Origin of the sequence: Cryptosporangium arvum DSM 44712 (genome assembly GCF_000585375.1) — a bacterium.
In the GTDB taxonomy this organism is placed as follows: Bacteria; Actinomycetota; Actinomycetes; order Mycobacteriales; family Cryptosporangiaceae; genus Cryptosporangium; species Cryptosporangium arvum.
Window position 1 is genome coordinate 8,148,073 of sequence record NZ_KK073874.1, and the last position, 57,671, is coordinate 8,205,743.

A 57,671-nucleotide genomic window follows, 5' to 3' on the forward strand; every position below is an offset into this window, starting at 1 on the left:
CGGGCGCCTCGGCCGCGAGCAGTTCCCGGCAGCGCGCCGGGAAGACGTGCGCGTGGGCTGCCTGCGGTGTGCTCGAACGCCACCACCAGCGGGCGTCGGCCAGGGCCGCGGGCGCCGCGATCGGCTCCTGCTCCACCACGACGACGCGGTGACCGCGCCGCCCCAGCAGGAGGGCCGCGGTGAGGCCACCGATACCGGCACCCACGACGACGACGTTGAGCGGGGTCCGCGTATCCGGAACGGGTGACCGGCGAACCGGGCCCGCCGATCGGGACTTCTGCCGTTTACGCACCTTGAACCAGGATCTCACTGCCACGCTGCGACCGGAACGCTTCCTGTATCGGACGAGTCGCCGGAGACGCTCGTCGCGGTGCCTACCCGACCGATCATCGCGCGCCGGGCCAAACCGACGGACTCGGCGACGTCGACGTCGGCGATCGCCGCCCCGGCCGCGGTGCCCGTCGTGGCGAGCACGTCGCCACTCGGGTCGACGACCTTGGCGCTCGCGACGAAGCGGACGTCACCGAACGAGCCGGACTGGTTCGCGGACAGCCAGAGCAGCTGGTTCTCCACGGCGCGGGCCCGGTCGAACAGGTCGAACCGCCGGGTCCACCGGTCGCGACCGAGGTCGGGCGAGTGGTTGCCGCTGCTCGCCGGCCAGGCCGAGAGGCAGACGCCGATCTCCGCGCCGTCGGCGGCGAGTGCTCGTGCGGCTTCGGGGAAGGCCTTGTCGTATCCGATCATCATCCCGATTCTGCCTACAGGAGTGTCGAAGGCACCAAACGGCTCACCCGTCACGTGGCGCCCCAGCACGCCGTCCCCGGTGACGCACACCGCACTGTTGTATCGAACCGCACCGCGCTCGCGGTAACCGGCGCACACCACCATGTCGCCGGCGAGGGCCGCGAGGCGGTGAATCTCGGGTCCGTCCGGGTCGAGTCCGGGCGGCGCGTCGCCGGAGTTCGCGGCATAACCCCCGAGGCAGGCGTCCGGCAGCGCCACCATCCGGACGCCACGCGCACGGCTCAACGCGAGGACGCGTCCGATTCGCGCGAAGCATTCCTCGAGGTCGCGGCCGAACGGCGCGGCCACCGCCGCGAATCGGGTGGTTCTCATCGCATCCCCCTGGTGGATCCGCTTTCGCCCCACCTAGTCCAGAGGTCGAGGATTAACTCACGATGACAACCGGAATAAACTCCTGTCGCCAGACCACCCCGAGCTGTGGGGGACAGCCTGTGACCACCACTCCGACCGCCAGGACCCCCGCACCACGGGGCCGGCCCCGCGACCCCGCGCTGGAGGACCGCGTCTTCCGCGCCGCGATCGACCTGTTCGGCCAGAAAGGCTGGGCGGGGTTCACGATCGACGGCGTCGCCCGCGCCGCCGGCGTCGGCAAGGCGTCGCTCTATCTGCGTTGGGAGAGCAAACAGCAACTGTTGTTCGACGCGCTGGCGGCCCGGGCATCGGTGGACGTCTCGATCGACACCGGCGACATCCGCTCCGACCTGCGCCATCTCGGCTCCCAGCTGCTCAACATGTTCTGGGCCGACGGCGGGGTCACGTACATGCGCCTGGTCGTCGAGGGTGCCGTGCACGAGGAGTTCGCCGAGCACCGCGACCGGCTGACGCACCCGACGATGCTGGCCGCCCGCCAGATCGTCCGGCGGGCGACGGCCCGGGGCGAACTGCCCGCCGGGACGTCACCCGCGCTGGTGCTCGACGCGATCCTCGGCGCGACCCTGGTGCACGTCGCGGTCACCCCCGCGGAGTTGCGTGACGTGGCGCGGGAGCAGAGCGAGAAGTACCTCGACCAGCTCGTCGACCTGGTGATCGCCGGGGCACGCGGGACGGCCGGTTAGCCGCGGGCGTCGCGCGGAGGGGCACCGTCCGGTTCCGGCGGGCCGTAGCGGCCGGCCCGTCCGTCCGCCGGGAGGAGTACTTGCGTGCAGCGACTCGTGGCCAGCAGGACATCGTCGGCGTCGTGCAGTTCGGCCGCGCAGAACACCACGCGACGCGTCCGCCGGATCACCTCGCCGGTGGCACGCAGCAGGCCGGGACGGGAGCTGCGCAGGAACTCCACCCGCAGGTCCGCGGTGAGGAAGGCCTGGTCGTTGTCGAGCACGGTCCAGCACGCGCCGCCCATCGCGGCGTCGAGCAGCGCGGTGACGAGCCCGCCCTGCACGATCGGCCCGCCCGCGGACGGGAAACAGTAGTCGGGCGTGGCGTCCCACTCGACCGTGCTGCTGCCGGGCTCCCAGCCGGACTGCCGGTAGCCGAGCGTCCGCCACAGGTGTGGGCCTTCGCCGTCCACGTCCGCCCAGAGGTCGGGGTCGGTGAACCGCTCCCCGGCGGTGATACCGCGCCCGGACACCAGCTGTTCGTCGGTCATCTATTCCTCCGTCGAGCGTAACGTCGCGGCGATCCGCGAGCCGAGGTCGAGCACGAACCGGTCCCAGCTCCGGCGCGGGTCGCGTCCGGTCAACTCACGCACCCGCCGTAGGCGGTACCGCAGACTCTGCGGGTGCAACCCCACCCGGGCCGCCGCGGTGGTCGCCGAGCCGGCGGCCAGGAACGCCTCGAGCCCCTCGCGGACGTGTTCCTGGCCCGGGTCGAGCAGCGCGCCCAGCAACCGGCGCGCGACGAGCCCCGGCGCTGCCGGTGGGCGCCCGGCCAGCACCGCGAGCGCGTAGCCGTCGGACTCGCCGAGCAGCGGGCCGCTCTCGTACGCGTCCGGTGGCGCGAGGTCGAGCGCGAGGACGGCCAGGCGGTAGGCGTCCACGAGCGTGTCCGGCCGGGGCGGGCGGATCGCGCATCCGCGGCCGTTCAGCTCGGTGAGCGCGGCGCGGATCGTGTCCTCGTCGCGCGCCGGGAACAGCAGCACGACCCGGCGCCCGTGCACGGTGACGAGCGCACCGGCACCCAGTGCCGCACCGAGTTCCTCGGCCGGCGGCACCCCGTCCGGCTCGACGACGAGCAGGCAGGCCGGGTTCGGCAGGGCGACGCCGAGGGCGCGGGAGCGGTCGGCGGCCGCACCGGGGTGCGCCTGGCGTCCGGCCAGCAGGTCGTCGAGGAATTCGCGCACCGCGCGGGCGCGGTCGGCGGTCAGCCGCTCCGCGGAGACGCTGTAGCCCTCGTAGATCGCCTCGCTCAGCTGATCGAAGCTGCTCAGCCAGAGCCGCGCGAACGCGATCGTGTCGGCCACCGTCAACGCGGGCTCGACCAGTTCGACGATCTGGTCGATCGCGGTGTTCGCGGCGACCCGGTAGGCCCGCAGCACGCTCGGCAGCGGCCGCCCGTCCGCGGCCCGCGCGGCCCCGATGCCGCGTACCCGGAGCAGGTCGTCCGGGCTCAGCTCGACCCGGTCCACCCACAGGTCGAGAACCCGGCGCAGCAACCAGAGCGCGATCGCGCGCACCTCGGCGAGCTGGCGGGCGTCCAGCGCCCGGTAGGCCGGGATCTCCGCGACGATCCGCTCGAGGACCAGGTCACCGATCTTGTCCTCGGCCGCGAGAACGGCGCCGCGAACACCCGCCCGTTCCATGTTGCCCACCCCAGCAGCTTTGGCACCGGGTGACAAGCAATTCTTATGCGGCCGCGGCCGGTGTCAGCACGGTCAGGTCGTCCACCAGCGTCGAGCACTCGGCGAGCAGGGTCCTGGGCACCCGGATCGTCTGCTGGTGGCCCGGGCGGCCCACCTGGCTACCCAGGTGCACGGCCAGCCAGTCGAGGACGACGACCAGGTGACCGCGCAGGTCGACGAGCAGGGAGTCCAGCTCGGCCAGCTCGTCGACGAGCACCGCGCGGCTCGTCCACCGACCGGGGTTGGTGGACGAGCCGGCGAGCCAGGCGCTGGCGCGCTGACCGGCGTCGGCGGCGCCCGTGACCGTACGGGTCTCGGGCGGGACCGCCGCCGTGATCCGGAGCAGGCTGTAGGCCGCGCGGGCGGTCAGCGCCTGCCGGGTCTCGTGCTGACGCAGCAGCTCGTCGAGGCTTTCGTAGGTGTTCGACACATTTGTTCAGTCGACCACCCACCCGGCCGCTGAAGGCCGGCACCCGACTCGCTACCTGATTACGCCTGGGGGTCCGCGGACTGGATGACCTCGAACTCGAGCAGGGACGAGCCGGACGCGACCGGGCGGGCCCGTTCACCGGAGTGCGCCTCCATGGCCGGGCCGTTCACCCACGCCTGGAAGTGCTCCTCGCTCTCCCACCGGGTGTAGACGAAGTAGCGGGTCTCGCCCTTCACCGGACGGAGCAGCTCGAACCCCAGGAAACCGGGTGAACCCTCGACCGCGCCGTGCCGTGCGCCGAAGCGCTTCTCCAGCTCGGGGCCTGCGCCCTCGGGAACCTCGATCGCGTTGATCTTCACGACAGCCATGTTCGGGAGCCTAACTCGGCGCCTCGGTCGGGCTCTTCTCGTCGGCCGGGACCGCGCGGGGAGCCGGGATCGCGTCGGCGGCCGGGACCACCGTCGCGGCCGGCTGCTCGCCCGGGAGCACAGCGGCACCGCCGCCGTGCTGACGGTCCAGCTCGATCTCCTCGGCGTCGCGGACGCGGGGTTCCGGACGCGTCGCGGCGAACGCCGCACACACGACCGCGACGAACGCGTAGCCCAGTGCGACCGGCCCGTTCATGTTCCAGCCGACTTCCGGCGCGTGGATCAGCCCGATGAACGAGAGCACGGCGCCGACCGCGGCCACGACCGTGGCCCCGACGAACTTCTTGTCGATCAGGAACACCACGAGCGCACCCAGGACCATCCCGGCGAGCACCGCGCCCTGGCCCAGCGTGTTCAGGCCGCCGTAGACGACGCCCGCGTTCGCCAGCGCGTCCTCGCCCACCGCGGCGGCCGACGTGCCCGCCGCGGCCAGCGCGTTGTCCATCTGCCCTGCCGCCCAGGACGCGATGTTCGGGATGAGCGCGGCCACGACCGCCGCCGCGTGCGCGCGTGGCGTCGCCTGGAACGCCTGGGCTCCGATCAGCAGCCCGATGTAGAGCAGGATCGGGACGATCGCCGCGGTCGGCAGGATCGCGCCGAGCAGCGAGAACATGCCCAGGAAGCACAGGATCGCGATGACGACGCCGGTCGCCAGCGAGTAACCGGCCCGGCCTCCCGCGGCCTTCCACCCCGGATGCCCGACGTACACGGCCGGCGGGAACGGCGAGCCGAGCGCGGCCCCGATCACCGCACCGGCGCCGTCTGCCAGCAGGACGCTGCGCAGGTTGTAGTGGTCACCGGCGGTGGCGGCGCTCTCGACGTTCGTCATGCCCTCGGTGAAGTTGTAGACGCCGAGCGGGATCGCGGTCGCGAGCAACGGCCCGACTTCACGCAGCCCGTCGAACAACGCTCCGAAGTGGAAGTTGGGGACCGCGAACGCGATGTCCTTCGCGGCGGCGCTCACGTCCGGGACGCTCATCGCGCCGCCGATCCAGCCGATGGCGGTGCCCAGCACCAGCGCGGCCAGGCCGATCGGGACGTTGCCGGGCAGCTTGAGGTCGGTGAACAAGCCGACGAGCAGCAGCGCGAACACCGGCAGCGCGATCCACGCCTGCGCCCACATCTGCCCGGCCGGCCGCATCGAGATGAACGTGATGCTGATCCCGGCCAGCGTGCCGAGCATCGCCGCGCGCGGCGTCCACCGGCGGATGTACGGACCGACGAACGCGCCGATCAGCACGATGATCCCGATGATGAACGCCCAGGCCAGGCCGGCCTCCCAGGCCCGGACCGGGTCCTTGGTCTCCAGGTAGATCGGCAGCATGATCAGGAACACCACGATGAACATGTGCGGGACGCTCGGCCCGTACGGCATCGCGGTGACGTCGCTGCGGTTCTCGCGCGCGGCCAGGCGCCGTGCGAGGTAGCTGTAGTACGCGTTGCCGACGACGAGCGCGATGCCCAGCGCCGGCAGGATCGAGCCGAAGACGTCGTCCTTGGGGATGTGCACGACGAGCAGGCACAGGCCCGACAGCGTCAGGACGTTGACCAGGACGTTGATGCCCAGGCCGAAGAACGCGTTGGTGTCGCCCCGGACCCAGAGCGGAAGGTCGGGGTTCGATCGCAGCTTGATCATCGTCATCTCCCCAGTGCGTCGAGCACGGCGGCGGACGGAGCGACCCAGCCGAAGATCCCGCCCTGGGCGGCGATCATGTCGAGGGCGACCCGGTGGAACTCGGGGAAGTACGAGCCGACGCAGTCGGCGAGGACCAGGCACTCGTAGCCCCGGTCGTTCGCCTCCCGGACCGTGGTGTGCACGCAGACCTCGGTGGTCACACCGGCCACGATCAGGCTGGTGATCTGCTGCTCCCGCAGGAGCTCGCCGAAGTTCGTGGCGTAGAACGCGCCCTTGCCGGGTTTGTCGACGACGGGCTCACCGGGGAGCGGCTTGAGCTCGTCGACGATGTCCTGCCCTTCCTCGCCGACGACGAGGATCCGCCCTTTCGGCCCCTCGTCGCCGATACGCAGCGTCGGGCTCCCGCGGTCGCGTTTGGCCGGGGGGAGGTCCGAGAGGTCGGGCCGGTGCCCCTCGCGCGTGTGGACGATCAGGATCCCGGCCGCGCGGAACGCGGCCAGGACGGCGGCGGTCGGCTCGATCGTCGAGCGCAGCAGGCCGACGTCGTTGCCGAGCGTCTCGCCGAAGCCGCCGGGCTCCATGAAATCGCGCTGCATGTCGATGACGACGAGCGCGGTGGTGGCCGGGTCGAAGGTGTACGGGTAGGGGCGAGCGTCCACGGTCAGAACCGCGGTGGTTGGCATACAGCCGATTGTCGGGCGAGTTCTTTCCGGAAACGCTCCTCGGTGTTACGTCTCGATGACGCCGGGTCAAGGGCTCAACTGACCCTCCGAACGGTCGACGCGTACAAACCGGAGGGTCATACCTGCCTGACCGGATCGGCAGACCCCCTCCGGGCCAGCACTGGACCTGGGCGCTACCGGCTGACGGGCGGCTCGCGCGGCCTTCTCATGGAAGGCGAGGAGTGTTCGCCCGCGAACGTTCCGGGCGTTCCCGCCACGATCACGGGCTCAGCAGCCGACCGCGACCCTGGTTGTGCACGCTTCCGACTACCGGGAAGGACCGGGACGATGACCATCTCGCTGGAGTTGCTGACCGACCGCCGCTGCCCCTTCGACCGCCCCGAGGGTGCGGCCTGCCCCGGTTCGAGCAGCTGCGTCGGACGCGCCACCTTCGTCGAGAACGACCCGGTTCCTCCGGCCGCGGTCTGACCCTCGCACCGCTCCGCTGTCGTGATGCGACAGTGCAGCTCAGCCGGTCGTTCGGCGGCAGTGTCGGCCTTCCGACTCCCCCGCCGGTACCAGCCACTTGTCCGGTTACGCCGCCCTGGGCCCCGTGATAACTTTCTCCGGATTCATGGTCCAGTCACAGGCGCCGGCCGCCGCCGATATCGACGCTCTTCTCTCACCCTCCGAGTGGAGGAACTCCCCATGCGTCTGCCTCGTCTCAGACTGACCGCCGCCGTTCTTGCTGTCGGCGTCTCGGCCCTCACGCTCGGTATCGCCACCCCCGCCGAGGCCCACAAGCACCCGACGCCGGTCGAGCTCATCTCCCCGGCGGTCGTCCGGATCATGACCTACGGCAAGGTCAGCATCTCGCTTATCGAACACAACTTCCGCGGTTCCACCGGCAACGACATCTCGCTCGTGCAGCGCTCCTACCAACCCCTGCTGGCCACCGGCAGCGGTTCGGTGGTCAACCCGAGCGGCACGATCGTCACGTCGCCGAGCATCACCGGCGTGGACCTGAAGCGGGCCGCGAACTTCGCGGTCAACAAGATCTTCAACGAGCGGTACGGCGACGGCGCTCCGATGCCGGCCGACCCCTACAGCAGAGCCAAACCGTCGGCCAACACCGACGACGTGGTCAGCAAGCGGCTGCAGCGCTGCTACTCGGGCAACACGACCGACGAGACCGGCGGCTGCGTGATCTTCACGCAGGCCGTGGTCACCGTCCAGCCGTTCGTCGCCGACCAGAGCAAGTTCGGTGACCTCCCGGCCGAGGTCGTGTACCCCACCGCGGGCAAGAAGTCCGACGTCGCGGTGCTGAAGGTCGGCGCGAGCAGCATGCCGTCCGTGGTCATGGGCTCGTCGGCCGACGAGGTCGAGGCGGTCAGCTCGCTCGGCTTCACCAACACCCCGTCGGACGAGAAGTCGCTGAAGCTCACCCAGGCCCACTTCACGAAGAAGGGCAGCGGCGTCGTCCGGCCGAACGACGACTACCTGGCGCAGCTGAAGACCGGTTTCGCCAGCGGCATGTCCGGCGGCCCGGTCGTCTCCGAGAAGGGCCAGGTCGTCGGGTTCCTCGCGCAGTCCGGCAACGACATCAAGCTGGTCGGGCCCGACGCGATCTCCGAGGCGCTGGCCGCCGTCGGCGTCGAGCCCGAGCGCGGCCCCACCGACCTCGTGTACGAGAACGCGCTGCACAACTACAACAACCAGCTCTACACCGCGGCCGCGCCGAACCTGACCCAGGTGCTCAAGCTCTACCCCGGTCACGGGCTGGCCACCGAGAAGCTGGCCACCGCCCAGCAGCGCAAGGGAACGTCGGCCGACAAGGGCACGAACGGCGCGACCGACACGTCCGGCTTCGGCAACACCGCCGACGGCGGCTCGAGCGACTCCGGCGGCTCCACGAACATCCTGCTCTGGGGTGGCCTGGCCGCGGTCGTCGTCCTCGCGGTGCTGCTCGGCGTCGTGCTGCTCCGCGGCCGCGGCAAGGGCACTCCGGTTCCCGACGGCTCGAGCCCCGACCCGAACCTCATGCCCGGCTACGGAGCCCCGTACCCCGGCCAGGCCGGTCCGCCCCCGGGCTGGGTCGATCCGCGGTACCAGCAGTACGCGGGGCAGCCGTATCCCGGTGTCCCCGCGTACAGCGAGACGCCGTTCCCGGGAGCACCCGACCCGAACTCCGAGGCGCAGACCGTGCTGCGGTACTCGCCGACGAACCCGCCGCCGGTCAGCGGCGTTCCGGCGGTGGCCGGGCCGTCGGTCCCGGGCGCGAGCAACCCGTCCGGCGCCACCGCGGTGATCGGCGGCCAGAGCGCCGAGGGCGCGGCCGCACAGCCCGGTTCGCTGGCCGGCGCGCTCGCCACCCACGGCGAGAGCGCCGCCGGCAGCTGCGACCAGTGCGGGCAGCCGCTCCAGCCGGGGCAGCAGTTCTGCGGATACTGCGGGAACCGGGTGCACTGACCGTGTCGAACCCAACCGGTGGTCAGCGATGAGTGATCCAGTCGAGTCCGCGCGCCTGGACGGCCTTCGCGCGGCGGGCTACGAGATCCACTCGCTCATCGGGCGCGGGGGGATGGCCTACGTCTACCGCGCTGAAGACACCCGTCTGGGTCGCATCGTCGCGGTGAAGGTGCTGGCGCCGGAACTCGCCCAGAACGACGAGTTCCGGCAGCGGTTCCTGCGCGAGTCACGCCTGGCGGCGTCGCTCGATCACCCGAACATCATTCCGATCTACGAGGCCGGCGAGGTCGACGGCCACCTCTACCTCGCGATGCGGTTCGTGGAGGGCGCCGACCTCAAGGTCGTGCTGAAGCGGCGGGGCACGCTGACCGTCGAAGAGGCGATGACGCTGTTCGGCCAGGTCGGCGCCGCGCTCGACGCCGCCCACCAGGCCGGGCTCGTGCACCGGGACGTCAAACCCGCGAACATCCTGGTGTCCGCGGCCACCACGCCGGCCGGGCGCGACCACGTCTACCTGAGCGACTTCGGCCTCACCAAGCGGGCCTCGTCGCTGACCGGCGTCACCGCCACCGGCATCGTCGTCGGCACGATGGACTACGTCGCGCCGGAGCAGATCGGCGGGAAGCCGGTCGACGCGCGCACCGACGTGTACGCACTCGGCTGCGTGGTCTACCAGGCGCTGACCGGCAAGGTGCCGTTCATCCGCGACGACGACGCCGCGCTGCTCTGGGCGCACCTGATGGAGATGCCGACGCCGGTCAGCTCCGTGCGTCCGGAGATCCCGGTCGAGGCCGACCAGGTGATCGCCACCGCGATGGCCAAGGGACCGGAGGGCCGGTTCGCGTCCTGCGGCGAGTTCATCACCGCTCTCGGGGCGGCGTTCGGCGGCAAGCCGGTGAACCTGCCGACGGCCGCGAGCGGCACGACCGTGAGCCCGAGCAGCGCGCCGCCCGCGCCGCCGACCCCGCACTCCCCCACCACGCCTCCGCCCGCGTCGGGGCCGCCGTCGTGGACGGCGCCGCCGGCCGCCGGCGCGCACCCGCAGCAGCAGGGCACTCCGCTGCCGACCGCGCAGTGGACCGGCGGCGAGTACTCGCCGCAGGCCTACTCGCCGCAGAGCGGGCCGCCGGCCGGCACCTACCCGAACCAGTACTCGCCGACGCAGTTCCCGCCGGCCGCGTACCCGCACTCGGCACCGCCGCACTCAGCACCGCCGCACTCGGCACCGCCGAGTCAAGGCCTGCCGTACCCGTACTCCGGGCCGCCGCACCCGGGTTCGAGCCCGCCGTACCAGTACTCCGGGCCGCCGCATCCCTTCTCCGGGCCGCCGCAGGGCATCAGCGCGCCGCCGCACGTGGCGAGCGGACCGCCGGCCCGGCCGACGAACCCCGACGGCAAGCGCAAGCTGCTGATCGGCGGGCTCGCCGGCCTGCTGGTGCTGGCGATCGCGCTCGTCGTCGTGCTCGTCGTGAAGCCCTTCCAGGAGGGCACGAAACACTTCACGGCGACGACGACCGTGCCGGTCTCGTTCGACTACCCGGAGAGCTGGCAGGCGCACGGCGAGGGCACGAACGTCGTGTTCTCCCCCCACGCCGACGAGGCGTCGACGCTGTTCACCACCACCGGCACGAGCGCCGGCTGGACGCAGCTCGAACGGGAGCTGCGCAGCGACCCGGACTCCGTCGTCGGTGTCTACACATTCTTCTCCACCACCGCCTTCCCCAACACGGCCGACGAACGTCGGGCGTCGCTCATCGCGCAGATGCCGACCACCCTCTCGCTGGATCCGCAGGAGAGCACGGTCATCGACAGCCGCGATTCGACGCTGCACGACGGGACGCTGCGCCAGGACGGCGGCGACGGTGAACTGCGGATCCGTTGTTTCGTCACCACCGACCCGACGTCGAACCAGACCGTCGTGCTCCTGTTCTTCTCGTCCGAGGGCGCGTGGAGCAAGAACGAGGGCAAGTTCAAGGCACTGCTCGACTCGGTGAAGTTCAGCTAAGAGGGGGAATCTCGCTCGATGGAGTGGTCAGCGCTGTCCATGATCGCGGACAAGGAGCGACGTGAGCTGCTCGCGGTTGCCCGGCGCCGTAAGTTCCGCCGGAACGAAGTTCTGTTCCACGAGGGGGATCCGGCCAACTCACTGCACCTGATCGAGTCCGGTCACGTCAGCGTGCGGGTCACCACCGGGGCCGGCGACAGCGTGACGCTGGCCGTGCTCGGCCCGGGCGAGACCGTCGGCGAGCTGGCATTACTGGAGGCCGATCCGTCCAAGGCGGTGCGGTCGGCGACCGTCACCGCGCTGGAGGGCTGCGAGACGCTGTCGCTGCAGCGCGACCGGTTCGACGCGTTGCGTCAGCAGTACCCCCGTGTCGACCGGGTGCTGGCCGAGCTGCTGGCGAACGAGGTGCGCCGGCTCAACGGCCGGTTGCTGGAGTTCCTCTACCTGCCGGCCGACAAGCGGGTGCTCCGGCGGCTGGCGACGCTGGCCCGCGCGTACGACGACGGGGTCACCCGCCCGGTCGCGGTACCGCTGACCCAGGAAGTGATCGCGAGCCTGGCCGGAACTTCGCGTCCCACCACGAACCAGGCATTGCGGGCGGTGGAAGAGGCCGGAATCATCGCGATCGGACGGTCCAAGATCGAAATCCTCAACCCGGCGGCCCTGGTCCGTAAGGCGCGTTGACCGAGTCACATCGGGCTCGAACAGCGATTACCGTCACGCGCGCTCTGGGTGACGGGGGCCACGAAGTCAGGCTTCCGTCAGTCCGGGTGGGCCGGGGAGCGGCGGGCGCCTACGCTACCTCCGTGCCACCCGTGCTCCGGTGCTCGAATTGCGGCGAGGAAAACAACCCGCCGCAAGCTCGGTTCTGCTTTTCCTGCGGAAACGCGATCAGTTCCGAGGACACCCGCGAACTCAGAAAGACGATCACGGTCGTCTTCACCGACGTCGTCGGTTCCAGTGGGCTGGGCGAACGCCTGGACCCCGAGGTCCTGCGCCGCATGATGACCCGTTACTACGAGCACGCGACCGCGATCCACGTGAAGCACGGCGGGCGGGTGCAGAAGTTCATCGGCGACGCGGTGATGGCCGTCTTCGGCCTGCCGAACTCCCGCGAGGACGACGCCCTGCGTGCGGTACGTGCCGCGGCGGAGCTGCACGCGTCGCTCGAAGCCCTCAACGAGACGCTCATGCGTGACTGGGGCGTCACGCTGAACCTGCGTACCGGCGTCAACACCGGCGAGGTGGTCATCGGGCGGGCGTTCCTCGGGCAGGACATCACGCTCGGCGACGTCGTGAACGTCGCCGCGCGGCTGGAGACCGCCGCCGAACCCGGCACCGTCCTGATCGGCGACTCGACCTACCGCCTCTCCCGCGACGCGGTCACCGCCACGATGCTCCCGCCGATGACCGTCCGGGGCCGCGGTGTCCCGGTCGACGCGTGGCGGTTGCTCGCGGTAAAGCCCGGCGCGTCCGGTCACGCCCGGCGTCTGGACGCGCCGATCGTCGGACGCACCCGCGAGCTCGAGGAGCTGCGCCGGCTCTTCGACCGCACGGTCGCCGAGCGCTCCGTACGCACGGTCACCGTGCTGGGCACCGGCGGTGCGGGCAAGTCCCGGCTGCTGCACGAACTGCTGGCCCAGGTCGGCGACCGGGCGACCGTGCTGCGCGGCGAATGCCTGAGTTACGGCGACGGGTTGACGTACCTGCCGCTGGCCGAGGTCGTGCGCCAGGCCGCCGACGCGGGGCCGGAGGAGGACACCGCCGCCATCCGCCGCAAGCTCGCCTCGCTGCTGCCCGGTGACGACCGCACGATCGACGTGCTGGCCGGGCTGCTGGGCGAGCCGACCGCACCGTCCACCTCCACGACGCTGTCGACGACGAACAGCGTCGAGAACCTCCCGCAGGCGATGTACCGGTTCGCCGCGACGCTGGCCGCGCGGCGTCCGCTGGTGCTGGTGCTCGACGACCTGCACTGGGCCGAGCCGGCCCTGCTCGACCTCATCGACCAGCTCGCCGAGTGGCTGCGCGACAGCCCGGTGCTGATCTGCTGTCTCTCCCGGCCCGAGCTGCTGGAGGACCGGCCCGAGTGGGCCCGGGGCGGTAGCCGCACGTCGACGCTGATGCTGGAACCGCTGGCCGCCGACGAGTCGGCCGCGCTGCTGGACAACCTGCTCGACGGCGCCGAGGGAGCCGAGGAGGTCCGCTCGCGGATCGTGGCGGCGGCCGAGGGCAACCCGCTCTACATCGAGGAACTCGTCGGCATGCTGCTCGACGACGGTTTACTCGACCGGGTCGACGGCCGGTGGGTGCTCACCGCCGAGATCAACCGGCTGGCGGTGCCGCCGAGCGTCGGGGCGCTGCTCGCCGCGCGTCTGGACGGTCTGCCGAAGGGCGAACGGGGCGTGCTCGAGCGCGCGAGCGTCATCGGCGACGTGTTCTACCGCAACGGCGTCGTCGCGCTCACCCCGCCCGAACAGCGTCGGGACGTGACCGGCGCGCTGCTCTCGCTGGTCCGCAAGGAGCTGCTCCGGCCGGAGGGGTCGGTGCTGCACGGGGAGAGCGCGCTGCGCTTCCGTCACCAGCTCGTCCGGGACGCCGCCTACAACTCCCTCTCCAAGCGCGAACGCGCGCACCTGCACGAGGTCGCCGGCCGCTGGATGGAGGAGACGCTCGCCGGACGGTTGCCCGAGCTCGAGGAGATCGTCGGGTACCACCTGGAGCAGGCGGCGCGGTTCCGCACCGGTATCGGCCCGGCCGATCCCGAGACACAGGAGCTGTCCCGGCGGGCCGCCGAGCACCTGGGGCGCGCCGGGCGCCGGGCGTTCGCGCGACGCGACATGCCGGCCGCGATCACGCTGCTGGGCCGGGCCACGTCGCTGCTCCCGGCCGAACACGCCGCCCGGGTCGGGCTGCTGCCGCAGTTCGCGGCCGCGTTGGTGGAGCGGGGTGAGTTCAACCGGGCGTCGGACCTGTTGACGGAGGCCACGGGGGCGGCCATCCGCACCGGCGACGCCGAGCTGCGCGCGGAGGCCGACAAGGTCCGCTCGGTGCTCCGGCTGCTGTCCGGCCGGTCGGCCGACGACCAGACCGGGCTGACGACGACCGGCGGCCGGCCACCGATCCCCGATCTCTCGACGACCGTCGAACTCGGTTCCGGCGGTGGTTCGGTCGCCGCGAACTGGACGCTGTTGCGCGACGTCCGATGGCTGCCGAAAGCGATGAACAGCTCGTCGCGCGGCGCCGCCGACACCGAGCCCGGGAGCGGCTCGGCCGACGGCGGCGACGGACGGCGGCAGGCCATCGCGAAGAGCTTCTCGCTGGCCGCGGTGCTGGGCGACGCCCCGGTCGAGGCGACGATCACGCAGTACCGGCGGGAGCTGTCCAGCGTCACCACCAACCGCACCGCGGAGGTGCGGCTGCGCGGCGCGCTGGCCGGTCTGAGCGCGATGGCCGGGCGGTTCGACGACGCCCGCGAGCACCTGGTGGCCGCGCAGGCCATCACCGACCGGCTCGGTCTCCGCGTGCGGGCGGTGTCGCTCGCGTACCTCGGCGGGTACGTCGAGATGCTTGCCGGTGACCCGTCGAGCGCGGCCGAGAAGTTGCACGCCGGGGCCGAAGAATGTGCCCAAATGGGCGAACGGTACGTCCTTTCGAACCTGCTCGCGCTGCTCGCGCAGGCTCGGTACGCCCAGGGTGTGCTGGCCGAATCGGCCCAGCTGGCCAGCGACGCCGAGCGCGCGGCGCCGTCCGACGAGGTCGTCGCGCAGGCCACCGCGCGGTCCGCGCGGGGCAAGGCGCTGGCCCGTCTGGGCCGGGTGGAGCAGGCGGTGACCGCGGCACGCTCGGCGGTCGATACGGTGCGCGGAACGGGTTTGTCCACCGTGGAGGCCGACGCCCTGCTCGACCTCGCGGAGGTGTTGGAAACTCTGAGAGACCCGATCGGCGCCCGGAACGCGGCGGCCGACGCACTGGAACGGTACGAAGGAAAGGGCAACGTGATCTCCGCAGCCCGCGCACGGTCGGTCGTCCTGCGGCTGGGTGGGTGATGATGGCCCAGCTCGTCGAGGTCCGGGAAGCCGGACTCGAGCCGCGGACGGCGGTGATCGACGGCGTGGTCGAGGTGGGTCGGGACGCCGCGGGCATCCTGCTCTCCGACCCGGAGACCTCCCGCCGGCACGCCGCGCTCACCAGCGTCGAAGACTTCCTGACGGTTCGTGACCTGGGGAGTACCAACGGCACGACGGTGAACGGGGCCGCGATCCAGGCCGAGACGCTGCTCAACCCCGGGGACACGGTGGGGATGGGCGATGTCCGCATCCTGGTGATCGGTCCGCTGACCGACGCGCCCACCGACGGTCTTCCGGCCGCGCCGGCGGTGTCACCCGGGCCTGCACCGAGCGCTCCTGCACCGGGCGCTCTTGCACCGGGCGCGCCGGATGCGGCGCCTGGTGGTGCGGGGGGTGCTTGGGCGGGGAGTGCGTCGCCGCCTGGTTCGAGGTTGCCTGCCGATGCGTCGCCTGGGCCGGACCCGGGAGCTCAGGGGGCTCCGGGGGTGGCGGGGCGTGCGCAGGTGCCGGTGCCGCCGTCGGCGGTGGGATCGGCCGCGGTGGGTTCCGCGCAGCCTCCGCAGCCCGGCCCGCCGGCTGTGGGGTCGGCGCAGGTGGGGTCGGCACAGGTGGGGTCGGCTCCGGTTGGACACGCTCCGGTTGCTCCGCCGCCCGGGTCCCAACAGCCGGGCGCTCAACCCGGGTTCCAGCATCCCGGGATCCAGTCTCCGGGTGGGCAGCCGCCGGGGGCTCAGGCTCCGGGCGGGCGAGCTCCTGGCGTGCAAGCTCCCGGCGGGCCAGGTCCCGGCGGGCCAGGTCCCGGCGGGCAGCAGCCCGGCAGGCAGGCTCCCGGCAGGCAGGCTCCAGGCGGGCAGGCTCCAGGCGGGCAGGCTCCAGGCGGGCAGGCTCCAGGCGGGCAGGCTCCAGGCGGGCAGCAGGCCGGCGCGCAACCGGGGATGCATCCGGCCGGGCCGTCACCCGCGGTGGGGTCCGCGCGGCCGGTACCCGCGGGCGCCCCGGCACCCGGCGCCGCCCCCGCCGCCTGGCGCGCCGCCGCGACACCGGGCGTCGCACCCGCGGGCGTTCCCGGCGGTACGCGGTTCGATGCCGAGCGCTCCGCCTCGGCCGAGGGCCGGGCCTTCCAGACCGGCCAGCCCCTCCTCCCCCTGCGCCCGGCGCTCGAAGAACTCGTCGCCAAGGAGACCGACGCCGCGGTCCTGCGCTACCGCCCCGGCAGCGCCGGCGAGGCCGCGGCGAACGGCTACGCCACCGCGGTGAAGCGGGCACGTAAACGCCTGGCGGGCCTGGGCTCCGAGCCCTGGGGCGTCAAACCCCAGATCTGCCTCGTCGACCCCTTCCCCGACCCCGACGACCCGGCGAACATCCTCACCTCCGGCACGGTCGTCGACCCCGTCCGCGGCGAGATCTTCGTCGTCGTCACCGCCGAGGCACCTCCGGAGCCCCCGGAACGCCCGCTCGCGCTCTTCTTCGGCGCCGCACTGCCCGCGGCGCGTGACGTCGAGCTGCTGATCGAGGGTTACGGCCTGCACCTGTGCGGAGTGCCCTCCGCCGACTCCTACCTCGCCGACGTCGACGAGGAACGGGGCCTCCCGCCGCTGGTGCGCGCCGAGGGTGAGCTCCGGACGCTGATGGCGTTGTCCTTCGTCCGATTCCTCCTGGAACGGGGCAGCGAAGCCGATCTGTGGAAGGTCTTCACGACCGCCCGGCCCGGCGCAGCCGACCTCACCGTGCAGGAGATCTACGGTGTCGGGCTCTCCGCGCTCGAGGAGCAGTGGCTCCGTTCGCTCGAGGTCGACGAGGAGCCGGTCCGGATCACCGCGTTCCTGCGGCTGGCCGGCCGGTACCTCCGCCCGCACGTCCGGCGCGAGATCGAAATCGCGATCTACCTGCTGATGGAGCTCGGCTTCGTCGCGGTGTTCCCGTTCGCGTTCACGAGCTTGATCAACGGCCTCACCAACGGCACCGCCGATCTCCAGTTCATCCTGCAGCTCGTCGGGCTGCTCGCCGGCACGTTCGCGATCAGCCTCGTGGCCGAGCTGCGCCGCAACTACGTCTCGGCGTTCGTCAGCCAATCGATCGTCCGTGCGCTCCGGACCCAGATGTTCAGCGGCCTGCAACGGCTGACGGCACGCTGGTACTCCGGCCGCAAACAGGGCGACATCCTTTCCCGGCTGCTCTCCGACGTCGGCCAGTTGGAGCAGGGTCTTTCGAACACGATCCGGGACGGTCTGTTCCAGCTGCTCTCGCTGATCGTCGCGGCCGGAACGCTGCTGGTGCTGAACTGGATCCTCGGTCTGATCGTCCTGGTCGGCGCACCGATCGTCGCGTTCATCTACCGACGCATGGACAAGCCGGCGCTCAAGCGCAGCAAGGCGGTCCAGGAGAACGTCGGTGTGCTGGTCTCGGTCGCGGCCGAGAGCTACCAGGCGCACTCGGTCGTCCAGGCCTTCGGGCTGGAGGACGAGGAGCGGTCACGCTTCCAGCGCGCCGCCGACCGGCTGTTCAAGCGTCAGCTGTCGCTGCAGCTGTTCAGCGGCCTGTTCGATCTGTCGGTCGACGCCGTGGTGACGACGCTGCGGCTGGTGACGCTCGTCGTCGGCGCGTACCTGGTGATCGGCGACCGGCTCTCGATCGGTGCGTTCGCCGCGGCGATCACGCTCGTCGGGCAGGTCGTCGGCCCGGTCACCGGCCTCACCGGCATCGGCCAGCAGATCCAGACGTCGACCGGTGCCCTGCAGCGGGTGAACGAGATCCTGCTCGCCAAGCCGGAGATCGACGACCACCCGCAGGCCACGCCCCTGCCGCCGCTGCGGCGCGAGATCCGGCTGGCCGACATCGCGTTCTCCTACGACGGCGACCGGCCCACGCTGCGCGGCATCGACGTCACGATCCGGGCCGGGTCGAAGGTCGCGTTCGTGGGCCCGACCGGCGCCGGCAAGTCGTCGACACTGCAGTTGCTCATGCGGTTCTACGATCCCGACCGCGGCGCCGTGCTGTTCGACGGCCAGGACATCCGGGGCGCGACGATGGCCTCGCTGCGCGCGCAGCTCGGCGTCGTCTTCCAAGAGACGTTCTTGTTCGACGGGACGCTGCGCGACAACATCGGCCTCGGCCGGCTGGGCGCGTCGCCGGAGGACATCGAGAAGGCCGCGCGGGCAGCACAGTTGCACGAGTACATCACCACGCTGCCCCGGGGGTACGACACTCCGGTCGGCGAGCGGGGCGTGCGGCTCTCCGGTGGTCAGCGCCAGCGGCTCGCGATCGCGCGGGCGCTGCTCCGCGACCCTGCGGTGCTCCTGCTCGACGAGGCCACCTCGGCGCTCGACCCGCGCACCGAGCGGCTGGTCGCCGAGACGCTCGACTCGGTCGCCAGCGGCCGGACGCTCATCGCGGTCACGCACCGGCTGACGTCGATCGTCGACTACGACCAGATCTACGTGCTGGAGAGCGGGCAGATCGTCGAGCAGGGCCGGCACGACGAGCTGGTCGCGGAGGGCGGCGTGTACGCCGACCTGTGGGCCGAGCAGAACGGTCTGCCGCGTCCGCAGGACGTGTCGGGCGAGGTGGTGGACCCGTCGCGCGCGCTGGCCCAGGTCCCGTTCTTCGCCCAGTTGGACGCCGGCGGGCTGGCCGTCGCGGCCGCGGCGCTCCGGGAGATCCGGCTGGAGCGCGGCGACACGCTTCCGGCGCGGACCGGGCAGTTGGCGGTCGTCGTCCGGGGCCAGGGCCGGGTCTTCGCGCCCGACCCCACCGGACGATCGGTGCAGGTGGCGCAACTCGGCCCCGGGCAGCTGTTCGGGCTGGGCGCGCTACTCGGCGACGACACCGCCGCCGAGCTGCGCGCGGACCGGCGGATGGAGCTCGGAATCCTCACCGACCAGGCGCTCTACCACCTGGCCACCCAGTTGCCTCCGGTCGCGGCCGCACTCAACGCGAGGCGGGCGGCGTCGGCGCCGCTGGGTGGTGAGCGGCTCTCGCAGATCCGGATGCTGCCGCCGGAACTCCGGCGGTTACCTCCAGCTTCGTGATCGGGAGGTATCGGCTACGGGGGGGGTGACCGCGGGCGGGGCTTTGGCCGCGGGCGGGGCTTTGGCCGCGGGCCGGGGCTTTGACCGCGGGCCGGGGCTTTGACCGCGGGTGGTTGGGTGCGGGGGCTAGCCGGGGACGTTCGCGAGGTAGTAGACGGCGGCCGCGCGGATCCAGTGGCGGCCCGGCTCGCCGTACGGGTCGAGCGTGTGGCGGGACGGGTCGGGGATCGCGCGGTGACCGATGATCCACGCGTCGTGGCCGGTGGAGAGCCGGGCTCGGAGCGTGTTCATCATGTAGTCGCCCGCGTCCTGCCGAGCGAGCGGACCGACCTCGGACATGTTCGCTTCGAGGGTCTTCTCGCACATCTTCTGGTCGAGGACGAAGAAGAGGTCGTTGACCGCCAGCCGCACCCGCATGAAACGTAACGATACGGCATATACCGGTTTTTAGTGCGTTCAATTTGTCGGAATGGGCGCGGATCGCTGTGGCGACTGAGGCACTCGGATTTCCCTGTGGCGCACGGCACTGGAATGATGCAGCCCGCGACCGGACCCGAGGAGAACGATGGCGTCGGAACAGCCTCCAGTCACCGGCCCCACGCCGGAAGACGAGCCGACCGTCGCCGCCGCACTGGCCCGCGCCGCGGCGGCGGCAAAACGTCCCGACCCGAACGCAGGGGGCCGGGGAAAGCTCACGACGCGCTTACGAGGCCGAGCCGCCTCGGCGACGCAGCCAATGCCAGTCCTCCCGCCGACGCCAGGCCCTGCTCCGACGAGGAGAAACTCCCCTTCGCCGGAGTCTTACCCGCCGGTGTCCTCTCAGCGTGGTGGTATTCCTGCGGCGCCCTCTTCGCATGGGGGTGGCGCGCAGGGCGGCCCGGCGTCTTCGCAGGGAGGCGCCCCCCAGTCGCGGGGCGACGCGCCAGCGCGGGGCGACGCGCCAGCGCGGGGCGACGCGCCAGCGCGAGGCGATTCGGCAGGGCGGGGCGGGGCGACAGCGCAGGGCGATTCGGCAGCCCGGGGCGGCGAGCCCGCGCAGAGCGGCGTGCCAGCCCAGGACGATTCGGCAGCGCGGGGCGGCATGCCAGCGCAGAGCGGCATGCCAGCGCAGAGCGGCATGCCAGCGCAGAGCGGCATGCCAGCGCAGAGCGGCATGCCAGCGCAGAGCGGCGTGTCACCGCAGGGCGACTTGGCAGCGCGGGGCAGGACGCTGGCGCAGGGGGACTTGGCACCGCGAGGTGGCGGTGATGCGTCCGCGCACAGCGGTATGGCAGCGCAGGGCGGTGCGACCTACCTGCAAGGCGGCGCGACATTTCTGCAGCGCGACCCGGCGGCGCCGAGTAGTGCGGGAACGCAGAATGGTGCTGCGTCTTCGCGGGGTGGCCCAGTAGCGCCGCAGGGTGATGCCACCGCGCAGGGCGGCGCAGCAGGCGGCGCGGCTCCTCGGAACGGTGGGACGACGCCCAGCAGCGTGACAGCATCCAGCGGCGCGACTGCTCGGAACGGCGGGGCGGCGGCGCACAGCGGTGCGGCAACGCCGAGCGATGCGCCAGTGCACGGTGGTGCCGCAATGCAGGGTGGTGCCCAAGCGCAGGGTGGTGCCCAAGCGCAGGGTGGTGCCCAAACGCAGGGTGGTGCCCAAGCGCAGGGTGGTGCGCCAGTACAGGGTGGTGCGCCAATGAGCGGTGGTGCGGCATACCTGCAAAGTGGCGCAACATTTCTGCAGAGTGGCGCGGTAGCGCCGCCGAATGGTGCCGTGAGGCCGCAAGGTGGTCCGGCGGGGTCACCGAGCGGCGCAGCCGCGAAGCCGTCGGGCACCGTTACAGGCCCGCCCGCATCAGGTGCGCTTGGTACAGCTGCTGAGTCGGGGCAGACGGGCTCCGCAGCGAGTGGCAACCCTGCGACCAATCCAACCCCGCCCTCACCTCAACTCGCCAACCCAGCCGCGCCGGTCGGAACACCTGGCTCCTCTGGCCCCTCTGGCCCGAGCGGCACGGGCAGCCGCAGCAGCGCGGGCAGCCGCAGCAGCGCGGGCAGCCCCAGTGGCGCGGGTGGCCCCAGTGGCGCGGGTGGCCCCAGTGGCGCGGGTGGCCCCAGTGGCGCGGGTGGCCCCAGCGGTCCGCAGAGTCAGAGCGCATCTGGATCTGGCGCACCTGGCCTCGGCGCGAACGGGCTTGGCGGCGCGAACGGGCTCGGCGGCGCGAACGGGCTCGGCGGCGCGAACGGGCTCGGCGGGACGCCGCGGCCCGGTGGGGCTCATGATGCCCTTGGGCACGCGGCGGCACTGGGGGCGTTACCTCCGCCGCCTGCGTCGTGGCCGCCGGCTTCGGCTGGATACCCGGGTGGGCTGGGCCTTCCGCCTTCCCCTCGCAAGGCGGGCATACCCGACCCGCCGGCTAACGGCTTCCAGGACGCCCCGACGAAGCCCCTCGTCCCACCGACGATCCCCGCATCGGTCGACTCCGCGGAATCCCGGCCTACTGACCGTCCGGCTGCGGCCCCGGTGCCCGGTACGCCTACCTCCGGGGGTCCCGGTATAGGTGCCTCCCGGCCCACCTCCGGGGTTCCCGGATCCGGAGCGGACCGGCCCACCTCCGGGGCTCCCGGTCTTGGAGCGCCCCGGTCCGCCTCCGGGGTTCCCGGCATCGGAGCGGACCGGCCTACCTCCTCGGTTCCGGCCGCGCCTACCTCCGGTTCCGCGCCGACCGCTCCCAACGCACCGGTCCCGCTCACCCCAGCGGCATCGTCCGACTCGGCGACAGGTGCTCGCTCGACCGCGGGCCCTACGACGCGCCCGGTCCCGGCGATTCCTGCGTCTCCCGGGACCCAGCCCGCCTCAGCAACTCCAGCGATGGGCCCCGCCCCCACGCCACCCGTGCCGGCGCTACCCGGGCCTCCCACGGCGCGCCCGATGTCGGCGCCCCCCGCCTCAGCCGCTCCCGTATCGGCCGCCCCCGCACCCGCCACCGCCCACCCCATGTCCGCGGTCCCGGCGCACCCCACGTCAGCCCCTCCTGCACCCCCCACATCAGGCGCCCCCACGCGACCCATGTCAGCCGTCCCGGCGCACCCCACACCCGCGTCCACCACTCGGCCCATGTCAGCGCCCCCCGCATCCCCCGTGGGTCAGCCCGCAGCCCAGTCCGCACCGGGGGGCCCCTTCGCAGCGCCGGCATCTCCGGGTCCACAGCCACAATCACAACCCCAACCCACCAGCACAAACCCCGAGACACTCGACTTCCCGGTCTTCCAGACCGCCCCCCACGACGACGGCACCAACGGCAGGTGGGCGCTCTCCGCCACCAAATCTCCCACCGGCGGGCCCGTCCTCGGGGCTCGTAACCCCAGGACCACCACCCGCAACAAGCTCATCGTGCTCGGCGGCGTGCTGGTCGCCGTCCTCATCGTGGGATTTGTTCTGGTGCTTCCGGCTCTGGCGGGGGGTGGCGACTCCGCCGACAAGACGGAGACCAAGCCTGCGACGCCCACCGCCGCGCCGACCTCGGCCAGCCCGACGCCGAGTCCCACCCCGCCGCGGCCGAGCGCGTCGGCCGCCGGCGGGGAGTACGTCCCGCCGTACGTGCCGCCGGCGCCGAAGCCGACCTCGGAGTCCCCGACCGACGAGGACGAGTACGACGAGGGCGACTGGAACGACGAGTGGGGCGACGACTCCCCCTGGTGGGAAGACCGCTAGCGCGCTGACCACCGACGGCTTCCCGGGCCTACGCCCCCGTGACAGGCCCGGGAACCCGTCGTAGACCCGGAAACCAGCACTAGCTTCCCGACGCCACCACTGATCGGCCCAGCAACTCGGTCAGTTCACCGGCGGGCATGGGCTTCGCGAACAGGAAACCCTGGGCGTGACCGCAGCGCAGGTCGCGAAGCCGGTCCGCCTGCGAAGTTCCTTCCACTCCCTCGGCCACCGGACGCAGCCCCAACGTCTCGGCCAGCCCGAGGATCGCCCTGGTCACGGCCTCGTCGGTCGCGTTGCCGTCGAGGTCGCGGACGAACGAGCGGTCGATCTTGATCGAGTGGATCGGCAGCGTCCGCAGGTACGTCAGCGACGAGTACCCGGTCCCGAAGTCGTCGAGCGCGATACGCACCCCGAGCGCGGACAGCTCACGCAGCGTCTGTGCGGCCATCGCCAGGTCGGCCACGAGCGCCGTCTCGGTCACCTCGAGCATCAGCGCGCCCGGGGGGATGTCGGCGGCCGCCAGCGCCGCCGCCACCTCGTCGGGAAGTCCAGGGTCGACGAGGTGTGCCGCGCACACGTTCACGCTCACCACGAAGTCGGAGCGGACCGCGCGCCACGTGCGGACCTGCGCACAGGCTGTCCGCAGCACGAACCCGTCCAGCGCGGGCAGCAGCCCGGTGCTCTCCGCGGTCTCCAGGAACGCGGCCGGCCCGAGCAGCCCGCGGGTCGGGTGCCGCCAGCGCAGCAGCGCCTCGACCGCGGTGATCCGCTCGGATGCCAGCTCGACGATCGGCTGGTAGTGGACCTCGAACTCCCCCGCGTCGATGGCGATCCGTAGTTCCTCCTCCAGCCGCAGGCGGCCGAGCGTCGAGCTGGACAGTTCCGGATCGGCCACGCGGTACCGGTTCTTGCCGCTCTCCTTCGCCTCGTAGAGCGCCAGGTCGGCGTCGCGGAGCAGGGTTTCCGCGGTCGACGAGGCGTCGGCGAGCGCGATGCCCACGCTCGCTCGCACCGACACGGGGGTGCCTTCCCCCACCGGAACCGGCGTGCTCACCCGCTCCAGGATCACCGCGGCCACGGCGGTGGCGTCGGCCTCGGCGGCGGCGCCCGGGAGGAGCGCGGCGAACTCGTCACCACCGAGGCGAGCCACCGTGTCGCTCGCGCGCACCGCGCCCCGCAGCTGCCCGGCCACGGCGACGAGCAACTGGTCCCCGACGCCGTGTCCGCGGGTGTCGTTCACGGCCTTGAAGCCGTCGAGGTCCACCAGCAGCAGCGCCGGACCCCCGTCGAGGGCCGCCGCCAGCCGCTCGCTGAACAGCGCGCGGTTGGCCAGCCCGGTCAGCGGGTCGTGAAAAGCCTGGTGGGCGAGCCGCGCCCGCTGCGCCCCCAGCTCGTTGGTGAGCGACGTCGTCATGCGCAAGGTCAGGAACTGGCGGCCCAGAACCGCGACGACCACACCTATCTCGTGCCACATGACGATGGGATCGAGCCGGCCGACGGAGGTCTGCTGCCGGATCATGAAGATCACGAGCATCAGCAGCGGAACGTACGACCAGGCCTGTACCAGCGGGGACGCGCCCCGGTCCCGGACCGGCACGGACTCCGACGGCCGTCCGGCCGACCACGCGATCGCGAGCAGGCCCAGCTGCGCCACCGTGTGGCCCCAGAGCCACTCCTCGTCGCGGAGCACGGCGATCAGCTGGAACACCATCGAGGCCGCCAGCAGGGCGGCGCCGACGGCCAGCGCGGTGAACGCGGATCGCCAGGCGACCTGCCCGTAGATCAACAGCAACATCACTATCGCGACGACGGTCATCAGGGTCAGGCACAGCACGGCCACGCTGACGTCGCCGAACGCCGAATCCCGGGCGGCGTACCAATCGTCGCCGACGAACAGCCAGACGAGCGCGGAGAGCGAGAAGGCGATGATCGCCCCGTCGCAGAGCAGGCGCAGTTTGCCCATCACGGTCGGCGGCGCCACCGGTAGCGCGAGCATGGCGACGCCCACGCAGATCGCGGCCGGCAGCACGAACGCGGTGAGCGTCAGCGCCCGGAACGACACCGGCAGGTCCAACCGCTCGGTCACGGCGTGCCACACCAGGGCCACCAGCCAGCAGCCCATCCCCAGCGCACCGAACCGCCAGCCGGCCCGGGCCCGACCCGGCGCCTGCGGCCCGCCGCGCAGGAAGCGCAGCAGCGCCCAGCCGACGAGCGTGATGAGCAGGACGTCCTGGACGGCGTCGTACGCCGGGACCAGCAGCGGCCCGACGACCGCGAACGCGACGAACCCGAGCGCGACCGCGATCCAGGCCCACCACCGCCTCGGCATGTCTCCCCATCGGCGCTCCCTGGCACGGATCAAGAATTCCGTGACGTCGACGAAACACCGGCGGAGCAGGCTGAGGGGGTGGCGCTGTCAGCGGGAACCGAAGACTGGGATTTCTCCGTCGCGTCGCTGGGCCCGTGCCGGGTCGATTCGCCGTTGGCGCCGCTCGTCGAGGCCCGGCGCACCACCGAGGCGTACGTCGACGAGGGCGACCGGGTGTTGTTCGACGACACGATCTCGATGGTCGCCGCGCGTGGGCTACCGATCGAGCGGCTGCCGAGCTTCGAACCGGGCGGACCTCGCCGCCGCATCTACTTCGACCCGGCCAAAACGCGAGTGGCGATCGTGACCTGCGGTGGGCTCTGCCCCGGCCTCAACGACGTGATCCGCGGGCTGGTGCTGGAGCTGACCGAGCACTACGGCGTCCAGCGGATCGTCGGCATCCGCAACGGCTACCAGGGCTTCGTCGCGAAGTACGGCCGCGACGTCGTGGACCTCACGCCCGACGCGGTCGCCGGCATCAACGAACACGGCGGCACGATTCTCGGCACGTCCCGGGGGCAGCAGGACCCGGAGGAGATCGTCGACTGCCTGGAGCGGCTCGGCATCACGATGCTGTTCGTGATCGGCGGCGACGGAAGCATGCGCGGTGCCATCGGGATCTGCCGGGTCGTGGGCGAACGTGGGCTGAAGATCTCCGTCGTCGGGGTACCGAAGACCATCGACAACGACATCCCGTTCATCAACCAGAGCTTCGGCTTCCAGACCGCGTTCAGCCGCGCGGCGGAATCGATCCGGACCGCTCACGTCGAAGCGCGGACCGTGCCGAACGGCGTCGGACTCGTGCGGTTGATGGGGCGGCACTCGGGTTTCATCGCCTGTTACGCCGCACTGGCCAAGAACGACGCCGACTTCGTCCTGATCCCCGAAGTGCCGTTCACACTGCACGGAACCAACGGGCTGCTGGCCCGTCTCCGCAAACGCGTGATCGAGCGCGGGCACGCCGTCGTGGTCGTAGCCGAGGGCGCGGGGCAGGAACTGCTCGACCCCGAGGGAACCGACGCCTCCGGCAACCAGAAGCTCAGCGACGTCGGCGTCTACCTGCGTCACCGGATCACCGAGGACTTCGAGGAAGCCGGCCTGGAGATCAACCTCAAGTACATCGACCCGAGCTACACGATCCGCAGCGTGCCGGCCAACCCCTACGACAGCGTCTACTGCCTACGGCTGGCCCACACCGCGGTGCACGCGGCGATGGCCGGCCGAACGCAAATGGTCGTCGGCCGCTGGCACGGCCGGTTCGTGCACGTTCCGATGCGGCTGGCCGTCAGCCGACGCAACCAGGTGGACCCCGACGGCGACCTCTGGATGTCGGTGCTCGAGGCTACCGGCCAGCCCGCCCGCCTCGGCTGAGCGTCAGGCGACGCGGGGCGCGTCCAACAGGTCGGTGAACTCGGACGCCGGCACCGGGACGCCGAGCGAGGCGTACGCGGCGCCGTAGTCACGCAGAGCGGTCCGTGACACGCCCCCGGCGATCACCGCCCGGAGCCCCAGCGAACCGGCGAACCCGAGCAGCGCGTGGACGAGGGCCGGGTCGCCGCCCACCGTCCGGTGCAGGGTGAGCGTGCGCAGCGGCAGCGCGCGCAGCCGCCGGAGGTCCACCGCACCGGCGCCGAAGTCCGCAACGCCGAGGCCGACGCCCAGGTCGGCGAGCCCACGCAGCGGACGCTCGACCGCGGCGACGTCGACGCTCAACGCGGCCTGCGGTATCGCGAGTTCGAGCGCCTCCGGCCGGAGTCCGCCGAGACACTTCACGACGGCACCGACCACCGACGGATCCGCGACGCACGCCGCGCACACCGGCACGGTCACGGTGAGATCCCGCCAGCGGTGGGCGTCCGCGCACGCGAACGCCAGCAGGCGCCGGTCGAGGGCGGTGAGCACACCGGCCGCGACCGCGGCGTCCGCGAACTCGTCCCGGTCCAGCAGGCCACGGCGCGGATGGCGCCACCGCAGCGTGGCTTCGGCCCCCACCACCCGCCCCGTCGCCAGCTCGACGATCGGGCGGTAGGCCACCTCGAAGTCGTCGGCCACCCGTAGTTCCTCTTCGAGGCGGAAGCGGTCGAGCGCGTGCTGGGCGAGTTCCCGGTCGGCGATCCGGTACCGGTTCTTGCCCTCCTGTTTCGCCCGGTAGAGGGCCAGGTCGGCGTCCCGGAGCACCGCATCGGGCGGACCGTTCGCCACCCCGACGCTCACCCGCAGCTCGACGGTCGACTCCCCGATCGTCACCGGACCCGCGACCCGGTCGAGGATCCGCCGGGCGACGGCCTCACCGTCCCCGTCGGGCACCAGGACCGCGAACTCGTCGCCGCCCATCCGGGCCACGGTGTCCCCGTTCCCGGCCGCGGCCCGGAGCCGCCGGGCCACCGCCACGAGCAACTGGTCGCCGACGGCGTGCCCGCGCGAGTCGTTCACCGCCTTGAAGCCGTCCAGGTCGATCAGCAGCACCGTGGGAGCGTCCAGGACCGCCAGCCGCTCGGCGAACAGCGACCGGTTCGCCAGCCCGGTCAGCGGATCGTGGAACGCCTGGTAAGCGAGCTTCGCGCGCTGGCGGGTCAGCTCGCCGGCCAGCCGGGCGTTCCGCTTCAGCGACAGGAACTGCCGGGTCAGCACCGCGACGGCCAGCACGAACAGCATCCCGACCAGCACCAGGTTGACCCGCCGCACCAGGGCCTGGTGCACCGCCGCGATCAGCGCCAGACCGAGCAGCCCCAGGTAGGGCAGCGCCTGGGCGAGCGTCGACGGATAGTCCCAGGACGTCCGGCGCACGAACATCGGCATCGGCAGCAGAGCCGCCCGGCCGATCAGCACGGTGCCGAGCAGCAGCGCTCCGCCGGCCACCCGCTCCGGGGCCGGGTCCCCGGCCAGCGCCGCGAAGCCCGCCGCGACGGCACCGCACGACATCACCGCGATCCCGCCGGCGAACGACCCGAGCGACGTCGGGCCGTTCTGCGAGCGGCCCAGCAGCATCGGCAGCGCCGCCGACAGGAGCACGAGCAGCGACCCGGACAGTGTGATCAGCGCCAGCGCTCCGGGAGCGTCCACATCGACCCGTGGATCGACGCCGAACAGCGCCGTCCACGCCAGGCTGGCCAGCGACAGCCCGACCGCGGCGCCGTCGATGAGCATCCGCGTCGCCGAGGCCCGGGTTAGCGCCACCCCGGGAACGACCAGCAGCGTGACGACCGCGCAGGCCAGCGCACCCTGCGCCACCACGGCGAGCAACGACATCCGCATCCCGAGCGACACCCCGGCGAGCAGCCCGATCTCGTTGCACACCAGCGCGAGCGCCCACAGCCCCAGCGCCACGACGCCCAACATCCGCCAGCGACGCTGCGCGCCGGTCAGCGCACGCGCGCGCCGGAGGAACAGGCCGGTGGCCCAGCACGTCGCGACCAGCAGCCCGGCCATCTCGACGTGCAGTGCTCCGGCGGGCAGCACCACGAGCACGACTTGGAACGCCGCGCTCAGAATCACGAGCCAGCCGAGACGCATACGGTCCCCCGTCCTCCGCGCGCCGACCGGGGTGGCGTTCCCGGGCAGGCGTCCGATGACGATCGAAAAGCGACTGTATGACCGATGAGCCCCGCGTAACACCCCGTTCACGGGAGTTCACAGAAGGACACCTTCGCTCAGCTAGGGATTCACGCGAACACTGTGACGCACATCGCAAAAAGCCCCGCGGGCCGAAGCCCACGGGGCGGAACGAGCGCACGTCATGACTGCGGCGGTTCGTCCTTGCCGGCCTCTTCGAGGCGGTCGGCCTCTTCCTTGGTCTTGTGGACGGCACCGTCGGCGTGGTCCGGCGGCCCGTAGATCGTGTAGAGCACCAGCGGGTTGGGGCCGGTGTTCACGAAGTTGTGCTTCCGGCCGGCCGGTACGACGACCAGATCACCCTGGGCGACCTTCCGGGTCTGCCCGGAGACGCGCGCCTCGCCGACGCCGCTGACGAACGTCAGGATCTGGTCGTTCTCCTCGTGGACCTCCTCCCCGATCTCCCCGCCGGGCGGAATGGTCATGATGACGAGCTGAGTGTGTTCCCCGGTCCAGAGCACGCGGCGAAAATCCGGGCTCTTCTCGGCTTCGGTGGCGATCGTGAAGTGCTCCATGCGCGAGGGCTTCCCAGGAAGAGCGTCGGTTACACCGAGTGGAACGAGTCGCGTGACAACTCCGTTGGCAAGGCATTACATCTGTTCACACGCGTTGAGCCCGTCAAAGGAGATGGCCACCATGGGTCTGCTGGACAGTTCGGTCTGGGAAGGCAAGATCTACCTCGACGGCTGGACGGCCGGCGGAGCGGAGCCGGTGCCCGCGGTCGAACCCGCCACCGGCAAGGAGCTGGCGCTCGTGGGGCGCGCCTCGGTGGAGGACGTCCGCCGCGCGGCCGCCCGCGCGGTGGAGGCGCAGAAGGACTGGGCCGCCCGGCCCTACACCGAGCGCGCCGCCGTGCTGCGCAAGGCCGGTGACCTGTTCACGCAGAACGCCGAGGAGATCTCCGGCTGGCTCGTCCGCGAGGGCGGCGCGATCCCCGGGCGCGCCGGGTTCGAGATCGACACCGCCGCTCAGGAGTGTTACGAGGCGGCGGCGCTGGCGTCCGCGCCGTACGGCGAGATGCTGCGCTCCGCGCTCCCCCGCTACAGCCTGGCCCGGCAGCTGCCGGTCGGCGTCGTCGGCGTGATCGCGCCGTTCAACGTGCCGGTGATCCTCGGGATCCGGGCGATCGCCCCGGCGCTGGCGCTGGGCAACGCGGTCGTGTTCAAGCCGGACCCCCGCACCGCGATCTGTGGTGGCGTCAGCATCACCCGGGTGCTCGAGGAGGCCGGTCTGCCGGCCGGGCTGTTCTCCTACCTGCCCGGCGGCGTCGACGTCGGCGAGGCCGTGATCACCGACCCGGCGACCAGGGTGATCGCGTTCACCGGGTCGACGAAGGCCGGGCGGCGCATCGGCGAGCTGGCCGGCAAACACCTCAAGCGCACGCACCTGGAGCTCGGCGGCAACTCGGCGCTGATCGTGCTCGACGACGTCGACCCGGCCGAGGTCGTGTCGGCGGCGGCCTGGGGGTCGTTCTTCAACCAGGGCCAGGTCTGCATGACGACCGGGCGGCACCTGGTCGCGGCCGCGGTCGCCGACGACTACATCGCCGCGCTCGCCGAGCGGGCCGACCACCTGCCGGTCGGCGACCCGGCCATCGAGCAGGTCGCGCTCGGCCCGGTCATCGACGCCCAGCAGCGCGACAACATCCACGCGCGGGTGACCGCCAGCGTCGAGCAGGGTGCGCGCCTGGCCGCCGGTGGCACCTACGAGGGCCTGTTCTACCGGCCGACCGTGCTCGCCGACATCCCCGTGACCGCACCCGGCTGGGCCGAGGAGATCTTCGGCCCGGTGGCCCCGATCCGCCGGTTCTCCAGCGTCGACGAGGCGATCGCGCTGGCCGCGGACTCCGAGTACGGGCTCTCCCTCGGCATCATGACGCGCGACGTGGCGCGGGCCCTGGACATCGCCGCCCAGATCCCGTCGGGTGCCGTGCACATCAACGACCAGACCGTCAACGACGAGGCGACGATCCCGTTCGGGGGCGTCGGCGCGTCCGGAACCGGCTCCCGTCACGGCGGTACAAGCGCCAACCTGGAGGCGTTCACCGAAACGCAGTGGGTGACGCTGCGATCGACGCCGGCCCAATATCCATTCTGACCCTACTCGCGGGTAATCCATGGCAGGGTAGCCCGCGTGAACGTTCAGCGGCGTCTGCTGGCCGGCTGGGGCGCAACCGCCCCGACGGCCGCGGACGTGACGTCTCCGACCTCGATCGACGAGGTCGTCAAAGCGGTGGGGGACGCGCCGACCCGGGGCGTCCTGCCCCGCGGGCTGGGCCGCAGCTACGGTGACGCCGCCCAGAACGCCGGCGGGCTGGTCGTCGACCTCACCCGCTGCACGCGGGTACGCCGTTTCGACGTCGAGGCCGGCGTCATCGAGGTCGAGGCCGGCCTGAGCCTGCACACGCTGATGCGTCAGGTGCTGCCGTTCGGCTGGTTCGTGCCGGTCACGCCGGGAACCCGGTACGTCACCGTCGGCGGTGCGATCGCCGCGGACATCCACGGCAAGAACCACCACGTCGAAGGTTCGTTCACCCAGCACGTCCGCGGTCTCGACCTCCTGCTCGCCTCCGGCGCGGTGGTCTCCCTGACCCCGGCCGACGACGCCTTCCGGGCCACCGCCGGGGGCATGGGCCTCACCGGCATCGTGACCGCGGCCACGATCCAGCTGCTGCCGGTCGAGACCAGCCTCATGTCGGTCGACACCGAACGCGCCTCCGACCTCGACGCGCTGCTGGCCCGCCTGGACGCCACCGACGACGCCTACCGCTACTCGGTCGCCTGGATCGACCTGCTCGCCCGCGGCCCCCGCATGGGCCGCTCGGTGATCACCCGCGGCGACCACGCGACCCGTTCCCAGCTGCCGAAACGCAAGCGCGCGGAACCGTTCGCGTTCGGACCGCACCCGCTGGCGTCGGTGCCGCCGGGCGTCGTCCCGCCAGGGCTGTTGAACAAGGCGACGGTGGCCGCGTTCAACGAGCTCTGGTACCGCAAGGCCCCGGCGTTCCGGCAGCACCAACTGCAGTCGATCGCCGCGTTCTTCCACCCGCTCGACATGCTCGAACGCTGGAACCGCATTTACGGCCGCCCCGGTCTGGTGCAGTACCAGTTCGTCGTCCCGTACGGCGCCGAAGACGTCGTGCGCACCGCCGTCGACCGGCTGAGCGCCGCCGGCTCGCCCGCGTTCCTCGCGGTGCTGAAGCGGTTCGGCGCCGGCAGCCCCGGCATGCTGTCGTTCCCCACCCCGGGCTGGACGCTCGCGCTCGACCTGCCGACGAACATGTCCGGCCTGCCGCGTCTGCTCGACGAACTGGACGAACTCGTCGTCGGCGCCGGTGGCCGGATCTACCTGGCGAAGGACTCGCGGCTCCGGCCGGAACTGCTCCCCGCGATGTACCCGCGGCTGGACGAGTGGCGGGCCGCCCGGTCCGCGCTCGACCCCGCCGGGGTGTTCGCGTCCGATCTGTCGAGGAGGTTGGGCCTGTGATCAACGCTGTGGGCTCACCGCAGTCCCTGCTGCTGCTCGGCGGTACCTCCGAGATCGGGCTGACGCTCGCTCGCACGCTGGTCGCCGACCGCTGCCGCCGGGTCGTGCTCGCCGGTCGTCCGTCCGATGCTCTCGACCGGGCCGCCGACGACCTGCGGTCGGCCGGAGCCCAGGTCGAGGTGCTCCCGTTCGAGGCGTCCGACACCGGGTCGCATCCGGCTCTGATCGAAAAAGCTTTCGTGGACGACGTCGACCTGGCCGTCGTCGCCTTCGGTGTCCTGGGGGACCAGGCCCGGGCCCAGGTCGACGCCGCCCACGCGGCGGAGATCGCCACCACGAACTACGTCGGGGCGCTGTCGGTGCTGGTGCCGGTCTCGCAGGCGATGCAGCGCCAGGGACACGGCTCGATCGTCGTGATGTCCTCGGTCGCCGGTGAGCGGCCGCGCAAGTCCAACTTCGCGTACGGCTCGTCCAAGGCCGGGCTGGACGCGTTCGCCACCGGCCTCGGTGACGTCCTGCACGGGTCCGGGGTGCACGTCATGGTCGTCCGGCCGGGGTTCGTCCGGACGAAGATGACCGCGCACCTCGAACCGGCGCCGCTCTCCACCACCCCGGAGGAGGTCGCGGACGCGATCGTCCAGGGTCTGCGCCGCCGCCGGGAAACGATCTGGGTGCCCGGGACGATGCGGCTCGTGATGAGCGCGCTGCGTGCCGTCCCCCGGCCGATTTTCCGCAAACTCCCGATCTGAATTCTCGCGTTCCACTTACCATCGCTGAACGGCAACGTGGCCCATACGCTGCCCGAACTGACCGTTGTCACGGCAGTGCGGGCCGGCGGCGAAGGAGTTCGAGTGAGGGAGACGGCTACCGCTTCCGACCCGTCGCTGACGCTGCCTCGCGCTCCGGAACGCCCCGGCGCTTCGGCGCGGGGTGTGGCGTTCGTGATGTCGCTCCGCCCCCGGCAGTGGATCAAGAACGTCCTGGTGGCGGCGGCGCCGCTCGCGGCCGGGCGGCTCTGGGACGTGCCGGTGCTGCTCGACACCCTGGTGGCGCTGGGGGCGTTCGTCGCCGCGTCGGCCGGGGGTTACCTGATCAACGACGCCCGCGACGTCGAACGCGACCGGGCGCACCCGTCGAAGCGGCGGCGGCCGATCGCGCGCGGGGACGTGCCGCTGGTACTGGCCTACGTGGCCGGCGTCGTGCTGCAACTCGCGGCGATCGGCGTGCCCGCGCTCACCGGGTACGGCAACCTGGCGATCTGCGTCGGCGTGTACGTGTCGTGCACGACGCTGTACAACAACTGGCTCAAGCACGAGCCGGTGGTGGATCTCGCGCTGGTCGCGGCCGGGTTCCTGCTGCGCTCGATGGCCGGTGGGCTCGCGGCCGGGATCCCGCTGTCGCGCTGGTTCCTGATCGTGGCGGCGTTCGGCAGCTTGTTCATGGTGGCCGGCAAGCGGTACTCCGAGATCGTGACGGTCGGGGACGACCAGGGCACACGCCCGTCGTTGCGCGAGTACTCGGCCAGCTATCTGCGGTTCGTGTGGAGCACGTCAGCGGGCGTGGTGATCGCCGCGTACTGCTTATGGGCGTTCGAGGTCGCCGACGAACGAGCAGGCGAAACCACGGCGCCGTGGACGTCGCTGTCGATCGCACCGCTGGTCCTAGGCCTGTTGAAGTACGCCCGCGACGTCGATCGTGGACACACCGGGGAGCCGGAGGAAATCGTGTTACGGGACAAGGTGCTGCTCGCGCTCGGCGGGGCGTGGCTGGTGCTGTTCGGTCTGGGCGTGCTCCATGTCTGACCCCACTTCCCCGGGTACCAACCGCCCCGACGTGGGACGCGGCGACACGGGGCACGACGACACGGGGCGCGGTGAGCCTGGGCGCGGAGAGCCTGGGCGCGGAGAGCCTGGGCGCGGTGGCCCTGACCGTGGCGAGTTCGGCCGGGACGAATTCGGCCGCGGAGAGCCCGGGGGTGGTGTGCCCAGGGCCGGTGTGCCCGGGGGCGGCGTACTCGGGGGCGGAGAGGTTGGCCGCGGCGAGGCCGGTCGGGACGGGCTTGGGGGGCGTGAGCTCGGGGGTGCCGGCTCTGGCGGTGGGGCGGGGCCGTCGGACGGTGAGTGGTGGGGGCCGCGGGAGGAGCCGAGTTGGGCGGCGGCGGAGCGGGCGCGGTACGCGCAGGGTCCGCCGATCAGTCAGCCGTCGGCGGATCCGTGGTGGGAGACTCCCGCGGGCAGCTGGGCCGACACCAACGCGCTCCTGAACCGGTTTTCCAACCCTTCCCCCGGTGCCGCGCCCGCTTCTGATCCCGCGCCTCCGCGCGAGGCGGTGACTCCCCGCGAGCCCGCGCCTCCGCGCGAGGCGGTGACTCCCCGCGAGCCCGCGCCCTCGCGCGAAGCGACGTCACCTCGCGATTCCGCGTTTCCGCGCGAAGCGGTGACTTCCCGCGAGCCCGCGCCTCCGCGCGGAGCGGCGCCTCCCCGTGAGCCCGCACCCCCGCGCGAGGCGATGGCTCCCCGGACGTCTGCGCCGGCTCGCGGTACGGCCGCCGCGCCCACAGCAGTGCCGCCGGTTGCGCCTAGCCAGCACCGGCCCAGCATGCCTCCGGAACCCATCCCTCCAAGCGAGTCAGCGCTCCCCCGCGAGACAGCACCCTCACACGAGACAGCAGCCCGACGCGGAACCTCCGCCCCACGCGAAACCTCCGCCCCACGGGAGACGGCAGCCCCAGGCGAGACAGCAGTCCCGCCCGAGGCAGCGCTCCCGCGTGACGCGGCGACCACGCGTGGAGTGGCGGCTTTCCGCGAGTCCGCTCCGGCGCGGGGCACGGCGGCCGCGCCCAGGGTGGTGCCGCCCGGGTCGTACGACGAGCACGGGGCCGCCGCGGTGCCGCCGGGCGCGACCGTGCCGCCGGGCGCGACCGTGCCGCCGGGCGCGACCGTGCCGCCGGGCGCGACCGTGCCACCGAGCGCGACCGTGCCACCGAGCGCGACCGTGCCACCGAGCGCGACCGTGCCACCGAGCGCGACCGTGCCACCGGGCGCGACCGTGCCGCCGGGGGTGACCGTGCCGCGGGAAGAGCGGCCACCGGCTCCGGCTGAGTCGGCTTCGGCGCACGAGATCGGGTTGCAGCGTGAGGCCCCGGCGCCCGAGGGTGCCGACTCCCGGGAAGCCGGGCCCGCGGCGGAGGGCGCCTCCGCATCGCGTACACATGGCAGGAATGTCAACGGGCTCTCGCACGCAAACCTACGCACACCGGAGAACGCAGCCCCACACACCGCGCAGAACGCAGCCCCACACACAGCGGAACACCCGGCCCAGACCACAGAGGACCTGGCCGGGGCCAGCGTCGAGACCACCTCCGCGAAAAAGGACGCGGCTGAGAAGCGCACCCCCGCCGCTCCCCCGAGCAAAAAGTTCGTCGACACGGCCGCAGTGACCCTCATCGTCACCGAGTTGCTCATTCGGGCCTGGGCCGCTTGGGGCGGCTACTTCTCGCTCGACGACTTCACCTTCGCGCGTCTCGCCGCGGAGAAAGGTCTCACCTCCGACCTCCTCCTCACCCCGTACAACTCGCACTTCATGCCCGGCGCCTATCTCATGGTCTGGGCCGAAACCACGATCGCCCCGCTCGACTACCGGCTCGTCGCCGGTGTGGCCCTGGCCGGCATGGCGATCAGCTACGTCCTGATCTGGCTCCTGATCCGCCGTCTGGCCGGCCCGAAGCTCGTCGCGCTGGTTCCGCTGGCGATCGCGCTCTTCTCGCCGATCACCCTCCCCGCCACGCTGTGGTGGGCGGTGAGCATCAACCAGCTCGCGATGCTGATCGCGATTCCCGGCGCGCTCCTCGCCCAACTCGCGTACCTGCGCACGGGACGTGCTCGCTACGGTGCGATCGCGGTCGTCACCGCGGCCCTCGCTCTCCCGTTCTACGAAAAAGCCGCGCTCGTCGTCCCCCTGATTTTCATTTTTTCTGTCGTTCTGCAGCCGCAGACGGACCTTCCCGACCGCATCAAGGCCGCGGTGCTCCGCTTCAAGTACCAGTGGGGCGCGTTCGTGGTCGTCGGCGCGACCTACGCGGGCATCTACCTCACCCGGCCGCTCGACGAGCGTTCCGAGTCCGCGGTGGACCTCGGTGGGCTGCTCGGCAACGCGGCGACGAACTCGGTGCCGTCCGGTCTGCTCGGTGGCCCGTGGTCGTGGAAGGCCATCGGCGCGGTCGACGCCAGCGCGAACCCGCCGGTGGCTCTGCGCGTCGTGGCGGTCGTGATCATCCTCGCGGTGGTCGCGCTGACCGTGTACCGCCGGCCGCTCGCCTACCAGGCCTGGGTGTTCTTCGGCGGCACGCTGCTGTTCGACGTGCTGGTGCTGGCGGTCGGACGCCTCCAGCTCGGTTCCGGCGCGGCGATGGAGTACCGGTACTTCACCGACCTGGTGCCGATCGCCGCGGTCGCGCTCACGTTGGCGCTGCTCGGCCCGCCCGCGTGGGCCGCCACCTGGCCCCAGCGCACGGGCATCGAGTGGCCGCCGGTGATCGGTGGCACCCGGGTCGCGTTCGCGAACGCCAACGCGCTCGTGCTGCCGCTCGTCGTCGCGCTGTTCGTGAGCAGCCTGGTGTCCACTGTGAAGTACAGCAACCGCTGGCACGACAACCCGGCCAAGGACTACGTGGCGACCGCAGAGAAGTCGATCAACGCGATGGGCCGCGAGGTCGACCTGTTCGACGGTGCCGTGCCGGAGAAGGTCGCCTGGGGTGTGCTCAACCCGACGAACTTCCCGTCGCGGTTGATGGCGCCGCTCGACCTGCCGATCAACCCCGACCCGGAGGTCAGCGACGACCTCTACGTGCTCGATCCGGACGGGCAGCTCTCGCACGCGCTCGTCACCTCGGCGAAAGCCCCGGCCGGCACCGCGAAGAACTGCGGCTACCGGATCGCCGGCAAGCGCGTGCCGATCTTCCTCGACAAGGAGCTCTTCAACTGGTGGTGGTACGCGGAGCTGCGCTACACCGCGAAGGAGACGGTCACGATCCCCTTCAACTCCGCGAACACCCGGGGCAGGAAGGTCACGTTCGAGAAGGGCGAGCACACGATCTGGGTGAAGGTGCAGGGTCCGGCCGGGTGGATCACGCTCGACAACGCGCCGAAGAGCGCGGGCCTCTGCATCAGCTACGCGGCCGTCGGGGTGGCCGCCCCGGGCGAACCGGCTACCCCTTGATCAACTGAGGACGCAGCCAGTTCCAGACCAGCTTCCCGCCGGCGGTCGTGAGGTGCAGGCCGTCGGTGCGGAGCGTCACCCCGTTCAGCTCGTTGGTGTACCCGCGGGCGCACAGGAACGGGTTCGGGTCGACGATCGACACCTGCTTCCCGAGTGACGTCGCCGCCGCACGCACCGCCGCGTTCGTCGCCGCCACGCGTTTGGCGTCGTTGAGGACCGGCGGGTACCGGCCGGCGGCGAACATCGTGGCGGCCGGCAGGCCGGTGTCGGGCACCTGGTGGCAATGGTTGAGGACGACGACCGCGCGCGGAGCGAACTCGAGGATCTCGCGCAGCACCTGGGTGTAGTCGGCGGTCGTCGCTTTCTGCCACTCGGTCGAGGTGTACGGCACCGTGCGTCCGCCGATCCACCGGTCGTACTGCTCCCAGGAACCGGCGAACAGCACGCCCACCGACGGCTGCGCCGCCTCGATCTCCATCTCCCGGGCCGCGGCCCAGTCGGTGCACAGGGGCTGCTCGGGCGAGAGCGGCTTGCCCTCCACCGACGCCGTGTACGGCGCGACCCCGCACCCGAAGCGGGTGGCGATCGACAGGCTCAGCTCGGGCCCCGGGTCGTCCCGGACCGCGGCGAACAGGCTCAGCGCGTTCGAGTCGCCGACCAGCAGGACCTTGGTGCCGGCGCCGCCGCTCCGGGTCTGGTCGGCCGCCACCTCGGCCAGCGCGTCGACCGAGTCGGCCGACTGCTCCTTGATCCCCGCGACGCCCGGCACCATGACGCCGATCAGCGCCGCGCCCGCCGCGATCACCGCGATCGGTGCCGCGACCTGCGGCGAAGCCAACGAGTCCGGTGGCGCACCGATACGCAGCGGACGTTCGACGATGATGAAACCGGCCACCGACACCAGCCCGGTCAGCGCCAGCCGGACGATCAGCAGCGGGATGCCGTCGACCCCGGTGCGTTCGGGGCTGAGCACCAGGAAGATCGGCCAGTGCCAGAGGTAGAGGCCGTAGGACAGCACGCCGACCACGACAAGCGGCTGCCAGCTGAGCAGCGCGTTCGGCGAAAAACGACCGGAGCCGACGACCGACGCGACGACGAGCGCGGCGAGCACCGAGAGGACCAGGAACCCACCCTGGTACATGCGCGGGTCGGCCTGCGCCGCGACCACGCACGCCACGACCAGCCCGGCCAACCCGACCCAGCCCAGAACGGCAACGACCACGCTGTCGACGAGACGCCGGCCGAATTTCGACGCGACCAGGCACGCGAGCACCGCGCCGACGAGCAGGCCCTGCAGCCGCGAATCGGTGCCGTAGTAGGCGCGTGAGCCGTCCGACGTGGACTGCACCGCGGCCATCACCGCCGCCGAGCCGAGCGCCCCGACCCCGAGCAACCAGCCGAGCGAACGCCGCCCGAGCCGCGAGCGGAACAGCACGATCAGCACCAGCGGAAGGAACAGGTACCACTGCTCCTCGATCGCGAGCGACCACGTGTGCTGGAACGGCGACGGGTCCTCGAACGCTTGCGCGTAGGACTCGCCCCGCAGCAGGAACCACCAGTTCGAGACGTAGAGCAGCGCGGCCAGCGCGTCGCCGCGGGTGCTCGGCGGCCACTCGACGCCGAGCATCGGGAACAGCACGAGCACGGTCGCGACCATCAGCACCAGCGCGGGCATCAGCCGCCGGATCCGCCGGATCCAGAAGTTCCGCAAGTGCAGCGTGCCGGTGCGGTCGTACTCGGTGAGCAGCAGCGTGGTGATCAGGTAGCCGGAGAGGACGAAGAACACGTCGACGCCCAGGAAGCCTCCGGGCAGGAACGTGACGCCGCCGTGGTAGAGCAGGACGGCGAGCACCGCGATCGCGCGGACGCCGTCCAGCGCGGGGTTGTACTGGTGACCGGCTCTGGGACGGCTGAACGTCTGTCCCTCGGCGACCGACGACCGCGCGGTGTCGAGGGGCCCCTCGACGGCGCGTTCCTCGGTCGGGGCTTCTTCCGGCGCGACGGTGTGCCTACCCACGCGGGCGATTGTGCCATTACTCATGGGTAAGGAGGCACATCTTCGGGGAAGTGGTCGATGGCGGATCCGAGGCAAACTGATGACGTGGATTCCACCGACATTTCGCAGGATCAGTTCCTCTGGCTGGAGGAAGTCACCGGTGACGGCCCGCTGGAGTGGGCCCGCGAGCACAACACGCGCACGCTCGACGCCTACGCCGGATCCCCGCGATTCGAAGCGATCCAGGCCGAGATCCGCGAAGTGCTGGACGCCGAGACCCGCATCCCGTACGTCACCCGGCGCGGTGAGTACCTCTACAACTTCTGGCAGGACGCCGCCAACCCGCGTGGCCTGTGGCGCCGGACGTCGCTGGAGCAGTACCGCAACGACAAACCCGACTGGGAGCTGGTGCTCGACGTCGACGCGCTCGCGGCCGCCGAGGGCGAGAACTGGGTGTGGCACGGTGCGGCGTTCCTGGCGCCGAGCTACGACAGGTGCCTGGTCTCGCTGTCGGTCGGCGGCTCGGACGCGGACGTCACCCGGGAGTTCGACCCGGTGACGAAGGAGTTCGTCGAGGACGGGTTCGTGCTGCCGGAGGCGAAGAGCAGCGTCGGCTGGGTCGACGCGGACACGCTCTTCGTCGGTACGGACTTCGGACCGGGGTCGATGACCGACTCCGGGTACCCGCGCGTGGTCAAGCGCTGGCGGCGCGGCACTCCGCTCGACGACGCGGAGACGGTGTTCGAGGGCGAGCCGACCGACGTGTCGGTGCACGCCTGGCGCGACCCGCTCTCCGGGCTGGACTTCCTCACCCGCAGCACCGACTTCTACCACCGGAAGCGGTACCTGCTCGTCGACGGCGCGCCCCAGGCCCTGGACGTGCCGGACGACGCCGAGATCAGCGTCCACGCCGGGCAGCTGACCGTGGAGCTGCGGACCGCGTGGGACTCGTATCCCGCCGGGTCGCTGCTCGTCATCGACTTCGAGCGGTTCCAGGGCGGCGCACGGGACTTCCAGTCGCTGTTCACACCCGACGAGCGATCGGCGCTGGTCTCCTACCACTGGACCGAGCACGCGCTGCTGCTCAGCTCGCTCGTCGACGTCCAACCGAGTCTGGAAGTTCTGCAGTTGACCGCGGACGGCTGGACGCGGACACCCTCCGCGCCGGTTCCGGACTGGTGCACGGTCCGGGTGCTCTCCACCGACCGGTTCCACGGTGACGAGTACCTGCTCGCCGTGGACGGATACCTCACGCCGCCCGAGCTGCACCGGCTGGTCGCGGGCTCGGACGAGCCGGCCGAGGTGCTCAAGAACTCGCCGGCGCGGTTCGACCCGGCCGGCCTGAGCGTGAACCAGTACTTCGCGACCTCGGCCGACGGCACGAAGGTTCCGTACTTCGTCGTCGGCACCGGGCGGCCAGGCCCGACGCTACTCAACGGCTACGGGGGCTTCGAGGTCCCGCTGCTGCCCGGTTACGACGGCGGGCTCGGACGGGCCTGGCTCGCGCGCGGCGGCACCTACGCGGTGGCGAACATCCGCGGCGGCGGCGAGTACGGCCCGCGCTGGCACCAGGCGGCGCTGAAGGAGAACCGGCACCGGGCGTACGAGGACTTCGCCGCGGTGGCGGCGGACCTGGTGGCCCGGGGCGTCACCACGGCGGACCAGCTCGGGGTCTCCGGCGGCAGCAACGGCGGGCTGCTCACCGGCAACATGTACACGCGCTACCCGGAGCTGTTCGGGGCGGTGGTGATCCAGGTACCGCTGCTGGACATGCGTCGCTACCACCAGCTGCTGGCCGGAGCGTCGTGGATGGCGGAGTACGGTGACCCGGACGACCCCGCGCAGTGGGAGTTCATCCGGACGTTCTCGCCGTACCACCTGCTGGCGGCCGACCGGCCCTATCCCCGGCTGCTGGTGACGACGTCGACCCGCGACGACCGGGTGCACCCGGGGCACGCGCGGAAGTTCGTCGCGCGGATCGAGGAACTCGGCTACCCCGTCGACTACTACGAGAACATCGAGGGCGGCCACGGCGGCGCGAGCAACAACGAACAGCGCGCGTTCATGCGCGCCCTGTCGTTCGCGTTTCTCTGGGAGAAGCTGAGCTGAGTGGTGGGCGGCCCGAGGGCCGCCCACCCGTTCAGACCTGCGGCGCGACCTCGTTCGCGATGAGCGCCAGGTGGTCCAGGTCCTGCAGGTCCAGGAACTGGAGGTACATCCGCTCGGCGCCGAGCTCGCCGAACGAGCGCAGCTTCGCGGCCACCTCGTCCGGGGTGCCACAGAGCCCGTTCTCGCGCAGCTCGTCGACCTCGCGGCCGACCGAGGCCGCCCGACGCGCGATCTCGGCGTCGTTCTGGCCGCAGACCACGATCTGCGCCGCCGAGAAGACGATCTCCTTCGGGTCACGTCCGGCGCTCTCGGCGGCCGCACGCACGACGTCGAACTGCGCCCCGACGGCCTCGATCGAGTCGAACGGGACGTTGAACTCGTCCGCGTACTTCACGGTGAGCGCCGGGGTGCGCTTCTTGCCCTTGCCACCGATGACGATCGGCGGGCGCGGGCTCTGCGCCGGCTTCGGCAGCGCCGGTGAGTCGACGATCTGGTAGTGCTTGCCGTCGAACGAGTAGGTCTCGCCCTCCGGCGTCGCCCACAGACCGGTGATGATCTCCAGCTGCTCCTCGAGCCGGTCGAAGCGCTCGCCGAGCGGCGGGAACGGGATCGCGTACGCCTTGTGCTCGGCCTCGAACCAGCCGGCGCCGAACCCGAAATCGACGCGGCCGCCGCTCATCCGGTCGACCTGCGCGACGGCGACCGCCAACGGGCCCGGGTACCGGAACGTCGCCGAGGTCACGAGCGTGCCGAGGCGGATCCGGGACGTCTCGCGGGCGATCGCGCCGAGCGTGATCCAGGTGTCGGTGGGGCCGGGGAGCCCGTCGACGCCACCCATCGAGACGTAGTGGTCGGAACGGAAGAACGCCTCGTACCCGAGCTCCTCGGCGGTCTTCGCCACCGCGAGCAGCGTCTCGTAGTCGGCACCCTGCTGGGGCTCAGTAAATACGCGCAACTTCATGAACGCCATACTCACACGCCCGTCGGGTCCTCCTTCGGAGGGACATGTGCAAACCGTCGGAGAAACGTTGGGAATCGCTGAGCGTCAGTACCCAAACCACTTACTACCAGCGCGGATGCCGACATCTGCTGCCATTGTTGACGTTGTGTCGGGTCAGGAGTCAGCTACTGCGCCTCGCCGCTGCTCGACCCGGAGGGTGGGATGATGAACTGGTTGGCTGCTCGTACGGCCACGCTGCCCAGTTCCCCCGCCCAGCCGAGGAGTGTCATGGCCGAACGCGAGGCCGCGGCGCCCGAGGCCCGGCTGCTCGTCGTCGACGACGAGCCGAACATCGTCGAGCTGCTCGATACCAGCCTGAGCTACGCGGGCTTCGAGGTCCGCACGGCCACCACCGGCCGGGAGGCCGTCGCCGCGACGAGCGACTTCACGCCGGACCTGATCGTCCTCGACGTCATGCTCCCCGACATGGACGGGTTCGAGGTGCTCCGGCTGCTGCGCGGCAGCGGCACCCGGATCCCGGTGCTGTTCCTCACGGCTCGCGACGGCACCGACGACAAGATCAGCGGTCTGACGCTCGGCGCCGACGACTACGTCACCAAACCGTTCAGCCTCGGCGAGGTGCTCGCCCGGGTGCGCGCGGTGCTCCGCCGCACCGCCGAGGTCGCGCCCGTCTCCCCGGCCCCGGAGCGCATCCCCGACGTCTCGGCCCGCACGACGTTCGCCGACATCGAGGTCGACCGCGAGACCCACGAGGTCTGGAAGGCCGGCAAACCGGTGACGCTCTCGCCGACGGAGTTCCGGCTGCTGCAGTACTTCCTCGACAACCCGGGTAAGGCGCTGTCGAAGGCGGTCATCCTCGACCACGTCTGGCACTACGACTTCGGCCGCGACTCGAACATCGTCGAGTCGTACGTCTCGTACCTGCGTAAGAAGGTCGACACCACCGAACCACGGTTGATCCATACGATCCGGGGCGTGGGATACGCGTTGCGAGTGCCGCGGACTTGATCGTGAAGCGCTCATTGGGTCGAGTGCTCACCGCGGTCCGGGCTGCCCCGGACGCGCTGCCGCTCGGCGTCAAACTAGTGGCGGCGCTGGTCACGCTGCTGTCGATCGCGCTCGTGGTCACCGGCGTCACCGGCACGCTCGCGCTGCGCGGCTACCTGATCGACCGTCTCGACGGGCAGATCCGCGGCACCGCCAACCGGTACAGCCACAATCTCCCGCAGACGTCCGGCACCGAGAACGACCGCACCGAGGACTCGTCGTACGTCTACTACGTCCCGCCGGACGACGACCCGGTCGTGCGGCTGAACCGGCCGGCCGGCGGCGACCAGACCGCACCCGTGCTGCCGAACTTCGAGGACGAAGACACGCTGCGCCGGCTCGACGAGGGTTACTTCGACGCCGAGCCGACCGGAGCCGGCCACAAGTGGCGGATGACCGTCCGCTACCTCTCCGACGAGGAAGGGCTCCTCGTCGTCGGCATCAGCTACGACGAGGTCGACGACACGGTCGCCCGGCTGATCGCGATCGACGCGGGCGTCGGCGCCGTGACGCTGTTCGCACTCGCCGGGGTGGGCTGGGTGGTCGTGCGCTCCAGCCTGCGGCGGCTGCGCGAGGTGGAGACCATCGCAGGCGCGATCGCCGGGGGTGACCTGGGTCAACGGGTCCGGCCCGGGGGCGAGCGCACCGAGGTCGGGCGGCTGGCGACCGCACTCAACTCCATGCTCGAGCAGATCGAGACCGCGTTCACCGAGCGCGAGGCCTCCGAGGCGAGCGCCCGCGCGTCCGAGGACCGGATGCGCCGCTTCGTCGCGGACGCCAGCCACGAACTGCGCACCCCGCTGACCTCGATCCGCGGTTTCGCCGAGCTGTACCGGCAGGGCGCCGTGCCCGACGACCGGTACGCCGTCGACCGCGTCATGGAGAAGATCGAGGTCGAGGCGATGCGGATGGGGCTGCTCGTCGACGACCTCATGCTGCTCGCCCGCCTCGACCAGCAGCGTCCGATCGAGATGCGGCCGGTGGACCTGCTGCAACTGGCCGTCGACGCGGTAGAGGGCGCCCGGATCGTCGCGTCGTCGCACCCGATCGAGCTGCGGATCGACACCGACGAGCCGCTCACGGTCACCGGCGACAGCGGGCGGCTGCGCCAGGTGCTGGACAATTTGCTGTCGAACGCGACGATCCACACCCCTGACGGGACGGCGGTGGAGTTGCGGCTCTCGGTGGACGGGCGGGACGTCGTGGTGGCGGTGGTGGACGCGGGGCCTGGGTTGGCCCCGGACCAGGCCGAACGGGTGTTCGAGCGGTTCTACCGGACGGATCCGGCGCGGAGCCGGGCGCACGGCGGGTCGGGGTTGGGCTTGTCGATCGTGGCGGCGCTGGTGGCCGCACACAGCGGTTCGGTGCGGGTGGAGACCGCGGTCGGCGAGGGGGCGAGCTTCGAGGTGCGCTTGCCGTTGGAGCGGGAGGAGTTCTTGGTTTCCGACGGGGCGGGGCTCGGTGGAGGGGCAGCGCCTGATTCCGGAGTTGGGGTTGGCGCCGAGGTCGGTTCCGGGGCTGAATCGGGTTCTGGGGTTGGGCCGGGTTCCGGGGCCGGGGCTGACGGCGGGGCTGCGGGTTCGGACGGGGCGGGGAGCGTGGACTCGCCGCAGCCGTCCGGTTCCAGCTCCCGAGGCTGAGGGTGTTGGGTAGAGGCATGCAGCGCTACTCACCGAGTCAGGCCGCCGAGATGACCGGCTTCAGCCTCGACACCCTGCGGTACTACGACAAGATCGGGCTGCTCGACGAGTTGGCACGCACCCCCGGTGGGCAGCGCATCTTCACCGAAGACGACGTGGCCTGGCTAGGAATTCTGCGCTGCCTGCGAGACACCGGCATGCCCATCGCCCAGATGCAGCGATACGCAGATCTAGCCCGCGCCGGCGACGAATCCCTCGCCGAACGAATCGCGCTCCTGGAGGAACACGACCGTGCGGTAGAGGACCAGATCGCCCGCTTGCGGGCCCAGCAGTCACACATCCGGCACAAGGTCACCTTCTACCGCTCCGAACTAGCGGCCCGCACCCCCGCTTCCTGAGACTGCCGCGCGCGACGGCCGATAGTGCGACGCCCAAGCGCTTCGCGGTGTCTTCGAGCGCATAGCGCGGGCACGACGAGGTGGGTGCCCGGCGGGCCCGACCGCCGAAAGTCTCAGCGTGGCTAACCGACGTGAAACTCTCGTTGCTTCGCCTCACCGTTTTCCAGCCAGCGGATACACAGAATGTCTTGATCGTCGCCGCCCATCGTGCGCGCGATATTGACACGGCGGGTCTGACCGGCGTGGACGACCGTGGACGTGGATTCGCTGACGACGAACATGCTGGGGCTTTCGCCGACTGCCTCGAAGGTGACTTCCTGCGCGTCCTCGTCACCGATGTTCGTCACATCGATCCAGTGGCGGGTCGTGTATCGAGGCTTGCCTTTCTTGTCAACGTCCCGAACTTCGCGCTCCTGGCGAGGCTGGGCCTGGAATCGAACTCCGGTGATGGACCGGTTCAGCGCCGGAACACCGAGATCGAGGTTCGCGATGTCGAACTCGATGGCCCTCCAGACTTCATGTTCGAGCTGGGATACGTTGCTGAATTCGCGGTAGAGACCCCGCTCCTGAATCTGCTTCTTGAACGCTCGGATCCCCTCCAACTGCTTGGTGTCGACGTCGTTGGGTAGCGATGCCGTCGAGAAATAGAGATGAACGGGCCTGTTCTGCTCGACGGCGCGTTCGATCTCCTCGACGGTGCCCGACACCGCACCCGCGGTAGGAGAGCCGAGCCGACTACCGAACAACGCGAACACGATGTCGGAGTCGTCCACGCCTTGAGCGTTGATGAGCGCCTGCGGACGGTCACCGAGCTGGGGTACGGACGACGTCTCCCACCGCCATGGCTGAAGAATGATCTGTTTGTTCCTGGCGTTCGCATCGTTCCATCCGTGGATCGCGCTCTCGACCGCATCCCTGGCGTCAGGGATGTCAGACGGGGACGCGATCATCACGCGCAGAACATTCGCAACGTAAGCCATAGCAATCACGATACGGCCCGACATTCGCACGAAGTGGTCGACGGCTAGGAGGACCGGAGCGGAACGCTAGTGCATAACCCCAGCTCGCCAAGACGGCGACCGGGCGCTCGATCAGCACGCACTCAGCCAATGCGCATCGTTGACGATCGAGTCTGGGCGGTGGGGCTAGAGCGTGTTTGAGAAGTCCGTCGTTCGTTGGGTGATGCGTGGCTCGTGGTGATCTGACGAATGCGGAGTGGGAAGTCTTGTCGGCGGGTCACGCGGCGGGCTGAGCATCAGGATTCATCCGGCTGCCGAGGCCGGACAACGACCCCTGGCGCTGCTGCTCACCGCCGGGCAAACCGGTGACCCGCCGCAGTTCCAGCCTGTTTTGGATGCCATTCGGGTTCCTGGCCGGGTCGGCAGACCGTAGACCCGACCGGCGCGGGTGCTGGCCGATAAGGCCTCGGATCCTGCGCCAACCGCGTCTACCTGCGTCGACGCGGGATCCGCGCCGCCATCCCTGAACAATCCGATCGGCTGGCTCACCGCAGACGCCGCGGCAGCGCCGGCGGCCGCCCACCGGCCTTCGCTCCCGACACCTACAAACAACGCCACGCCGTCGAGTGCGGCATTAACCGCCTCAAGCGCCACCGCGCCGTCGCCACCCGCTGCATCAAACTCGCCGTCCGCTACCTCACGACCCTGCACCTCGCCGCGATCAACGAATGGCTCCGCTGACCAGCAATCCAAACAGGCCCTAGGCGTCGGTCGGAGTGGCGGGGATACGGGCCTTGAGGAAAGCAGCCACCCGGGCCTCCACCGCGGCCGCCTCGGCCGTCTGAGGGGCCGCCTCCAAACCCGGCTCCAGCGCCAACGGATGGGCCAGGCCCTCGATCGGGGCCAGCACGACCACGCCGCCGTCGCGGTGGGCGCCCAGGGCCTCGCGCAGCGCGGCCGCGTCGTCCTGGAAAGTCTTGTGGTCCTCCTTGCCGCTGACGATCAGCACGTCGGGCTGCGGCCGCCGCGCCATGATCTCGGCGGCCCGCTCGACAAAATCGAGCCGCGCGGCCAAGGCCCGCGACTCCGCGGACCACTGATAGTCGATCCCCATCCCCTGCTCGACCAGCTCCACCACCGACGTGGCCCGGATCGCCGCGTTGATCGCCACGAGCCCCGCGATCGGGAGCTCCGACTCGGTGAGCGTGAGCAGCGCCGCCCCGCCTCCGGCCGACCCGCCGACCAGGAACAGCTGCTCGCCCACCAGCGGCAGTTGTTCGCGCAGCGCGGCGACTACGGCGGGGAACTCGGCCGCGGCCTGGCTGATCACCGCGCCGTGGCACTTGAGCAGCGTGTCGTCGCGGACCAGCGTCATGATTTCTTCGAACCCGCCGGCCGGGGTGCGTGAGCTCATCAGCGGCAGCCCGAGGTACACCCGCCACGCCGGCACGGCGTCGAGCGGCAGCGCGGCCGCCATCGCCACCTCGGTACGGGGCGGATCCATCAGGTGCCAGACGACGACAAGCGGTGCCGCCCCGCCATGAGCGGGCGGCACCGCCACGAACGGCACCCCGGCCGCGACCCCGTGAATGTTCATGCCCCGGACGCTAGGCCACCCCTACGACAAAACCCTCACTTGATCGCTCCCCGCGTAACTCCGGAGATCACCCAGCGCTGCGCGAACAGGTACACGATCAACAGCGGCGCCATCGCCATCAGGTAGCTCGCGAACGCTGTGGGGTAGTTCGTCTGGAACTGGCTCTGGAACACGTATTGCACCAGCGGGAGCGTCGCCGAACCGGGATCGGACAGGATCACCAGCGGCAGCAGGAAGTCGTTCCACGCCCACAGGCAGGTCAGGATCCCCACGGTCGCGTTCATCGGGGCGAGCAGCGGGAAGATGATCCGCCAGAACACACCCCAGGTGCTCGCGCCGTCGGTGACCGCTGCTTCCTCCAGCTCGCGTGGGATCGAGTTGATGTACGCGGTGAAAATGAAGATGTTGAACGCGAGCCCGTACACCACGTACAGCAGGATCAGGCCGCCGGGATTGTCCAGCCGCAGCAGCGCGGTCAGTTTCGCCACCGGCAGCATGATGATCGGGAACGGCACGAACAGCGCCGAGACGAAGTAGTAGAAGAGGATCCGGAACAGCCGTCGGTGCATGTTCCGCGCGATCGCGTACGCGACCATGGAATTCGTCAGCAGCGTGAGCACCACCGCCCCGACCGTGATGAGCGCGCTGTTCAACGCGGTTTTCGGGAAGTTGGTCAGCCGCCAGGCGTCGGCGAAGTTCTCCCACCGCACCCGGTCGGGCAATCCGAATCCGGTGCCACCGAGCTGGTCGGTCGTCTTCAGCGACGTGACGATCGCGAAGTACAGCGGGATCAGGATCGTCAGCGCCAGTACGGCGAGCAGTGCCGTGAGCCACCAATTGGTCCGGGCCGCTTTCACACCGACACCTCCCGCCGCTGGAGCACACGCAACTGCAGGATCGAGAGCGCCACGATGATGACGAAGAAGACGACCGAGTTCGCGCTCTGATAGCCGTACTCGCCGCCCTGGAACCCGCCTTTGTAGATCAGCACCGACACCGACTCGGTGTCCGTGCCCGGGCCACCGTTCGTCAGCGCCATGATGTGGTCGAAGATCTGCAGGAACGATTTGAGCGACAGCACCATGTTGATCGTGAAGAACCCGGCGATCATCGGGAACGTGATGCTGCGGAACCGCCGCCAGGTCGACGCGCCGTCGAGGTCGGCGGCTTCGTAGAGGTCGGCCGGGACGGTCTGCAGACCGGCGATGTAGATGATGATGTTGAACGCGGCCGCCTGCCAGACCGCCAGGACCACGATTCCGATCCAGGCCGTCGAGGAATCGGTGAGCAGCGAGGTGGAGAGCGAGTCGATTCCGAGCTTCGACGCGAACGCCGGCAGCGAATTGTTGAAGAGGTAGGCGAAGATGTACCCGACGACGAGGATCGCGAGCACGTTCGGGATGAAGTAGATGCCGCGCAGCGTCGTCTTGAATTTGATCCGGCTGTTGAGCCCGAGCGCGATGGCCAGCGCGACGACGTTGACGAGCACGGTCGCCACCGCCGCGATCAGCAGCGTGAACCAGTAGGCGTGCAGCACCCGGCCGTCGGTGAACAACGCGACGTAGTTCCGGAAGCCGACGAGATCGGACGGGCCGTAGCCCGGGGAGTCGGTGAAGCTGTAGTAGATACCTTGCAGTACCGGGATCGTGTGGAAGACGAAGAACAACACGAACGCCGGCAGCACCATCAGGTAGAACGCCCGTGGCACGCGTCCGGTCACCCTTGCTTCACCGCCCCGAGTCCCCAGGTGCGGCGCTTCGCGACCTTGTCCCAGGAGTCGTCCAGGTCGTGCAGGAACGCGTCGACGTCGCCGTCGACCACGAACGTCTGCAGGAGCGGGCCGAGCGGGATGGCCGGGATGAACTGGTGGTCGGTGAAGCCGACGATCCGTCCGGAATCGACGTACGGCTGGACGCCGGCGAGCGCCGGGTCGGTGTTCGTGAGGCCATTCCGGGTGGGCACGGCCACCTGAGCCTCGCAGTACTCACTCATGACCTGCTCCCCCATCAGGAAATCGATGAAGCGCTGCGATTCTTCGGGGTGATCACCGTCGCGCGAAGCCGTCAACACGACGTCGACGCCGGAGACGAGCGTCGTTTTCGACGGATCGTCGGTGGCGGGCAGAGCGATGCTGCCGACCTGGAACTTCGGCTTGCCGGCCCGGATCTGGGGAACGGCGTAGCTGCCGAGCAGCAGCATCGCGACTTCCCCGCGGGCGAACGCGGTAGTGCCGTCCTCGTAGCCTTTGGACAGCGGATCGGGTTGCGTGAACCGGAAGAGCTGGGCGAGCTTGTCCATCGCTTCGTGCCAGCCGGTGGCGAAGTCGGTCCGACCCGCGAACCGATCCTCGAAGAACGTGTCGCCCTGGGTCTGCGCGGTGAGCGGAGCGAGCGGGGACTGTGCGGTCCAGGTGTCGGCGAGCATTCCGTAGAACGGCGTGACGCCGGCCGCTTTGAACTTCTCCGCCGCGTCGATCAGCTCGTCGAACGTCCGCGGCACCGCGATTTTCTGCTGCGCGAAGAGTTGCTCGTTGTAGAGCAGCCCGCTGGCGTTGGCCGCGAACGGAACTCCGTTCACCTCGCCGGGCGTCCCCTGGCCGAGGGTCTTGACGATGTCGACGTAGGCCGGATTGACGTCGTCGAGAATCGGCTCGTCCCGGAAATCACGGAAGATCTCGGCCGTGGCCCATTCGCCGTACGCGCCGTTCGCGTTCAGCGACATCACGTCGGGGACGTCGTTCTTCACCAGCCGCGTGCGCAGCGCGGTCTCGGGTTCGGCCGGGTTGTCCACGACGATCCGGACGTCGGGGTTGGCTTTCTCGAACTGATCCGCCAGGTCCCGGAAGTAGGCCTGGGCTTCGGGCTTGAATTGGAAGAACGTGATCGTCGTCCGGGAATCGTCGCTGGAGCAGGCCGTCAGGAACGCGGCCACGAGAAGCAGGCTCACGGCGAAGGGACGTAATCGACCGACAGACACGGGCATCACCGACCGATCCGGAGGGGTGCGCCCCCTCTACCCATCCACGCTTGACCTCAACCACAGTGCAGATGTGACGGTGGAAAGCATGAGCAACGCGTATCTGACCCGGATCGGGCACGACGGCCCGGTCGCACCCGACCTCCGAACCTTGGAAGCGCTGACCTACGCCCACGCCACGACGATCCCGTTCGAGAACCTCGACCCGTTCTCCGGCGTCCCGGTGGACCTGAACACGCTGAGCACGAAGCTGGTGGACCGTCATCGGGGCGGTTACTGCTTCGAACACAACCGCCTGCTGAAATCCGCGCTGGACGAGATCGGGTTCACCACGCACGGGCTGCAGGCCCGCGTCGTCTGGGGCGGCTCCGACGACGACGTCACCCCGCGCGGACACAAACTGATCCGGGTCGACCTGGCGGGGACGCCCTACATCACCGACGTCGGTTTCGGCGCGATGACGCTCACCGCACCGCTACGCGTGGAGCCGGACATCGAGCAGGAAACCCCGCACGGTGTCTTCCGGCTCCTCCACTCGGAGAACCCGCTCGGCGCGTGGCGCCAGCAGGTGCGGTTGCGCGGCGAATGGCGCACGACCTACCGGTTCGAACTCACCCCCGCCTTCGCGGTGGACGACGAGGCGCCGAACTGGTTCCTCTCGACGTCGCCGAAATCGCATTTCGTCCGGGGCCTGACCGTGGCCAGGCCGACGCGGGACGGGCGCCGGTTGGCGCTGGCCGGACGCTCCTTCACCGCGTACGCGGCCGACGGCACCGCCGACCGGCGGGAGATCGACACCTTGGCCGAACTGCGGACAGTGCTCACCGACGAGTTCCGCATCGAGCTCCCGGCCGGAATCGACGACGCGCTGAAGCGGCTGTTCTAGGTCCGGGCCAGCCGTCCGCGGGCGGCCATCGACTCCACGGCCAGCAGCCCGACGAGCACGAGCAGCTGGGTCGCACCCGCCTCCACCGCGCTGCCTCCGCCGAGCAGCACGCCGACGAACGCACCCGGCAGCGTGACCAAGCCGACCGTCCGCGTCTGGTCGAGCGCGGGCACGAGCGCCTGCCCGGCCGTCGGGCGGCAGATCTCCAGTGCGGCGTCCCGGTCGGGGAAGCCGAGGGACAACGCGGCTTCGACCTCACCGTGGCGCGTTTCGAGCTCGTCGAGCGCCCGGCGTCCGGCCAGCGACGTGGCGGTCATCGCGCCGCCGATGAGGATCCCGGCGATCGGCACGGCCGCCCACAGGGCGGCGGTCACCGTCAGAAACACCAGCGCGACGGCGAGCCGCGGCCCCACCTCGATCATCGGGCCACTATCCCCCGATGTCCGCGGTCCGGCGGAACGAAGGGGTGGCCGGACCGCGGACGACCACCCCCGCCCGGCAGCGCCCGGGGCGGGAGTGGTCACCTGGCCGCGACGAGGGTCGGGCGTGCGGCCAGGGGCTCGTCAGCGTCCGGAGGTGATCTTCGGACGGTCCTTCGAGGAGTTGGCCACCAGTGACACACCGACGCCGGCGAGCGCGATCTGCGCGGCCAGCTCGATCCAGTCGACACCCGGCGTGTCGGCGACACCGAGAACGCTCGCGACACCCGTGCCGACGAGCGCGGCGACGATGCCGACGACAAGCGTCATCAGCCAGCCGACGTGCTGCTTACCCGGGACGACCAGTCGGCCGAGCACACCGATGATCGTGCCGATGATGAGGGCAGAAATGATTCCGTCGATCTCCACGGCTCTCTCCGATGGACGAGGATTTCGTCCCTCCAGCGTCGCGCCGCATCGGTTCCCCGCCCATCGGGGAAGCACCGGAGATCGTCCCTGAGATGGCCCTCAGACGAGTGTGACCTCTGGGAACGCTGGGACGGCCCGGTCGAACAGGTGCCGGTCGACCCCGCGCAGGTGCAGATCGAAGAACGCGCTCACGTAGGCCCGCTCCAGCGTGACGGTCCGGCGGCCGTCGAGCGTCCCGAACGCCTCCGTCAGGATCGCGGGTGCGATGCCGGGGATCTCCGCCAGCTTCGCCCGGGCCAGGACGACGTCGTGGAAGCTCAGGTGCTCGGTGCCGACGACCTTGATCTCGCGGTGCCAACCGCGGAGATGGTCGGAGAACGTGCCCCAGTCCGGGGTGTTCTCCCGCGTGGTGCTGCCGCTGGCGATCTGCAGGAACGGCTTGTCGAGGCCGTCGGTGACCACCGAGCCGTACGGGTTGCCGTCCATGTCGATGCCGGCGGTCACGCGGGGGTCGTCGTGCGCGACCTGAGCCGCGGTCGCGCCGCCGAGCGAGTGCCCCACCATGCCCACGTGCTCCAGCCGCATCCAGCGCGGGTGGCGCGCCTGCAGCTCGTCGAGGACGAACCGGGTGTCGGCGACCCGGACGTCGAGCGCCTTGCGGATGACCGTGTCGGGGTCCTTCTCCAGGAGCGCGTTTATCGTGTTCGGCACGGTGCGCCCGTCCGGGAACCGCACGGCCGTCGCGTCGTGCGGGTGATCGATCGTCACGACGACGTAGCCCCGGCTGGCCAGGTCCTCCACCAGCGCGGCGCTGGAGTTGCGCTCGGCGCCGTACCCCGGCGAGAACAGCACGACCGGGTGACCGCCCGGCTTCCTCGCGACCGGCGCTCCCACCGCCCCGTGCGTTCGCACCGCGTCCACGCCACCGACGACGCCGGGCGCGCCGGTGAGCGTCTGCACGAAGTCGCGGCCGACCGGGCCCGCTTCCGCCGGGGTGAGCCACGGGAATCGGGTGTGGCCGGCGGCCGTCCGCGCCGGGTACCAGATGTTGATCATCAGTTCGCGGCGCTGTTTGCCGTCGCCCCAGGGATCGGCCCGGTCGGTGTCGACGAGGTGCAGCGGCGTGGTCCCGACCGCGTACGTGCCGGTGGGTTCGGGCAACGTGAGCAGCGGCGCCGCCTGGTGACGGGTGGCCGCTGGGGGTTGCGCGGTCGCTGGTGGGGCGGCGACGGCGACCGCTCCGGCAAGTGCGGTGGCGACGGTCGCAACGGCCAGCGCGGCGCGGGGTGGGGTGAGACGCATCCGATTCCTTCGCGTCGGGTCGAGACCGGGACGGCCTCGGGGCGTCGCCGACGCTAGGTAGCCGACGGCCCCGTCCGCGTCTGCCGCCGGGCCGGACCGCATCGGCCCGGAGAGGGACCGCGCCCAGCCGTCGGGGACTCCGCCGCCCGGAATCGCTCGTCACCCGACCCGCGCACCCGTCGGAGTCCCGACCGGTTCCGGGTCAGCGGTGGGGCGCGGCTTGCCGGGGGCGAAGGCGGCCGCGACCGCGCCGAGCAGCGGGGTGAACGCGGCGATGATCATCGCGGCGCGGAACCCGTCGGTGAACTGCGTGGGGGTGGCGTAGCCGCCGTGAGCAGCGAAGATCGCCGCCAGGATCGCCACACCGAAGACGCCGCCGAGCTCACGCAGCGCACTGTTGGTGCCGGCCGCCACCCCGGAGTCGCGGGGCGGCACCGCGGCCACGACCGCGTCCGCGGTGGTCGGGAAGACCAGGGCGATGCCGACGCCGGCGACGATCAGCGGCCCGACCACAGTGCCGTAGCCGACGCTCGTCGAGGCGACAGCGGCGAGCCAGCCCAGGCCTACGCCTTGGAGCAGCATCCCGATCAGCATCACCGGCCGGTTGCCGAACCGGGTGGCGAGAACACCGCCGATCGGCGCGACGAGCATCGGCATAGCGACCCAGGGCAGGAGCCGCAGCCCGGCTTCGAACGGCCGGTAGCCCAGTCCGATCTGGAAGTACTGGGTGATCAGGAACAGCGAGCCGATCAGAGAAACGAACTGCAGGAAGATGACGGCATTGGCGGTGGCGAAGCCGCGGAGGCGGAAGTAGCCCAGCGGCAGCATGGGCGACGCGGCTCGCCGCTCCCAGGCCAGGAACACGGTGAGCAGCACGGCACCGGCGGCGAGCGAGCCGAGCGCCTCCCCGCTGGTCCAGCCCACCTCGGGCGCCCGCACCGGAGCCCAGGTCAGGCCGAAAAGGGCGGCGGCGGCCAGCAGTAGTCCGGGCAGGTCCAGCCGGGAGCGAGGGCCGTGGCTCTCTCGCAGCAGCACCGCGGAGAGCGCCGCCACGACCAGCCCGACGGGCACGTTCAGCCAGAAGATCCACTGCCAGGACAGTCCTTCGGTCACCGCGCCGCCCAGGACCGGGCCGGCGGCGACACCGAGACCGGAGACGCCGCCCCAGATGCCGATCGCGACGCTGCGCTTGCCGATCGGGAACGCTTCGCTGATCAGCACCAGCGACAGCGGAAGGACGATTGCCGCTCCCGCCCCTTGAACGACGCGGGCCGTGATCAGCGTGCCCGCGTCGGTGGCCACGGCCGCGGCGACCGACGCCAGGGTGAAGACGACGAGCCCGGTGACGTACAGGCGCCGCCGGCCGAAGCGGTCACCGAGCGCCGCGCCGCTGAGGATGAGGCAGGCGAAAGCCAGGTTGTAGGCGTTGAGGGTCCATTCCAACTGGGACAGGCTCGCGCCCAGCTGGGTACGCAGCACCGGCAGCGCCGTGGCGACCACGACGACGTCGAGTGCGGCGAGGAAGCTGCCGAGCGAGGCCAGGACCAGCGTCCAGCCGCGACGCGCGGAAGGGGTTTCGGGCATGGGTGTGCTCCGTGATCGTCGTACGGATGGAAAGTGCGGATCAGCGCGACGCGGGCAGGCCGAAAACCTCGAACAGGGCGGGGTCGAGGAAGGCCACGACGGCGGCGATGCCGGTGGGGGTGGGCTCGAGCACCTGCAGGGCATGGGCGTGCGGCCGACCGTCCGGGCCGGCCAGGTACGTCGCCAGGGCGGGGCGTCCGTTCGCGGTGGTGGCGACGATCTTCCAGGGCCCGGCGACACCGAACACGGTCGTGGCCAGGAACCGGCCGACCGGTTCGCGGCCGACGAACCACTGTCGCAGCGGTGGCATCTCCCACACCACGTCGTGGCGCAGCAACCGGACCAGTGCGTCGACGTCGGCGTTCTCGAAGGCCGTCGCGTACTGCTCCACGAGTGCGCGCAGGTCGGGATCCGTCGGGTCCTGCAGGTCGTCCTCGATCGACGGGAACCGGGTCAGTTGAGCACGTGCTCGTTGAAGCGCGCTGGTCACCGCGGCGACGCTGACTCCGAGCAACTCGGCGACGTCCGCGGCGGGCCAGGCGAACACGTCGCGCAGGAGCAGCGCCGCGCGTTGCCGGGCCGGCAGGTGCTGGAGCGCGGCGACGAACGCCAGCCGCACACTGCTGCGTGCCACCGCCAGCGCGGCCGGGTCAGCGTCGGCGGGAAGGACCCAGACGTCCGGGACCGGCTGCAGCCAGGTCGTTTCCTCACCGAGGTCGGACGGGCCGAGCCCGGAGGGCAGCGGCCGGCGGCCGGACCGTTCGACCGCCCGCAGACACACGTTGGTGGCGATCCGGTACAGCCACGTGCGCAGCGACGACCTCCCGGCGAACTGCGCGCGGGCCTGCCACGCCCGCAGCAATGTCTCCTGCACCGCGTCCTCGGCGTCGTGCAGTCCGCCGAGCATGCGGTAGGCGTACCCCAGCAGTTCCGGCCGGTACGCATCGGTTCGCTGGGCGAAGTCGCGGTCGGTCAGCAGCCGGGACGTCGCGCCCTCCAGGACCGTCATCGACTGCTCCGTGTCGCAGCCGGGTGGCTCGTCCTCATCATCGCCCCGATCAGCTCAATTTCGTTCGTCACAGGCTTAGATCCGCGCAAGGGACGAAATTCATCGCCTGTCTGCGGAACCGGTCATCACCAGTTCGCGCCGCAGCCGAAGCCGTCGGCGCAGAACCGTCGACGAGCGGCGGGTAGCGGGGCGCCATGGTTCCGGCCGCGGCCGGAGCGGTCACGGCAGTGGGCGCAGACCTTCGCCGAGCAGGACGTAGCCAGGTGCCGTCGTCGCGGGGTCAGCGGTGACCAGGTCGAGCAGGGTGGCACCGGCGGCTTCCGGAGTCAACAGCGGACCCCGCTGGCTGACGAAGGCAACCTCGGTCTGGTCGTTGCGTGCCGCGTAGGCGCGGATGCCCTGCCGGCCCACCTCCCCGGCCGAGGTCAGTTGCGGCAACACGGCGGTGATGGTCAGGCCCAGCCCGGCCCGGTCTGCTTCCGCCTGGGCATAGTTCGCGATGAATCGTTGAGTGGCCTTGGCGCCCGCGTATCCACCGCTGGCGGGAGAACCGTTGACCGCGGCCCCGCTGCTGACCACGACGATCCGGCTACCGGCATCGAGCGGTGCGAGCAGGGACTCACGCAGCCAGTGGAACGCTATTTTCACGTCGCTGTGCCAGTTCGTGGAGAAGG

Annotated in this window: 43 protein-coding genes and 3 pseudogenes (2 of these 46 only partly in view); 21 read left to right on the top strand and 25 right to left on the bottom strand. The window is 71.0% G+C overall.

All coding sequences use genetic code 11. The features are described 5' to 3' along the window. Together CRYAR_RS37210 and CRYAR_RS37215 are read right to left on the bottom strand one after the other, a co-directional pair. On the bottom strand, positions 1-316 hold the 5' end (the start) of the coding sequence (locus CRYAR_RS37210) for an FAD-dependent oxidoreductase (protein ID WP_084701456.1). The gene continues 1,184 nt to the left of window position 1, outside the view; the window shows 316 of its 1,500 coding nt (coding positions 1-316); its start codon is at positions 314-316; its stop codon lies off the left edge, out of view. Continuing rightward, on the bottom strand, positions 307-1,116 hold the full coding sequence (locus CRYAR_RS37215; RefSeq protein ID WP_084701458.1) for a carbon-nitrogen hydrolase family protein: 810 nt from the start codon (positions 1,114-1,116) through the stop codon (positions 307-309). Before CRYAR_RS37215 ends, CRYAR_RS37210 begins: the two co-directional genes overlap by 10 nt. Positions 1,117-1,235: 119 nt before the next feature. Here CRYAR_RS37215 and CRYAR_RS37220 point away from each other — a divergent pair, with 119 nt between their 5' ends. Then, positions 1,236-1,859, top strand: coding sequence for a TetR/AcrR family transcriptional regulator (locus CRYAR_RS37220; protein ID WP_035857864.1), 624 nt, complete (start codon positions 1,236-1,238; stop codon positions 1,857-1,859). On the opposite strand, the gene CRYAR_RS44150 is transcribed toward CRYAR_RS37220, so the two are convergent. The 6 genes from CRYAR_RS44150 to CRYAR_RS37250 are packed head-to-tail and all read right to left on the bottom strand — an operon-like array spanning position 1,856 to position 6,757. Further along, positions 1,856-2,389, bottom strand: a complete 534-nt coding sequence (locus tag CRYAR_RS44150; protein WP_051571436.1) for a PaaI family thioesterase — start codon at positions 2,387-2,389, stop codon at positions 1,856-1,858. The genes CRYAR_RS37220 and CRYAR_RS44150 overlap by 4 nt on opposite strands. After that, positions 2,390-3,541 carry a PucR family transcriptional regulator gene (locus tag CRYAR_RS37230; protein ID WP_051571437.1) on the bottom strand — a complete coding sequence of 384 codons (1,152 nt, stop codon included), beginning with the start codon at positions 3,539-3,541 and terminating at the stop codon, positions 2,390-2,392. Positions 3,542-3,584: 43 nt separating this feature from the next. Then, positions 3,585-4,010 carry a hypothetical protein gene (locus CRYAR_RS37235; protein ID WP_035857867.1) on the bottom strand — a complete coding sequence of 142 codons (426 nt, stop codon included), beginning with the start codon at positions 4,008-4,010 and terminating at the stop codon, positions 3,585-3,587. A gap of 59 nt (positions 4,011-4,069) precedes the next feature. Further along, positions 4,070-4,378, bottom strand: coding sequence for an antibiotic biosynthesis monooxygenase family protein (locus CRYAR_RS37240; protein WP_035857868.1), 309 nt, complete (start codon positions 4,376-4,378; stop codon positions 4,070-4,072). A gap of 10 nt (positions 4,379-4,388) precedes the next feature. Continuing rightward, positions 4,389-6,074 carry a hypothetical protein gene (locus tag CRYAR_RS37245; protein ID WP_035869326.1) on the bottom strand — a complete coding sequence of 562 codons (1,686 nt, stop codon included), beginning with the start codon at positions 6,072-6,074 and terminating at the stop codon, positions 4,389-4,391. Between the two features lie 2 nt (positions 6,075-6,076). Further along, entirely contained in the window at positions 6,077-6,757 is a 681-nt protein-coding gene (locus CRYAR_RS37250; RefSeq protein ID WP_035857870.1) for a cysteine hydrolase family protein, read from the bottom strand. Between the two features lie 327 nt (positions 6,758-7,084). Here CRYAR_RS37250 and CRYAR_RS47780 point away from each other — a divergent pair, with 327 nt between their 5' ends. The 7 genes and pseudogenes from CRYAR_RS47780 (at position 7,085) to CRYAR_RS44160 (ending at position 19,308) form a co-directional block, all read left to right on the top strand. Beyond that, positions 7,085-7,225, top strand: a complete 141-nt coding sequence (locus CRYAR_RS47780) for a hypothetical protein (RefSeq protein ID WP_157018355.1) — start codon at positions 7,085-7,087, stop codon at positions 7,223-7,225. Positions 7,226-7,444: 219 nt separating this feature from the next. After that, a complete protein-coding gene (locus CRYAR_RS44155) occupies positions 7,445-9,205 on the top strand; it encodes a S1 family peptidase (RefSeq protein WP_169745141.1) in 1,761 nt (586 codons plus the stop codon). Between the two features lie 28 nt (positions 9,206-9,233). Further along, positions 9,234-11,210, top strand: coding sequence for a serine/threonine-protein kinase (locus CRYAR_RS49250; RefSeq protein WP_063725818.1), 1,977 nt, complete (start codon positions 9,234-9,236; stop codon positions 11,208-11,210). A gap of 18 nt (positions 11,211-11,228) precedes the next feature. Further along, on the top strand, positions 11,229-11,894 hold the full coding sequence (locus CRYAR_RS37265; protein ID WP_035857871.1) for a Crp/Fnr family transcriptional regulator: 666 nt from the start codon (positions 11,229-11,231) through the stop codon (positions 11,892-11,894). Between the two features lie 122 nt (positions 11,895-12,016). Next, positions 12,017-15,259: an adenylate/guanylate cyclase domain-containing protein gene (locus tag CRYAR_RS37270; RefSeq protein ID WP_169745142.1), complete on the top strand. Its 3,243-nt coding sequence runs from the start codon at positions 12,017-12,019 to the stop codon at positions 15,257-15,259. A 2-nt stretch (positions 15,260-15,261) separates the two neighbouring features. Next, a pseudogene (locus tag CRYAR_RS51385) lies at positions 15,262-15,519 on the top strand (FHA domain-containing protein); the annotation flags it as partial. 696 nt (positions 15,520-16,215) lie between these two features. Then, positions 16,216-19,308 carry an ABC transporter transmembrane domain-containing protein gene (locus CRYAR_RS44160; protein ID WP_245620586.1) on the top strand — a complete coding sequence of 1,031 codons (3,093 nt, stop codon included), beginning with the start codon at positions 16,216-16,218 and terminating at the stop codon, positions 19,306-19,308. Between the two features lie 126 nt (positions 19,309-19,434). Here CRYAR_RS44160 and CRYAR_RS37280 read toward each other — a convergent pair whose 3' ends face one another. Then, complete coding sequence (locus tag CRYAR_RS37280) at positions 19,435-19,725, bottom strand: hypothetical protein (RefSeq protein WP_035857873.1); 291 nt, start codon at positions 19,723-19,725, stop codon at positions 19,435-19,437. Positions 19,726-22,681: 2,956 nt separating this feature from the next. On the opposite strand from CRYAR_RS37280, the gene CRYAR_RS37285 reads away from it, so the two are divergent. Further along, complete coding sequence (locus tag CRYAR_RS37285; protein ID WP_035857875.1) at positions 22,682-23,002, top strand: hypothetical protein; 321 nt, start codon at positions 22,682-22,684, stop codon at positions 23,000-23,002. A 79-nt stretch (positions 23,003-23,081) separates the two neighbouring features. On the opposite strand, the gene CRYAR_RS44165 is transcribed toward CRYAR_RS37285, so the two are convergent. Next, entirely contained in the window at positions 23,082-25,331 is a 2,250-nt protein-coding gene (locus CRYAR_RS44165) for a putative bifunctional diguanylate cyclase/phosphodiesterase (RefSeq protein ID WP_051571441.1), read from the bottom strand. 78 nt (positions 25,332-25,409) lie between these two features. Between CRYAR_RS44165 and CRYAR_RS37295 the strand changes: the two genes are divergently transcribed. Next, entirely contained in the window at positions 25,410-26,741 is a 1,332-nt protein-coding gene (locus CRYAR_RS37295; protein ID WP_051571442.1) for an ATP-dependent 6-phosphofructokinase, read from the top strand. A 3-nt stretch (positions 26,742-26,744) separates the two neighbouring features. Here the strand turns inward: CRYAR_RS37295 and CRYAR_RS37300 are convergent, their stop codons facing one another. After that, positions 26,745-28,883, bottom strand: a complete 2,139-nt coding sequence (locus tag CRYAR_RS37300; RefSeq protein WP_035857878.1) for a diguanylate cyclase domain-containing protein — start codon at positions 28,881-28,883, stop codon at positions 26,745-26,747. Positions 28,884-29,104: 221 nt separating this feature from the next. Next, a complete protein-coding gene (locus CRYAR_RS37305) occupies positions 29,105-29,497 on the bottom strand; it encodes a cupin domain-containing protein (protein ID WP_035857880.1) in 393 nt (130 codons plus the stop codon). A 121-nt stretch (positions 29,498-29,618) separates the two neighbouring features. Here CRYAR_RS37305 and CRYAR_RS37310 point away from each other — a divergent pair, with 121 nt between their 5' ends. The 5 genes from CRYAR_RS37310 to CRYAR_RS37330 all read left to right on the top strand — a co-directional run bounded on the left by CRYAR_RS37310 (position 29,619) and on the right by CRYAR_RS37330 (position 37,685). Further along, positions 29,619-31,079, top strand: a complete 1,461-nt coding sequence (locus tag CRYAR_RS37310) for a benzaldehyde dehydrogenase (protein ID WP_035869351.1) — start codon at positions 29,619-29,621, stop codon at positions 31,077-31,079. Positions 31,080-31,115: 36 nt separating this feature from the next. Then, the gene (gene dprE1 / locus CRYAR_RS37315; protein ID WP_035857882.1) at positions 31,116-32,468 is read left to right on the top strand and encodes a decaprenylphosphoryl-beta-D-ribose oxidase; all 1,353 of its coding nucleotides are present in this window, start codon (positions 31,116-31,118) and stop codon (positions 32,466-32,468) included. Further along, on the top strand, positions 32,465-33,217 hold the full coding sequence (dprE2, locus tag CRYAR_RS37320; RefSeq protein WP_035857883.1) for a decaprenylphospho-beta-D-erythro-pentofuranosid-2-ulose 2-reductase: 753 nt from the start codon (positions 32,465-32,467) through the stop codon (positions 33,215-33,217). Before dprE1 ends, dprE2 begins: the two co-directional genes overlap by 4 nt. A 102-nt stretch (positions 33,218-33,319) precedes the next feature. Further along, entirely contained in the window at positions 33,320-34,270 is a 951-nt protein-coding gene (locus CRYAR_RS37325) for a decaprenyl-phosphate phosphoribosyltransferase (RefSeq protein WP_245620587.1), read from the top strand. Between the two features lie 988 nt (positions 34,271-35,258). Beyond that, positions 35,259-37,685, top strand: coding sequence for a hypothetical protein (locus CRYAR_RS37330; RefSeq protein WP_157018359.1), 2,427 nt, complete (start codon positions 35,259-35,261; stop codon positions 37,683-37,685). Here the strand turns inward: CRYAR_RS37330 and CRYAR_RS37335 are convergent. Then, on the bottom strand, positions 37,675-39,702 hold the full coding sequence (locus CRYAR_RS37335) for an acyltransferase family protein (RefSeq protein ID WP_035857887.1): 2,028 nt from the start codon (positions 39,700-39,702) through the stop codon (positions 37,675-37,677). The two genes, CRYAR_RS37330 and CRYAR_RS37335, sit on opposite strands and share 11 nt — an antisense overlap. An 84-nt stretch (positions 39,703-39,786) precedes the next feature. Here CRYAR_RS37335 and CRYAR_RS37340 point away from each other — a divergent pair, with 84 nt between their 5' ends. Further along, positions 39,787-41,790, top strand: a complete 2,004-nt coding sequence (locus CRYAR_RS37340; RefSeq protein ID WP_245620588.1) for a prolyl oligopeptidase family serine peptidase — start codon at positions 39,787-39,789, stop codon at positions 41,788-41,790. A gap of 31 nt (positions 41,791-41,821) precedes the next feature. On the opposite strand, the gene CRYAR_RS37345 is transcribed toward CRYAR_RS37340, so the two are convergent. Then, positions 41,822-42,751 carry a TIGR03560 family F420-dependent LLM class oxidoreductase gene (locus tag CRYAR_RS37345; RefSeq protein ID WP_035869363.1) on the bottom strand — a complete coding sequence of 310 codons (930 nt, stop codon included), beginning with the start codon at positions 42,749-42,751 and terminating at the stop codon, positions 41,822-41,824. A 267-nt stretch (positions 42,752-43,018) separates the two neighbouring features. Here CRYAR_RS37345 and CRYAR_RS37350 point away from each other — a divergent pair, with 267 nt between their 5' ends. From CRYAR_RS37350 to CRYAR_RS37360, 3 genes are read left to right on the top strand one after another with little or no spacing between them, the layout of a single operon-like run. Next, positions 43,019-43,759, top strand: coding sequence for a response regulator transcription factor (locus CRYAR_RS37350; RefSeq protein WP_035857889.1), 741 nt, complete (start codon positions 43,019-43,021; stop codon positions 43,757-43,759). Positions 43,760-43,761: 2 nt separating this feature from the next. Next, complete coding sequence (locus CRYAR_RS50450) at positions 43,762-45,438, top strand: sensor histidine kinase (protein ID WP_211247821.1); 1,677 nt, start codon at positions 43,762-43,764, stop codon at positions 45,436-45,438. A gap of 17 nt (positions 45,439-45,455) precedes the next feature. Then, a complete protein-coding gene (locus CRYAR_RS37360; protein ID WP_035869369.1) occupies positions 45,456-45,836 on the top strand; it encodes a MerR family transcriptional regulator in 381 nt (126 codons plus the stop codon). Between the two features lie 122 nt (positions 45,837-45,958). On the opposite strand, the gene CRYAR_RS37365 is transcribed toward CRYAR_RS37360, so the two are convergent. Next, positions 45,959-46,816, bottom strand: coding sequence for a hypothetical protein (locus CRYAR_RS37365; protein ID WP_035869373.1), 858 nt, complete (start codon positions 46,814-46,816; stop codon positions 45,959-45,961). 247 nt (positions 46,817-47,063) lie between these two features. Between CRYAR_RS37365 and CRYAR_RS51065 the strand changes: the two are divergent. Then, positions 47,064-47,536, top strand: a pseudogene (locus CRYAR_RS51065) (transposase); the annotation flags it as partial. 19 nt (positions 47,537-47,555) lie between these two features. Here CRYAR_RS51065 and CRYAR_RS37370 read toward each other — a convergent pair. Genes CRYAR_RS37370 through CRYAR_RS37385 form a run of 4 tightly spaced genes read right to left on the bottom strand, consistent with a single transcriptional unit; the run spans position 47,556 to position 51,338 of the window. Then, positions 47,556-48,392 (bottom strand): hypothetical protein, encoded by an 837-nt coding sequence (locus CRYAR_RS37370; protein ID WP_035857891.1) that lies wholly within the window; start codon positions 48,390-48,392, stop codon positions 47,556-47,558. Between the two features lie 35 nt (positions 48,393-48,427). Beyond that, on the bottom strand, positions 48,428-49,249 hold the full coding sequence (locus CRYAR_RS37375; RefSeq protein ID WP_035857894.1) for a carbohydrate ABC transporter permease: 822 nt from the start codon (positions 49,247-49,249) through the stop codon (positions 48,428-48,430). Then, entirely contained in the window at positions 49,246-50,079 is an 834-nt protein-coding gene (locus tag CRYAR_RS37380; RefSeq protein WP_035869376.1) for an ABC transporter permease subunit, read from the bottom strand. The genes CRYAR_RS37375 and CRYAR_RS37380 overlap by 4 nt, the downstream gene beginning before the upstream one ends. Before the next feature lie 29 nt (positions 50,080-50,108). Then, entirely contained in the window at positions 50,109-51,338 is a 1,230-nt protein-coding gene (locus CRYAR_RS37385; protein ID WP_051571444.1) for an ABC transporter substrate-binding protein, read from the bottom strand. A 118-nt stretch (positions 51,339-51,456) separates the two neighbouring features. Between CRYAR_RS37385 and CRYAR_RS37390 the strand changes: the two genes are divergently transcribed. Further along, the gene (locus tag CRYAR_RS37390) at positions 51,457-52,254 is read left to right on the top strand and encodes an arylamine N-acetyltransferase family protein (RefSeq protein ID WP_035857898.1); all 798 of its coding nucleotides are present in this window, start codon (positions 51,457-51,459) and stop codon (positions 52,252-52,254) included. On the opposite strand, the pseudogene CRYAR_RS37395 reads toward CRYAR_RS37390, so the two are convergent. From CRYAR_RS37395 to CRYAR_RS37420, 6 genes and pseudogenes are all read right to left on the bottom strand, one after another. Beyond that, positions 52,251-52,655: pseudogene (locus CRYAR_RS37395) on the bottom strand (ABC transporter permease); the annotation flags it as partial. The gene CRYAR_RS37390 and the pseudogene CRYAR_RS37395 overlap by 4 nt on opposite strands. A gap of 162 nt (positions 52,656-52,817) precedes the next feature. Next, complete coding sequence (locus CRYAR_RS37400; RefSeq protein WP_035857899.1) at positions 52,818-53,102, bottom strand: GlsB/YeaQ/YmgE family stress response membrane protein; 285 nt, start codon at positions 53,100-53,102, stop codon at positions 52,818-52,820. Between the two features lie 99 nt (positions 53,103-53,201). After that, positions 53,202-54,404 carry an alpha/beta hydrolase family protein gene (locus CRYAR_RS37405; protein ID WP_035857900.1) on the bottom strand — a complete coding sequence of 401 codons (1,203 nt, stop codon included), beginning with the start codon at positions 54,402-54,404 and terminating at the stop codon, positions 53,202-53,204. A gap of 159 nt (positions 54,405-54,563) precedes the next feature. Continuing rightward, positions 54,564-55,988: an MFS transporter gene (locus CRYAR_RS37410; RefSeq protein WP_035857901.1), complete on the bottom strand. Its 1,425-nt coding sequence runs from the start codon at positions 55,986-55,988 to the stop codon at positions 54,564-54,566. Positions 55,989-56,028: 40 nt separating this feature from the next. Then, entirely contained in the window at positions 56,029-56,997 is a 969-nt protein-coding gene (locus CRYAR_RS37415) for a sigma-70 family RNA polymerase sigma factor (RefSeq protein WP_051571445.1), read from the bottom strand. A 219-nt stretch (positions 56,998-57,216) separates the two neighbouring features. Further along, positions 57,217-57,671, bottom strand: partial view of an SDR family NAD(P)-dependent oxidoreductase gene (locus tag CRYAR_RS37420; RefSeq protein ID WP_035857902.1) — the 3' portion only. It continues 292 nt past the right edge of the window; the window shows 455 of its 747 coding nt (coding positions 293-747); its start codon lies off the right edge, out of view; it ends in the stop codon at positions 57,217-57,219.

Coding starts and splice junctions, on each gene's coding strand:
- CRYAR_RS37215 (WP_084701458.1), bottom strand. CDS start 1,116: ATGAGAACCACCCGATTCGCGGCGGTGGCCGCGCCGTTCGGCCGCGAC.
- CRYAR_RS44150 (WP_051571436.1), bottom strand. CDS start 2,389: ATGACCGACGAACAGCTGGTGTCCGGGCGCGGTATCACCGCCGGGGAG.
- CRYAR_RS37230 (WP_051571437.1), bottom strand. CDS start 3,541: ATGGAACGGGCGGGTGTTCGCGGCGCCGTTCTCGCGGCCGAGGACAAG.
- CRYAR_RS37240 (WP_035857868.1), bottom strand. CDS start 4,378: ATGGCTGTCGTGAAGATCAACGCGATCGAGGTTCCCGAGGGCGCAGGC.
- CRYAR_RS37245 (WP_035869326.1), bottom strand. CDS start 6,074: ATGATCAAGCTGCGATCGAACCCCGACCTTCCGCTCTGGGTCCGGGGC.
- CRYAR_RS37250 (WP_035857870.1), bottom strand. CDS start 6,757: ATGCCAACCACCGCGGTTCTGACCGTGGACGCTCGCCCCTACCCGTAC.
- CRYAR_RS47780 (WP_157018355.1), top strand. CDS start 7,085: ATGACCATCTCGCTGGAGTTGCTGACCGACCGCCGCTGCCCCTTCGAC.
- CRYAR_RS44155 (WP_169745141.1), top strand. CDS start 7,445: ATGCGTCTGCCTCGTCTCAGACTGACCGCCGCCGTTCTTGCTGTCGGC.
- CRYAR_RS49250 (WP_063725818.1), top strand. CDS start 9,234: ATGAGTGATCCAGTCGAGTCCGCGCGCCTGGACGGCCTTCGCGCGGCG.
- CRYAR_RS37265 (WP_035857871.1), top strand. CDS start 11,229: ATGGAGTGGTCAGCGCTGTCCATGATCGCGGACAAGGAGCGACGTGAG.
- CRYAR_RS44160 (WP_245620586.1), top strand. CDS start 16,216: ATGCATCCGGCCGGGCCGTCACCCGCGGTGGGGTCCGCGCGGCCGGTA.
- CRYAR_RS37280 (WP_035857873.1), bottom strand. CDS start 19,725: ATGCGGGTGCGGCTGGCGGTCAACGACCTCTTCTTCGTCCTCGACCAG.
- CRYAR_RS44165 (WP_051571441.1), bottom strand. CDS start 25,331: ATGCCGAGGCGGTGGTGGGCCTGGATCGCGGTCGCGCTCGGGTTCGTC.
- CRYAR_RS37300 (WP_035857878.1), bottom strand. CDS start 28,883: ATGCGTCTCGGCTGGCTCGTGATTCTGAGCGCGGCGTTCCAAGTCGTG.
- CRYAR_RS37305 (WP_035857880.1), bottom strand. CDS start 29,497: ATGGAGCACTTCACGATCGCCACCGAAGCCGAGAAGAGCCCGGATTTT.
- CRYAR_RS37310 (WP_035869351.1), top strand. CDS start 29,619: ATGGGTCTGCTGGACAGTTCGGTCTGGGAAGGCAAGATCTACCTCGAC.
- CRYAR_RS37345 (WP_035869363.1), bottom strand. CDS start 42,751: ATGAAGTTGCGCGTATTTACTGAGCCCCAGCAGGGTGCCGACTACGAG.
- CRYAR_RS37350 (WP_035857889.1), top strand. CDS start 43,019: ATGGCCGAACGCGAGGCCGCGGCGCCCGAGGCCCGGCTGCTCGTCGTC.
- CRYAR_RS37360 (WP_035869369.1), top strand. CDS start 45,456: ATGCAGCGCTACTCACCGAGTCAGGCCGCCGAGATGACCGGCTTCAGC.
- CRYAR_RS37365 (WP_035869373.1), bottom strand. CDS start 46,816: ATGGCTTACGTTGCGAATGTTCTGCGCGTGATGATCGCGTCCCCGTCT.
- CRYAR_RS37370 (WP_035857891.1), bottom strand. CDS start 48,392: ATGAACATTCACGGGGTCGCGGCCGGGGTGCCGTTCGTGGCGGTGCCG.
- CRYAR_RS37380 (WP_035869376.1), bottom strand. CDS start 50,079: ATGGTGCTGCCGGCGTTCGTGTTGTTCTTCGTCTTCCACACGATCCCG.
- CRYAR_RS37390 (WP_035857898.1), top strand. CDS start 51,457: ATGAGCAACGCGTATCTGACCCGGATCGGGCACGACGGCCCGGTCGCA.
- CRYAR_RS37405 (WP_035857900.1), bottom strand. CDS start 54,404: ATGCGTCTCACCCCACCCCGCGCCGCGCTGGCCGTTGCGACCGTCGCC.
- CRYAR_RS37410 (WP_035857901.1), bottom strand. CDS start 55,988: ATGCCCGAAACCCCTTCCGCGCGTCGCGGCTGGACGCTGGTCCTGGCC.
- CRYAR_RS37415 (WP_051571445.1), bottom strand. CDS start 56,997: ATGACGGTCCTGGAGGGCGCGACGTCCCGGCTGCTGACCGACCGCGAC.